50 protein-coding genes, 1 tRNA gene and 1 pseudogene (2 of these 52 running past the window's edge) are annotated in these 57,671 nt (G+C 42.7%); 31 read left to right on the forward strand and 21 right to left on the reverse strand.

Annotated features, from left to right (window positions below):
- On the forward strand, positions 1–78 hold the end of the coding sequence (locus tag E3D81_RS00770; RefSeq protein WP_099367045.1) for a methyltransferase RsmF C-terminal domain-like protein. It extends 1,290 nt beyond the left edge of the window; only the last 78 of its 1,368 coding nucleotides appear in the window; its start codon lies off the left edge, out of view; its stop codon occupies positions 76–78.
- Positions 79–94: 16 nt separating this feature from the next.
- Here the strand turns inward: E3D81_RS00770 and coaBC are convergent, their stop codons facing one another.
- The 4 genes from coaBC to E3D81_RS00790 form a co-directional block, all read right to left on the reverse strand.
- Complete coding sequence (coaBC, locus tag E3D81_RS00775) at positions 95–1,306, reverse strand: bifunctional phosphopantothenoylcysteine decarboxylase/phosphopantothenate--cysteine ligase CoaBC (protein WP_134776083.1); 1,212 nt, start codon at positions 1,304–1,306, stop codon at positions 95–97.
- 11 nt (positions 1,307–1,317) lie between these two features.
- On the reverse strand, positions 1,318–1,644 hold the full coding sequence (locus tag E3D81_RS00780; protein ID WP_099367047.1) for a DNA-directed RNA polymerase subunit omega: 327 nt from the start codon (positions 1,642–1,644) through the stop codon (positions 1,318–1,320).
- A 33-nt stretch (positions 1,645–1,677) separates the two neighbouring features.
- Complete coding sequence (locus tag E3D81_RS00785) at positions 1,678–2,589, reverse strand: outer membrane protein assembly factor BamD (protein ID WP_099367048.1); 912 nt, start codon at positions 2,587–2,589, stop codon at positions 1,678–1,680.
- A 130-nt stretch (positions 2,590–2,719) separates the two neighbouring features.
- Positions 2,720–3,664, reverse strand: coding sequence for an AraC family transcriptional regulator (locus E3D81_RS00790; RefSeq protein WP_099367049.1), 945 nt, complete (start codon positions 3,662–3,664; stop codon positions 2,720–2,722).
- Positions 3,665–3,754: 90 nt separating this feature from the next.
- Here E3D81_RS00790 and E3D81_RS00795 point away from each other — a divergent pair, with 90 nt between their 5' ends.
- From E3D81_RS00795 to E3D81_RS00805, 3 genes are all read left to right on the forward strand, one after another.
- On the forward strand, positions 3,755–6,178 hold the full coding sequence (locus tag E3D81_RS00795) for a TonB-dependent receptor (RefSeq protein ID WP_099367050.1): 2,424 nt from the start codon (positions 3,755–3,757) through the stop codon (positions 6,176–6,178).
- A gap of 22 nt (positions 6,179–6,200) precedes the next feature.
- The gene (locus E3D81_RS00800) at positions 6,201–7,553 is read left to right on the forward strand and encodes a hypothetical protein (protein ID WP_134776084.1); all 1,353 of its coding nucleotides are present in this window, start codon (positions 6,201–6,203) and stop codon (positions 7,551–7,553) included.
- Between the two features lie 91 nt (positions 7,554–7,644).
- Entirely contained in the window at positions 7,645–9,048 is a 1,404-nt protein-coding gene (locus E3D81_RS00805; RefSeq protein ID WP_134776085.1) for a PepSY domain-containing protein, read from the forward strand.
- Positions 9,049–9,164: 116 nt separating this feature from the next.
- Here the strand turns inward: E3D81_RS00805 and E3D81_RS00810 are convergent, their stop codons facing one another.
- Positions 9,165–9,512, reverse strand: coding sequence for a phage holin family protein (locus E3D81_RS00810; RefSeq protein WP_134776086.1), 348 nt, complete (start codon positions 9,510–9,512; stop codon positions 9,165–9,167).
- A 152-nt stretch (positions 9,513–9,664) separates the two neighbouring features.
- On the opposite strand from E3D81_RS00810, the gene E3D81_RS00815 reads away from it, so the two are divergent.
- The 4 genes from E3D81_RS00815 to E3D81_RS00830 all read left to right on the forward strand — a co-directional run bounded on the left by E3D81_RS00815 (position 9,665) and on the right by E3D81_RS00830 (position 14,076).
- On the forward strand, positions 9,665–10,078 hold the full coding sequence (locus E3D81_RS00815; protein WP_099367054.1) for a DUF2147 domain-containing protein: 414 nt from the start codon (positions 9,665–9,667) through the stop codon (positions 10,076–10,078).
- 149 nt (positions 10,079–10,227) lie between these two features.
- Complete coding sequence (gene kbl, locus E3D81_RS00820) at positions 10,228–11,418, forward strand: glycine C-acetyltransferase (protein ID WP_134776087.1); 1,191 nt, start codon at positions 10,228–10,230, stop codon at positions 11,416–11,418.
- Positions 11,419–11,588: 170 nt separating this feature from the next.
- Positions 11,589–13,394, forward strand: coding sequence for a translational GTPase TypA (gene typA, locus E3D81_RS00825; protein WP_099367056.1), 1,806 nt, complete (start codon positions 11,589–11,591; stop codon positions 13,392–13,394).
- Between the two features lie 337 nt (positions 13,395–13,731).
- Entirely contained in the window at positions 13,732–14,076 is a 345-nt protein-coding gene (locus tag E3D81_RS00830; protein WP_099367057.1) for a Rieske (2Fe-2S) protein, read from the forward strand.
- A 7-nt stretch (positions 14,077–14,083) separates the two neighbouring features.
- Here E3D81_RS00830 and E3D81_RS00835 read toward each other — a convergent pair whose 3' ends face one another.
- The 5 genes from E3D81_RS00835 to E3D81_RS00855 form a co-directional block, all read right to left on the reverse strand.
- Positions 14,084–15,496 (reverse strand): aldehyde dehydrogenase family protein, encoded by a 1,413-nt coding sequence (locus E3D81_RS00835; RefSeq protein ID WP_134776088.1) that lies wholly within the window; start codon positions 15,494–15,496, stop codon positions 14,084–14,086.
- A 95-nt stretch (positions 15,497–15,591) separates the two neighbouring features.
- Complete coding sequence (locus E3D81_RS00840) at positions 15,592–16,098, reverse strand: ecotin family protein (protein WP_099367059.1); 507 nt, start codon at positions 16,096–16,098, stop codon at positions 15,592–15,594.
- A gap of 90 nt (positions 16,099–16,188) precedes the next feature.
- Positions 16,189–16,941 (reverse strand): aspartate/glutamate racemase family protein, encoded by a 753-nt coding sequence (locus E3D81_RS00845; RefSeq protein ID WP_134776089.1) that lies wholly within the window; start codon positions 16,939–16,941, stop codon positions 16,189–16,191.
- Between the two features lie 47 nt (positions 16,942–16,988).
- Complete coding sequence (locus E3D81_RS00850; protein WP_099367061.1) at positions 16,989–18,164, reverse strand: P1 family peptidase; 1,176 nt, start codon at positions 18,162–18,164, stop codon at positions 16,989–16,991.
- 50 nt (positions 18,165–18,214) lie between these two features.
- The gene (locus tag E3D81_RS00855) at positions 18,215–19,303 is read right to left on the reverse strand and encodes a DUF4407 domain-containing protein (RefSeq protein WP_099367062.1); all 1,089 of its coding nucleotides are present in this window, start codon (positions 19,301–19,303) and stop codon (positions 18,215–18,217) included.
- Between the two features lie 159 nt (positions 19,304–19,462).
- On the opposite strand from E3D81_RS00855, the gene E3D81_RS00860 reads away from it, so the two are divergent.
- The gene (locus tag E3D81_RS00860; RefSeq protein ID WP_099367063.1) at positions 19,463–21,589 is read left to right on the forward strand and encodes a M3 family metallopeptidase; all 2,127 of its coding nucleotides are present in this window, start codon (positions 19,463–19,465) and stop codon (positions 21,587–21,589) included.
- A 187-nt stretch (positions 21,590–21,776) separates the two neighbouring features.
- Here the strand turns inward: E3D81_RS00860 and E3D81_RS00865 are convergent, their stop codons facing one another.
- Positions 21,777–23,540 carry an ABC transporter ATP-binding protein gene (locus E3D81_RS00865; protein ID WP_134776090.1) on the reverse strand — a complete coding sequence of 588 codons (1,764 nt, stop codon included), beginning with the start codon at positions 23,538–23,540 and terminating at the stop codon, positions 21,777–21,779.
- Between the two features lie 6 nt (positions 23,541–23,546).
- Positions 23,547–24,299, reverse strand: coding sequence for a tRNA pseudouridine(38-40) synthase TruA (gene truA / locus E3D81_RS00870; RefSeq protein ID WP_209023088.1), 753 nt, complete (start codon positions 24,297–24,299; stop codon positions 23,547–23,549).
- A 135-nt stretch (positions 24,300–24,434) separates the two neighbouring features.
- Here truA and E3D81_RS00875 point away from each other — a divergent pair, with 135 nt between their 5' ends.
- The 5 genes and pseudogenes from E3D81_RS00875 (at position 24,435) to E3D81_RS00895 (ending at position 29,673) form a co-directional block, all read left to right on the forward strand.
- Positions 24,435–24,878 (forward strand): hypothetical protein, encoded by a 444-nt coding sequence (locus tag E3D81_RS00875; protein ID WP_134776091.1) that lies wholly within the window; start codon positions 24,435–24,437, stop codon positions 24,876–24,878.
- Between the two features lie 141 nt (positions 24,879–25,019).
- A pseudogene (locus tag E3D81_RS00880) lies at positions 25,020–26,540 on the forward strand (IS1182 family transposase); the annotation flags it as partial.
- A gap of 193 nt (positions 26,541–26,733) precedes the next feature.
- Complete coding sequence (locus E3D81_RS00885; RefSeq protein WP_134776092.1) at positions 26,734–28,695, forward strand: sensor histidine kinase; 1,962 nt, start codon at positions 26,734–26,736, stop codon at positions 28,693–28,695.
- Positions 28,696–28,734: 39 nt separating this feature from the next.
- On the forward strand, positions 28,735–29,208 hold the full coding sequence (locus E3D81_RS00890) for a DUF4293 domain-containing protein (protein ID WP_099367411.1): 474 nt from the start codon (positions 28,735–28,737) through the stop codon (positions 29,206–29,208).
- 6 nt (positions 29,209–29,214) lie between these two features.
- Complete coding sequence (locus tag E3D81_RS00895) at positions 29,215–29,673, forward strand: hypothetical protein (protein WP_134776093.1); 459 nt, start codon at positions 29,215–29,217, stop codon at positions 29,671–29,673.
- Between the two features lie 95 nt (positions 29,674–29,768).
- Here E3D81_RS00895 and E3D81_RS00900 read toward each other — a convergent pair whose 3' ends face one another.
- On the reverse strand, positions 29,769–30,308 hold the full coding sequence (locus tag E3D81_RS00900; RefSeq protein WP_099367413.1) for a hypothetical protein: 540 nt from the start codon (positions 30,306–30,308) through the stop codon (positions 29,769–29,771).
- A 96-nt stretch (positions 30,309–30,404) separates the two neighbouring features.
- Between E3D81_RS00900 and ung the strand changes: the two genes are divergently transcribed.
- Entirely contained in the window at positions 30,405–31,076 is a 672-nt protein-coding gene (gene ung / locus E3D81_RS00905) for a uracil-DNA glycosylase (protein WP_134776094.1), read from the forward strand.
- Here ung and E3D81_RS00910 read toward each other — a convergent pair.
- Both E3D81_RS00910 and E3D81_RS00915 read right to left on the reverse strand, forming a co-directional pair.
- Entirely contained in the window at positions 31,073–32,137 is a 1,065-nt protein-coding gene (locus E3D81_RS00910) for a DUF6695 family protein (RefSeq protein WP_245153258.1), read from the reverse strand. The genes ung and E3D81_RS00910 overlap by 4 nt on opposite strands.
- 7 nt (positions 32,138–32,144) lie before the next feature.
- A complete protein-coding gene (locus E3D81_RS00915) occupies positions 32,145–32,615 on the reverse strand; it encodes an Lrp/AsnC family transcriptional regulator (RefSeq protein ID WP_099367415.1) in 471 nt (156 codons plus the stop codon).
- 326 nt (positions 32,616–32,941) lie between these two features.
- Here E3D81_RS00915 and sufB point away from each other — a divergent pair, with 326 nt between their 5' ends.
- The 4 genes from sufB to E3D81_RS00935 all read left to right on the forward strand — a co-directional run bounded on the left by sufB (position 32,942) and on the right by E3D81_RS00935 (position 37,811).
- Positions 32,942–34,393, forward strand: a complete 1,452-nt coding sequence (gene sufB / locus E3D81_RS00920; protein ID WP_099367416.1) for a Fe-S cluster assembly protein SufB — start codon at positions 32,942–32,944, stop codon at positions 34,391–34,393.
- Positions 34,394–34,408: 15 nt separating this feature from the next.
- Positions 34,409–35,167, forward strand: a complete 759-nt coding sequence (sufC, locus tag E3D81_RS00925) for a Fe-S cluster assembly ATPase SufC (protein ID WP_099367417.1) — start codon at positions 34,409–34,411, stop codon at positions 35,165–35,167.
- A gap of 42 nt (positions 35,168–35,209) precedes the next feature.
- Complete coding sequence (sufD, locus tag E3D81_RS00930; protein ID WP_134776095.1) at positions 35,210–36,517, forward strand: Fe-S cluster assembly protein SufD; 1,308 nt, start codon at positions 35,210–35,212, stop codon at positions 36,515–36,517.
- 67 nt (positions 36,518–36,584) lie between these two features.
- Positions 36,585–37,811, forward strand: a complete 1,227-nt coding sequence (locus E3D81_RS00935; RefSeq protein WP_099367418.1) for an MFS transporter — start codon at positions 36,585–36,587, stop codon at positions 37,809–37,811.
- 452 nt (positions 37,812–38,263) lie between these two features.
- On the opposite strand, the gene E3D81_RS00940 is transcribed toward E3D81_RS00935, so the two are convergent.
- Together E3D81_RS00940 and E3D81_RS00945 are read right to left on the reverse strand one after the other, a co-directional pair.
- Positions 38,264–38,336, reverse strand: a tRNA-Gly gene (locus E3D81_RS00940).
- Between the two features lie 125 nt (positions 38,337–38,461).
- Positions 38,462–40,003, reverse strand: coding sequence for an NAD(P)/FAD-dependent oxidoreductase (locus tag E3D81_RS00945; RefSeq protein WP_134776096.1), 1,542 nt, complete (start codon positions 40,001–40,003; stop codon positions 38,462–38,464).
- 150 nt (positions 40,004–40,153) lie between these two features.
- Between E3D81_RS00945 and E3D81_RS00950 the strand changes: the two genes are divergently transcribed.
- From E3D81_RS00950 to E3D81_RS00965, 4 genes are all read left to right on the forward strand, one after another.
- The gene (locus tag E3D81_RS00950) at positions 40,154–40,732 is read left to right on the forward strand and encodes a LemA family protein (RefSeq protein ID WP_099367421.1); all 579 of its coding nucleotides are present in this window, start codon (positions 40,154–40,156) and stop codon (positions 40,730–40,732) included.
- 78 nt (positions 40,733–40,810) lie between these two features.
- Entirely contained in the window at positions 40,811–41,239 is a 429-nt protein-coding gene (locus tag E3D81_RS00955) for a TPM domain-containing protein (RefSeq protein WP_134776097.1), read from the forward strand.
- Positions 41,240–41,249: 10 nt separating this feature from the next.
- Positions 41,250–42,077, forward strand: coding sequence for a TPM domain-containing protein (locus E3D81_RS00960; RefSeq protein WP_134776098.1), 828 nt, complete (start codon positions 41,250–41,252; stop codon positions 42,075–42,077).
- A 37-nt stretch (positions 42,078–42,114) separates the two neighbouring features.
- Positions 42,115–43,242 carry a TlpA disulfide reductase family protein gene (locus tag E3D81_RS00965; RefSeq protein WP_099367423.1) on the forward strand — a complete coding sequence of 376 codons (1,128 nt, stop codon included), beginning with the start codon at positions 42,115–42,117 and terminating at the stop codon, positions 43,240–43,242.
- Positions 43,243–43,412: 170 nt separating this feature from the next.
- Here the strand turns inward: E3D81_RS00965 and radA are convergent, their stop codons facing one another.
- The gene (gene radA, locus E3D81_RS00970) at positions 43,413–44,801 is read right to left on the reverse strand and encodes a DNA repair protein RadA (RefSeq protein WP_134776099.1); all 1,389 of its coding nucleotides are present in this window, start codon (positions 44,799–44,801) and stop codon (positions 43,413–43,415) included.
- A gap of 69 nt (positions 44,802–44,870) precedes the next feature.
- On the opposite strand from radA, the gene E3D81_RS00975 reads away from it, so the two are divergent.
- Together E3D81_RS00975 and E3D81_RS00980 are read left to right on the forward strand one after the other, a co-directional pair.
- Complete coding sequence (locus E3D81_RS00975; RefSeq protein ID WP_099367093.1) at positions 44,871–45,377, forward strand: RNA polymerase sigma factor; 507 nt, start codon at positions 44,871–44,873, stop codon at positions 45,375–45,377.
- Positions 45,377–46,006, forward strand: coding sequence for a hypothetical protein (locus tag E3D81_RS00980; protein WP_134776100.1), 630 nt, complete (start codon positions 45,377–45,379; stop codon positions 46,004–46,006). The genes E3D81_RS00975 and E3D81_RS00980 overlap by 1 nt, the downstream gene beginning before the upstream one ends.
- A 1-nt stretch (position 46,007) precedes the next feature.
- Here E3D81_RS00980 and E3D81_RS00985 read toward each other — a convergent pair whose 3' ends face one another.
- Positions 46,008–47,186: a dipeptidase gene (locus E3D81_RS00985; protein ID WP_134776101.1), complete on the reverse strand. Its 1,179-nt coding sequence runs from the start codon at positions 47,184–47,186 to the stop codon at positions 46,008–46,010.
- Entirely contained in the window at positions 47,183–48,916 is a 1,734-nt protein-coding gene (locus E3D81_RS00990; protein ID WP_134776102.1) for a serine hydrolase domain-containing protein, read from the reverse strand. The genes E3D81_RS00985 and E3D81_RS00990 overlap by 4 nt, the downstream gene beginning before the upstream one ends.
- Before the next feature lie 87 nt (positions 48,917–49,003).
- Between E3D81_RS00990 and xseA the strand changes: the two genes are divergently transcribed.
- Genes xseA through E3D81_RS01020 form a run of 6 tightly spaced genes read left to right on the forward strand, consistent with a single transcriptional unit; the run spans position 49,004 to position 56,640 of the window.
- Positions 49,004–50,275 carry an exodeoxyribonuclease VII large subunit gene (gene xseA / locus E3D81_RS00995; RefSeq protein ID WP_134776103.1) on the forward strand — a complete coding sequence of 424 codons (1,272 nt, stop codon included), beginning with the start codon at positions 49,004–49,006 and terminating at the stop codon, positions 50,273–50,275.
- Positions 50,265–50,471: an exodeoxyribonuclease VII small subunit gene (xseB, locus tag E3D81_RS01000; protein WP_099367098.1), complete on the forward strand. Its 207-nt coding sequence runs from the start codon at positions 50,265–50,267 to the stop codon at positions 50,469–50,471. Before xseA ends, xseB begins: the two co-directional genes overlap by 11 nt.
- Before the next feature lie 53 nt (positions 50,472–50,524).
- Positions 50,525–51,649 carry a cytochrome-c peroxidase gene (locus E3D81_RS01005; RefSeq protein ID WP_134776104.1) on the forward strand — a complete coding sequence of 375 codons (1,125 nt, stop codon included), beginning with the start codon at positions 50,525–50,527 and terminating at the stop codon, positions 51,647–51,649.
- 39 nt (positions 51,650–51,688) lie between these two features.
- Positions 51,689–54,493 (forward strand): excinuclease ABC subunit UvrA, encoded by a 2,805-nt coding sequence (gene uvrA, locus E3D81_RS01010; protein ID WP_134776105.1) that lies wholly within the window; start codon positions 51,689–51,691, stop codon positions 54,491–54,493.
- Positions 54,494–54,509: 16 nt separating this feature from the next.
- On the forward strand, positions 54,510–56,150 hold the full coding sequence (gene pafA / locus E3D81_RS01015; RefSeq protein ID WP_134778362.1) for an alkaline phosphatase PafA: 1,641 nt from the start codon (positions 54,510–54,512) through the stop codon (positions 56,148–56,150).
- A 46-nt stretch (positions 56,151–56,196) separates the two neighbouring features.
- A complete protein-coding gene (locus E3D81_RS01020) occupies positions 56,197–56,640 on the forward strand; it encodes an RrF2 family transcriptional regulator (RefSeq protein WP_134776106.1) in 444 nt (147 codons plus the stop codon).
- 303 nt (positions 56,641–56,943) lie between these two features.
- Here the strand turns inward: E3D81_RS01020 and E3D81_RS01025 are convergent, their stop codons facing one another.
- A protein-coding gene (locus E3D81_RS01025) for a UDP-N-acetylmuramoyl-tripeptide--D-alanyl-D-alanine ligase (protein WP_134776107.1) crosses the window boundary here: on the reverse strand, positions 56,944–57,671 show its 3' portion. It continues 628 nt past the right edge of the window; only the last 728 of its 1,356 coding nucleotides appear in the window; its start codon lies beyond the right edge, outside the window; the stop codon is at positions 56,944–56,946.

Genomic DNA, 57,671 nt, shown 5'->3' on the forward strand with positions numbered 1-57,671 from the left:
TCCTTAGGATGGGTAAAGGTATTAGGCAATCGGGTAAATAACTATTATCCCAAAGAAATCAGGATAGCTAATCTTTAAAAGAAAGGGGAAAGGCTTATTGATTGATCATAAGCTGATGCTCGATGATCAGCTTACAGATATCCACTGCAACCTCATCCTTTGATTTGAGCTCATAGTTGGATACATGTAGATCACGATCAATAACAGTGATCTTGTTGGTATTGTGGGCAAATCCTGCACCTTTATCCTGCATGGAATTCAACACGATGAAATCCAAGTTCTTTCTGCCTAATTTATCCTTTGCGTTTTCCAATTCATTATTGGTTTCTAAGGCAAAGCCGACCAATGTTTGAGAGCTGGTTTTCTTAGCGCCTAGGCTCGCCAGAATATCCGTAGTTTTCTTCAAGGAGATAGTAAAGTCTTCGGCTTTCTTCTTGATCTTCTGGTCTGCTACCTCAACTGGAGTATAATCAGCCACAGCCGCACTCATCACAATGATATCTGCTGTAGAAAAGTTGGAGTCCATTGCCTCCAGCATTTGTTGCGCGGAAACCACGTCAATACGGTTTACATCTGAAGGCGTCGGTAAAGCGGTTGGACCACTTACCAAAGTGACTTCTGCACCCAGCTGTTGCAATTGTTTGGCAATCGCATAGCCCATCTTTCCGGACGAATGATTTCCGATAAAACGTACAGGGTCTATAGCTTCATAAGTAGGACCAGCGGATACTAAAGCTGTCTTTCCTTGTAAAGGTTTGTCTGAAGCCAGGTAGTCTTCTATAAAGGAAAATATATCCTCCGGTTCAGCCAATCTTCCCTCACCAACCAAACCACTGGCTAATTCGCCGGTTCCAGGAGGTACAATAGCATGTCCGAAGCTCTTCAACAAGGAAATGTTATGTTGTACGGCAGGGTGTTTCCACATGTCCAAATCCATGGCAGGGGCAAAAGCAACAGGACCTTTAGCAGATAGATAAACCGCCAATAGCAGGTTGTCACATAATCCCTGTGCACATTTGGCAATGGTATTTGCCGATGCAGGTGCGATAAGGATCAGATCAGCTTGCTCTGCAAGATGCACATGGTTATTCCATTCCCCTGTTTCTTGCTGATAATAATCGACCAGAACAGGATTGTTGGATAGAGTGGATAAAGTAAGTGGGGTAATGAACTGCGTCGCTTCTTCGGTCATGATCACCTGAACGGACGCATCAGCCTTGCGAAGTAACCTGACCAAGGTTGCAATTTTATAAGCGGCAATGCTGCCGCTTATACCAATTACAATATTTTTGTCCTTTAGAGACATGCTTCTACAGCTTATTCTTGTTCTTTAGAAGGGTTTCTAAAGTAAACTTTATCATGTAAGAACTCATCGATCGCTACTAACGTAGGTTTTGGCATACGCTCATAGTGTTTAGAAATCTCGATCTGTTCACGGTTTTCGAATACTTCTTCCAAGTTGTCATTGCTGCTCGCAAATTCCGATAGCTTCTGATTTAACTCTTCTTTGATATCAACAGAAATCTGGTTTGCACGTTTGCTGATAATAACGATAGACTCGTAAAGGTTGTCCGTAGTGTTGTCTAATTCTCTTAAGTCACGAGTAACTGTAGAGTTAGGAACATTATTTTTATTTTGGCTCATATTAAAATGAATATATTGTACTAAATGATTTACTTAATTTGTTTCTACCGGAACAGTTCCTGGAGTAGAAACACCTAATTCTTCTTCGCGTTTCTTTCTTGCTTTTGCATCCGCTTCCATCAATTTGATGGCTGAAGCAATCTTACGTTCCGCAGAAGCGCGTAGACCTTTAACTTCATTGCTGTACTTGCTTTCTGGGAAGTTCTCAGAAAACGTTTCATAGTAATCCAACATCTGGTTGAAACGTTCTTCCTGACGGTGAGGATAGCTGTTGTCTGCAAATAAGTATTGGGATTTTACCAATAGGTATTCGATCTCTTCAGCATGTTTTGTGTCTGGATACTCCTTCAATACATTTTCCAGCGCAATCACTGCTGCTCTGTAATCATCAGGTAGGCCCATGTTGTAATACAGTTTAGCATTATCAAAGGCTTTTTTCTCCAATTTATCACGAAGGTTCTGGATAAGATCACCTGCTTCTTTCGCTTTTTCCGATTCCGGATAAAGGTTCACGAACAATTGTAACTGTTCGATAGCTTTGCGGGTATTGTCTTGATCGAGGTTAGAACGTGGAGATTCCAGGTAATAACAATATGCCGACATGAAACGAGCTTCTTCTGCTCTAGCACTGTGCGGGTAGTTGTCTGCAAATTGCTTGAAGTGGTATCTAGCCGAGATATAATCCTTCAACCGGTAACTCGCATAAGAAGTGTAGTAGTAAAGATCTTCAGCTTCTGCTGTACCGCGATAACGTGCAACCAACTCCTCAAATAACGTCAAAGCTTTGGAATACTTACCTTTTTCGTAGTATTTCACCGCTTCCTGATATTTCATTTGTATGTTGTTGCTGGCACGTATTTTCTCGAATTTACTTTTACAGCTGCTGAAACCAGTTAACAAAAATACGCCGATAATTAGGCTAAATACATGATTCTTCAAAAACATCCTACAAAGATACGTCAATTAATACTAATATTCAATTATATTTAACATGCGAAAATAGTTCATTTCCATTTAGCTAACCGCGTGAACCAGTGCATTTAACAATCTTTAACTATACATTTCGCCGACTGGATTACAGGATATGCAAAAAGCTTGCAATCTCAGGAAGGACATGAACGCCTTCATGGGCAACAAGGAAGGTGTATTTCAAGGAGTTAGGAATGATCCCAAAATACTTTTTAAAAGCAGTGGTAAAGTGGGTGGAATGCTTGTATCCGGTCATCCGAGCTACATCCGAAACCCGATATTTACCCATTAGGATAAGTTTTTTGGCATGTTCCATCTTCGCTTCCGTAATGTAGTTCATCACCGTTTTTCCATAATGCTGCTTAAAGTATTTTTTAAGATACTGTTCATTGGTGCCAACAGCTTTTGCCAATTCGGCAATACTATGGTTTTTGGAAAGGTCCTCATCGATCATCTTTTTGACCTGTTGGATCTTCTCAAAATGGCTTTTATTTACAATAAGTTCCTTGGATTCATTTTCTGCGTAAAGTCCTTCGACCTGATGGATGATGATCTCTAGCAATAGACTTTGGATCTTTAACTGATTGAGGTAGGAATCTTCCTGATAGAGTTCAAAAATCTGCTGCAGGGATAGTTCGATCCTGGAATCAGCTTTGGTCAATAACCCTTTTTCAAATCGATCTCTGTTCTCCAAGTATTTGGTATGGAAGGCCGGTAATTTGTCACAGGGCACCAACATCATCAGGACCATATTATCGGGGCTTAGGCTCTTGAATTCCAAATGATCGCCCTTGTTCACATGCTTTAGGATGTTCTCACCGGCTTGTAATAGGTAATTTTCAGCTTGAATGGAATACGTGCAATTGGCGGAATGGTCATGCACCAACAGGTTAAGATATCCTTCGATCGGAGAAATAAAAGCGAATCGTTGTCGCCCCTTCAGCACGGTAAAATACATGAAAGTCCCTAATTCAGACAAACTTTTGTCTGAAAATGGATTTCCCTGTGCGATAATTTCCGATTGTGAAGCTTTTTTTTCCGATTGCGTCATTTTGCTATTTAGAATAATTCTACATTTGCAGCGATATTTATTTAGACTTGTTCTAAAGAGTGTTCAAATCTAAGATATTAATCGGATATAATGAAACATTTTTACATCGCTGCTCTCTTTTTAATGATTACCGGTTCCTTGATGGGACAGACGTCCAACATTAAAGGTATTGTTCATCTGCTGGATGGAAAACCGGTAGCCAATGCGAGTGTAAAAGTGGATGGAACAACGATCGGAACCGTCTCTAATGAAAAAGGGGAATACCTTTTGGAACAGGTGCCTTATGGAAACCAAACTATTTTGGTGACCTCCATCGAAGTAAAAGACAAAAGAGTTAGCCTAAAGGTAGAGAAGCCAAAATACGATCTGCATATCCACATCGACCCAAAAGGGGAAATCAGTCTTGATGAAATCCGAGTGGTGAGAAACACTGTAAAAAGGGAGATTGAAACCAAAGGTTTCGCGGTGAATGTGATCGAGACGAAGGAAGCGGCTGTCCGTAACATACAGACCAATGAATTATTGGACAAAACAGTAGGGGTAAGGGTTCGTCAGAGTGGTGGCTTGGGATCGGAGGTACAATATAACCTGAATGGGATGACCGGCCGATCGGTGGGTATCTTTATCGATGGAATTGAGATCTCTACGTATGGATCTTCCTTCAATCTGAACAATATTCCGCCATCCATGATTGAGCGGATCGAAGTTTACAAAGGGGTTCTTCCGGCACACTTAACCGGAGATCTTTTGGGCGGAGCCATCAATATCGTGCTCAAAAAAGGTACTAACAGTAATAATTTATCGGCATCTGTTTCTTATGGTTCCTTCAATACGACCCAATCGGATATCAGTGCTTTATATAGACATGCCAAAACAGGTTTTACAACACGAGTTTCTGGAAGCTTCCTGAATTCGGATAACGATTATGAAATCTGGGGCAAGTTTTCCAAATATATTCAGCCAGACGGGGTAGTACAAAGGTATTACCGTACGAAAAGATTTTTTGACGGGTACAGATCCATTTCTGGAAGGTTCGAATTTGGATTTACCGATGTTAAATGGGCAGATACGTTCTTCTTGGGTTATAATGTGTCGGATTCCTACAAGGAGATCCAACATGGACAGACCATGGGAACACCTTATTATGGAAGGACTTCGAATGCGAACGCCAATGTGTTGAGCTTGAACTATGTTAAAAAAGATCTACTAACGCCTGGTCTTGGTCTTTCGGTAAATGCAGTATATAGCTTTAGAAATACTTCCATTCAAGATACCGTTCCTTATGAATTCAATTGGGATGGTCAGATTCGTTTAGATCTGAACGGCAATCCCATCAAGCATTCTTCGGGAGCACAACAGGGTAGTCCAACCTTGAACGACATCAAACGTCAAGTGGCAAACATCCGTTCAAATCTGAGTTATGATGTTGTTTCGGGCCATAGGCTTTCGGTGAACCACGTATTCTATACCGTAGATCGGAAAGATTCGGATCGTTTATATCCAGTTGCCAATGTGGGATTGAACCGCAAAAATGATCTGGCAAAAAATGTGGTATCCTTCAATTATGAAGCCCAAACGATCAACAATAAATTGATCACTAACCTTTTCTATAAGTTATACCAGCAATCTATTGGTAGCACTTCCTATACCGCTACGGTGAACAATGGCGAAACTACCTTTCAAGAAAATACGATGAAGGATAACCGGACCAACTCGGGTTATGGGCTGGCAGGTTCTTACCGCATAAAACCGAATATCATCCTATTGGCATCTGCAGAACGCGCTGTCCGTATGCCGGTCGATTCGGAGACCTTTGGAAGCCCAGAAGATAATGTATTGTCCAATCCTAATATCCGACCAGAAATCAGCGATAACTACAATGCAGGTTTCCGATTGGGAACATTCGATTTCGACGACCATAAAGTTTCCTTAGCGACCAATGTTTTCTGGAGAAATGTGAAGGATAGGATCATGCCGGAGGCCAATGAGTTGATGAACAACCAGGAGATCGAAGTGACCAAATTTGTGAATTTAGGAAAATCGCAATCCGTAGGTTTTGAGGGTGAGCTGTTCTATAACTACAAGAACAACCTGACCGTAGGTTTCAATTTCTCCAAATTCAATTCCTTATACAAAGTGCAGTTTGACCCGAATTCGGGTAAACAATTGCCTTATTACAATACACAGATTCCTAATGAGCCTTTCTTTACGATGAATGGGAATGTGCATTATCACCTGGATAACCTGATTCAAAAGAATTCCAAGTTGAACTTGTTCTATACAGTTGGTTATGTAGCACCATTCAGCACCGTTTGGTTTGATTCGGATTGGTTCGTGACACCGACACAGGTATCCCAGAATCTTGGGCTGAGCTATGTGTTCCCTTCCAAAAAGATCATTGCCAGTTTAGATGTGAAGAACATGTTCAATGCAGAGGTTTATGACAATTTTGGGGTGCAGAAACCAGGCAGGGGATTCTACCTAAAACTGAATTATTCCATTAATAAAATTTAAGTATTACCATATAATTATTACGATGAAAACTAATCTTATAAAATTTGCCCTATTGGGTATAGCCGCTACTTCCCTTACGTTCAGCAGTTGTCAGAAAGATAATGTTGTATTGGATCCGGATGAAAATGTTGATCGTTGGATCACCGTTTCAGGAGCTTTGATGAAGACTACAGCTGGAGATGGGGATGGAGGAACTAAGGTGTTTAGTATCAGCGAACCGGATGCCATCAATCCAAATTACAGTGTGAAGGTTTTTGATGAAGGAACAAGCGTTAAGTCATCTCGTACGGCTAGACTTCAGGCTTCTGCGGATGGAAAGTACCTTTATAACATTCAATATACAGGAGATGACGGTGGTGTTTTCAATAAATATATTGTTAAAGGAAGAAATAGGTTTCAAGCTGATGGTGCTGAGGTGCACACAAAAAATTATGTGAGTGATGCTCCAAGATGGTTAGTTGCAGCACCTGGTGTAGGGATTGCTGTTCGTGGAACCGCAAACCCAGTGGTTACTACAGGAACGTCTCCAAATTTTGTTTTTAAAGAAAGAACAACAAAAACGGATATCATTTCCTTAGACCTTAACAATCCAAGAATTACAAAGACAGCTACATTTGATTTGGCTTTATCGCCGGATGAAGTTGCAGCGGGATATTACATATCACGAATAGATGTACCTATCGTTAATAAAAGTGGGAACAAGGCATATATAGGTGCTGCCATTTCTAAACATAATGTCAATTCTTTCACTATTAATGATAAGGGACTTCCAGAATTTGCTTCAGATACAAAAAGTCCTAAGGCATTTGCAAAAACATTGGTGGTAGATTATCCATCATTCGATAACCCTAAATTGATTACTACCGATAAAACTAGGGCAAATACTAATGGCTATCGTTCTACGATGCAATATATTGGAACAGATGGACATGTATATCAAGCAACTTCTGGAGAAGCAAAAGGCACTGGTGGTTCAAAGATCTTGAGGATCAATTCTGCAACCAACGATTACGATAATTCTTTTGTATTTAGTTTAGACCAAGCTTTAGGTATAAATGATAGCTATATCGAAACTTGGAAATATGTTGGCGATGGTATAGGATTCGTAATTTACAACATTGCAGGTGAGGGTGGATATATTGCCCGCGTTGATTTGAACAACAAGACCGCAAAGAAATATAATATTCCAAACGAGGCAACCTTAAATTTCCGTCAGATGCAGAATATTGCGTTGGTAGGGGACAATGTATATATCGTTGTTACGCCGGTTAGTGAAGATGGAAACATCTATGTTTTTAATAGAAAATCTGGTGAAATGACTGTTGGAGCTAAATTGATCAATCAACCAGGAAACCGTTACATCGGTATCTATTAATCGTAAAGCAAAAGATAAATAATCCATATCAGGTGAGCTGTTGGCTCGCCTGATTTTTGGTTTTAATCACCTAGTGGTAGTAAAGAGAAAAATGAGTAAACCAAAACAAAAAACATCTACTTGGATTAAATTCAGAAAATTCCTGAACGATATCCATCTATGGGGAGGATTGATTTCCGGGATCATTGTCTTCATTGTTTGTCTTACAGGGACAATCTATGTGTATAATACAGAGATCCGGGCTTGGGCACAATCGAACTATCATCAGGTAGATCCTGCTGGGGAAAAATGGAATGCTGATGAGCTGATGGCCAAGGTTAAACCGGAAGTTAAAGGTAAAGTGGTAGGGATCAAGATCCCTTTTGCAGATGATGCAATCACCAGCATCCTTTATAGCAAAAAGGAAAAAGATGGCGAAGGAAAATCCGGCGAGGGAAAATCTGGCGAAGGAAAACCCGAACCAAGGACAGGCGAAGGAAAACCCGCCGAAGGCAAGGCTTCCGCGTCATTGCGAGGAACGAAGCAATCTTCCGAACCTGCTGAGACCACAAAACCTCAAGAAGGGGAGAAAAAACCTGCTGCACCAGCTGGCGGAGGTGGCGGTAGAGGACCACGTGCCAACCAACTTGCCGTTAACCCCTACTCAGGAGAAATAATCGGCGATCCTGCAGACGAAAAAACAAAAACAGCAGAGTTCATGCAGAAGATGTTCGGCTTACACCGTTGGCTCTTACTCAATGAAATCGAAGAACCTTTGATCGAAGGAGTCGAAAACCGGAAGCTAGGTTCTTGGATCACAGGAACGGCAACCCTATTATTCCTGTTGGGAGTAATTACCGGTATGGTGATCTGGTTCCCGAACAAAATACGCTCTTGGAGAAATGGTTTGAAGATCCGTTGGACAGCCAATTGGAAGCGAGTAAACCATGACCTCCATAATACCCTGGGCTTTTATAGTTGCATCATTCTGTTTTTAATGGCTGTAACCGGGCCTTTCTGGTCTTTTGACTGGTACCGTTCGGGATGGCAGAAAACATGGGGGACTTATAAATCCCCAGATGCGCCTAAAGAAGAGAAAAAACCGTTATTATCTATTATTCCAGCTGATGGAAAAGCTCCGATGACCATCGAGGAAACGATTTTGGCAGCCAATAAGGTATTGACCTATGATGGCGACCTTACGATCAATTTTGCCAAGGATAGTACCGGAACGGTTTCCATCAGTAAAAATAGGGTAGGATTTTTTGCACCATCTGCAGGTGATAAACTAACCTTGAATCAATATACTGGTGAGGTTCTGGAAAAGGATATCTTCAGGGAAAAGCCCTTTAACGAAAGAGCTTCTGCGTCTATTAAAGCCTTACATATTGGGGATATCTATGGACCATTTACCAAGCTCCTCTATTTTATCTCGTGTTTGATCGCTACTTCACTACCGGTCACTGGCGTAATGATCTGGTTGAACAAAATGAAGAAAAAACCAAAAAGGAAATAATCAAAAAGGGAAATAATCAAAAAAGACTTGTAGGCAAACCTACAAGTCTTTTTTACATGGTTTAATAACCTGCTGTGTTTAACAGCAATTTCTTTTTAATTGTTCTTTACTGAATATTAGTTCTTATCATTGGTCAATTTCCCAATGATCATCTCAATTACTGCCACTGCAATCGCAAAGAATAAGGCAGGCATAAAGCCATCTACCTCAAATTTTGTTCCCATGATCTTATCCGATAACATGATCATCAATACTGTAATGATAAATGAAACCAAACCGAACGTCAACCAATTTAATGGAAACGTGAATAATCGTAATATACCACCCACGATGGCATTTACGAAACCGATTACTAAGCCCGTCAAAATCGCCCAACCAAACCCTGCAACCTGTACACCTGGGATAATCCAAGACGCTATAGCAACGACTAAACCTGTAACTAAAAGACTAATAATGAACCTCATAACTTAATTGTTGTGTCTGACTGCACAAAATGTTCAAAATTGATGCCAATAAAGGGTTTAACAAGAAGGGAAAATTTTTGGTAACAAAAATAATATTATGCTAACATATAAAATTATTGTATATTCACTTTACAATTTTAAACAAAAAGGTTATGAAACAGGTATTGATGACACTTTGTGCGTTATTTATAACAGTTGCATTATATGCACAGAGCGATCCAATTTTGGGGAAATGGCAAAACCCAAGTGGAGAAGGAAGGATAGAAATCTATAAAAAAAATGGCGAGAAATTTTATGGTAAGTTGTACTGGATAAAAGACTCGGCAAAGAAAGACGCCAAAAACCCTGATCCGAAGTTGAGATCCAGGAACATCCAGGGCTTGGAAATCCTGAGTGGTTTTGTAAAAGAAAGCAAAACCTATGTGGATGGTACCATTTATGATCCAAAATCTGGAAAGACGTACAGTTGTAAGATGACCCTTAAGGGAGACGACAAATTGGACATCCGAGGTTATATCGGGATCAGTATGCTAGGTCGCTCAGAGACTTGGACAAGGATAAAGTAAAATAAGTAAACAACAGACAATAGGGGGTGGAGATTTATCTTCACCCTTTTTTATTGGTAATAAAGGCGTTGTTTTTGAAATTGAAGCAATCGTTTTCGTTCTTGCTACTGATAAAAAAGACTTATCTTAGCCTAACAAATTGAAATAATATGTATAAAACCTTAAAGCCCGCTTTAGAAAAAGAACTGGCAGCAATTAAAGAAGCTGGTTTATATAAAGAGGAACGCATTATTGTTACTCCTCAAGGTGCCGATATCAAAGTGAGTACAGGACAGGAAGTGATCAACTTCTGCGCAAACAACTACCTAGGACTATCCTCCCATCCCAAAGTGATCGAAGCTGCAAAGGCAAGTATCGATACGCATGGATATGGCATGTCTTCTGTAAGATTTATCTGTGGTACTCAAGATGTTCATAAAGAACTGGAAGCGAAGTTATCCAAGTTTTTAGGAACCGAAGACACCATTTTGTATGCAGCGGCATTTGATGCCAATGGTGGTGTTTTTGAGCCTTTGCTTTCTGCAGAGGATGCTATTATTTCTGATGAATTGAACCATGCCTCCATTATTGATGGGGTTCGTTTGTGTAAAGCTCAGCGATTCCGTTACAAAAACTGTGATCTGGCTGATTTAGAAGCACAATTGCAAGCTGCTTCTGGCGCTAGGCACAAAATCATTGTTACAGATGGTGCTTTCTCCATGGATGGATCGGTTGCTCCTCTAGATAAGATCTGTGACCTTGCGGATAAATACGAAGCATTGGTGATGATCGACGAATCGCACTGTTCTGGATTTATCGGAAAAACAGGTCGCGGTACCCATGAATTGTTCAATGTAATTGATCGTGTAGATATCATTACTGGAACATTAGGCAAGGCATTAGGTGGGGCTTCTGGTGGTTTTACTTCCGGTAAAAAAGAGATCATTGATATGCTTCGCCAGCGCTCTCGTCCATATCTATTCTCGAATACTTTAGCTCCGGCGATTGCAGGTGCTTCCGTGGCGGTGTTGGATATGTTGAGCGAAACGACAGAACTGCGCGATAAATTAGAAAGCAACACTACTTATTTCCGCGAAAAGATGACCGAAGCTGGTTTTGATATCAAACCAGGTTTCCACCCGATCGTTCCTGTGATGATGTATGATGCCAAGCTAGCGCAAGAATTTGCTTCGAAGATGTTGGATGAAGGTATTTATGTGATCGGATTCTATTATCCAGTGGTTCCACAGGGTAAAGCCCGTATCCGAGTACAGATTTCAGCAGGCCATGAAAAAGCACATTTGGATAAGGCAATCGCAGCATTTACCAAAGTTGGTAAGGAGCTCGGGGTTATCAAATAGTTTTTGATTTGCTCCTGACAGAATGATTTACGTTTCGAAAATACGCAAGTAATTGAAAATTAATTAAGAATAAATACTGTCCTAATAAAATATTAACAAAAATTTCTGAAAATTGAGGTGCAAAATATATATCTTTGCACCTCTTATTTTTTATAACACATTATTGCTCAATGCAGAATATTAGAAACATTGCGATTATCGCGCACGTTGACCACGGTAAAACGACCTTGGTTGATAAGATTTTACACTATACTAACCAATTCAGAGACAACGAAGAGTCGGGTGAGTTAATCCTTGACAATAATGATTTGGAGCGTGAGCGTGGTATTACGATTGTATCCAAAAACGTATCTGTAAAATATAAAGACACTAAGATCAACATTATTGATACGCCAGGTCACGCCGATTTCGGTGGTGAGGTTGAGCGTGTATTGAAAATGGCTGATGGTGTCGTGTTATTGGTAGATGCCTTTGAAGGTCCAATGCCTCAAACCCGTTTCGTGACTGGTAAAGCATTAGGATTGGGTATCAAACCTATCGTCGTAGTAAATAAAGTAGACAAAGAAAACTGTCGTCCTGAAGAAGTATACGAAAATGTATTCGATCTATTCTTCAGCTTAGGTGCTACCGAAGATCAATTAGACTTCCCAGTATTATATGGTTCTTCTAAACAAGGATGGATGTCGACCGATTGGACTAAACCAACAACCGACTTCACTTCCCTATTAGACGCGATCATTGAACATATCCCTGCTCCTAAAGTATCAGAAGGTACTTTACAGATGCAAGTAACTTCTTTAGATTATTCCACTTTCGTAGGACGTATCGCTATTGGTCGTGTTGTTCGTGGTTCCATCAAAGAAAACCAACCGGTATCTTTGGTTAAACGCGATGGCAAGATCGTAAAGTCACGTGTTAAAGAGCTTCAATTATTTGAAGGATTGGGCCGTGTGAAAGTTTCTGAAGTTCATGCAGGGGATATCGTTGCGGTAGTAGGTATCGAAGGTTTTGAGATTGGTGATACCATCGCTGATTTCGAAAATCCAGAACAATTAGAAGTAATGCACATTGATGAGCCAACCATGAACATGTTGTTTACCATCAATAACTCTCCTTTCTTCGGTAAAGAGGGTAAATTCGTTACTTCTCGTCACATCTACGATCGTTTACAAAAAGAATTAGAGAAAAATTTAGCATTGCGTGTAGTTCCTACAGAATCACCTGATGCTTGGTTGGTATATGGCCGTGGTATTCTTCACTTATCGGTTTTGATCGAGACGATGCGTCGTGAAGGTTATGAGTTACAGGTTGGGCAGCCTCAGGTAATCGTTAAAGAGGTTAATGGTGCTAAGCATGAGCCTATTGAAGAGCTTGTAGTTGATGTTCCTGCGGATGTATCCGGAAAGGTTATCGAATTGGTAACTCAACGTAAAGGGGAGTTATTGGTGATGGAAACCAAAGGAGATATGCAGCACTTGGAATTCTCTATCCCTTCTCGTGGTATCATCGGATTACGTAACAACGTATTAACGGCTACTGCTGGTGAGGCTGTAATGGCACACCGTCTAAAAGGATATGAGCCTTGGAAAGGTACTATCCCTGGACGTTTGGCAGGTGTATTGATCTCTTTGGATACAGGTTCTACAACTGCTTATTCCATCGATAAATTACAAGACCGTGGTCGTTTCTTCGTAGATCCAGGAGTGGATATCTATGAAGGTCAGATCTTAGGTGAGCATATCCGTGACAACGATTTAACGATCAATGTTACAAAAGGTAAGCAATTGACCAATATGCGTGCTTCAGGTTCTGATGATAATACACGTATCGCACCAGCTATTAAGTTCTCTTTGGAGGAATGTATGGAATATATCCAAGCTGATGAATACATTGAGGTAACTCCTCAAAGCATGCGTCTACGTAAGATCTACTTGACAGAAAACGAACGTAAAATCAATGCAAAGAAATTTGTATAAGGATTTACGGTAGTACAGTATAAAAAATAAGGGGTTGAAATTTCAACCCCTTATTTTTTATACTAATCTTTGTAAGAGATCGGCAATGATTTCCTGTAGAAAGGTAATTTTCTAATAGCTTTGTCATGCAGAGCGCAGTCGAAGCATCAGTAAGCTTACACAATCGTACAGATGCTTCGACTACGCTCTGCATGACATAAAGAGTTTCAGCGTGACATAAAGAGTTTCAGTGTGACATAAAAAGTTTCAGAATAAAATAGGGAACAGCCACAATTTCAATATCAAACTATATAAAAAATCTAACTACTAAATACTCACTACTAAATCCTCAAATAAAATGGAAGACGAAATAACCTGGCATAAAGTACCTGTAAAAATAGATGATACAAGAAACTATGTAAAAGCATTACATGTTGCTGGAAAGAAACTGTGTTTGATTCGTCAAGACGGTGTATTATCGGTTACTTCAAGTAGATGCCCGCATGCGGGTGCAGATCTTACCAAAGGCTGGTGTGAGGGTGAAAAGTTGATATGTCCCTTCCATAGGCATCGGTTTGATATCCGAACGGGTAAGGGCAATGAGAACCAAGGAAACTACATCCGCATGTATCCGCTTAAAAAGGAAGATGGTGAATATTATGTAGGCATCAAGAAAAGCCTTTGGGATAAGATTTTTGGATAGTTAGCATTTATCCAAAAATCTTTCGGATCCACTGAACGAATTTATGCGTTCTTTCCGAATATGGAAACCAGAACATTTTCGATAATGGGAATCCTTTTGCATCAGCCACTGCTCTTTCGTGCGAAAAAGCCCTAAATCCATACCAACCAGTAGATTGTCCAATACCAGAGTTATTAACCCCTCCAAATGGAAGCTTTGGGTGCATGATCTGAATCAGCGCATCATTGATGCAAGTAGAACCTGCACTAGTATATCGAATCACATGCTTATTAAAAATACCATCATTCGAAAAAACATAAAGTGCCAATGGTTTTTCTCTATCATTGATGAATTTTATGGCTTCATCGATTTGGCTATAATACACGATGGGAAATATCGGGCCGAAGATCTCTTCCGTCATCAAGGAGTTGGTCATGGCCACCTGTCCAATCACCGTCGGTTCGATATAAAGCTCCTTTTCATCTGTAGCTCCTCCAGAAATAACCTGCGCGCCTAAATGCTTCGCATCCGTTAATGCTTCGACCAAGCGATCAAATTGTTTTTTATTGATGATTCGTGCATAATCGGGAGAGTTTATGGCATCTCTTCCAAAAGCTTCCCGCAGCTCCTCTCGGAACACCTGTTCGATTTCACTTTTCAATTGCCGTGGTACCAGCACATAATCCGGTGCAATACAGGTTTGACCTGCATTTACAAACTTTGCCCAGATCAGGTTTTGAACCACCCTGCGGACATTGATGTTCCTATCCAAAACAGCAGGCGATTTTCCGCCAAGTTCCAACGTAATATCCGTCAGGTTCTTGCTTGCTGCTTCCATGATGATCTTGCCCACCGCAGGGGAGCCCGTAAAATGGATATGATCAAAACGAAGACTTAATAAATGGGTGGTTTCTTTCACTTCTCCCTCCAGCACAGCAACATGGTCCTCCGGAAATACTTCTTGCAGAATTTTCTTCACGATGCGGTTAGTATGCGGGGAAAATTCGGATAATTTAAGGATGGCGGTATTCCCAGCGGCGATACAAGCCGCCAGATGAACCAAGGGTAGCTGAAAGGGATAATTCCAAGGGGTGATAATCAATACATGCCCTTTGGGTTCATAATGAAGGTAAGCCTTTACATTGGTAAACATGGCCGACCAGCCCACCGATTTATCCTTTGTCCATTTTCCGATGTTCTTGATGATATGTTTAAGTTCCATTTCCACCGCCAGGATTTCGGTGATCGTAGATTCCAGGGCAGACTTATGGAAATCCTGATACAAGGCTGCTTGGATCTCATTTTCCGCTTCCTTTATTTTGGTCAATAGCTTACGCAGAAGCTGCTCCCTTTTGGAGGCGGGCAATTGCTTTATCTCTGCAGTGTTTTTCTGCTGAAGGGCATAAATCTTATCAATTTCGGAAAGGCTAGGATACTCCATGTGTGCTTAAATTTAATAGGAAAGAAAATATAGACAAAAAAACCCGAACAAATAGACTGTCCGGGTTTGGGATTTTTCATAGGTATGTAAAATCTTTATTTTTTATCCATGACTTCCGCTGCACGATATACCTCATCATCAGCTGTGAAAATCTTGAACTGTACATCATATTCTTCCGGAACATAGATGACAATGGGCATTTTTCCATTATAGTTTACCAAAGTTGGCTGGTTGGATACAAAAAGATTTCTTTTTGGTAATCCAGGACAAGCCATCTGTGTACTGATGATCTCTCCCTTCGTTTGGAATACATAATAGTTATATCCCCAACCTTGAAGATCTTTGGTCTCTAAAGTCCCTTGCAGACCAAAAGAATTACATCCATCCACTTCCATCATCTTACCAATGCTGAACTCGATTTTCTTCTTCTTATCATTCGCTGAATGCGGAACTTCGATGACCATTTTCTTATAGCCTTTTTCTGCTGCAGGAAAGATGTCTGTATTTACTTTTACGATTGTTTCTTGTGCCATTGCGCTATTACTGCTCAAACCTAGTCCGATAAAAAGGACTGCAACCAATTGAAGGAACTTAATTTTCATGTTATTTAATTTTAAATGTCGATGTGTTTTTGTTTTTTGCTGCTTTACAACGCATCAACTATAGCTAAGAGCCTTCTTGAACCAAAAGGTTTAATCGCTGTATGGAATTAATTTACTTTCATCTAATTCTTTTATCAGTGTTCTCGCCAAAATTCTATTTGGGTCAATCACGGGTAATCCAGAATATGATTTTTCTCTAAGCGCTAATGGAAGTTCTGTACAACCCAGGATGATTACTTGGGCTCCCTGTGCTTTAAGTTCCTTGATGGCGGCTACCAGCACATCATGTGCTCGGTTGGTCACCGGTGAGGAATAAGCTTTGATCCCATAGGTTTGATCGTAGATCGCTTGATGCACCTTTTGTTGGAGTTCATCATTGGGCTCCACACAGGTCAGTCCAAAGTTTTCCAGGACATTTTTGTATAGGCCGGTGTTTCTTGTTCCAATCGTAGAAAGTACTCCGACTTGAATATCACTATGATGTTCTTTGATGAATTTCGCCGTTTCCTCCACCATATGAAGGACTTTGATGTTTGACCCTTTACTGTGCAGTTCCTCTTGGATCACTTCAAATATCCTCGGCGAATGCGCGGTGTTACAAGGAATGGCCACCACTGTTGCGCCAGCCTTCTCCAATTCAAAAGCAATTTCAGCAATCGCATGGGCAGGATTTGTAATCTCTTCGCCTACCAGATAGGCCGTACGATCAGGAATCCTGTTCGACTGTGAGGATAATAACACCGGAAGATGATCTTGATCCCTTCTCGCGTCTGTTTCCTCTATTATTTTTTTAACGATATCGACACCTGCTAAGGGGCCGACACCTCCTACAATTCCAATCATAATAGCATCTTTTCAAAAATAACGCCAATATTTCTTTTTTATGAAGCTTATTGCTTTACCGCCCTTGGAAGTTTATCCTGATGAAGGCTGTTGTATTTTTTTAGGATCTTAACTGTTTCCTGGATAGGGATGGCCTTTACTGTCCTACCATTGATACCTTTCATGTCCTCTGCCATAAACATGGAGTTCAAAATCGCTTCTTCCGTAGCCTCCCATACCGCCATGAAAAGGGGCGACATGTAATCATTTCCCACTTCGGGGGCATTTCTTTCTATTTGTTCGGATGAATGAGGTATCCGAACAGATTGATGGGTACTGAAGGCGATGGAATAATCCCCCGATCCATTGGAAGAGAAAGACCCAACATTTCCAAAAGCTATATAGGATCGTTTGGCCAATCGTTCTAGGTTTCGTGCCGATAAGGGTGCATCCGTAGCAATAACAATCATACAGGATCCGTCTACCTTATGGGCTTCTTTGGGTTCCTGCATGTAAAAATTGTGCAATTCGCGACCAACTGGGGCTCCGTTGATTTCCAAGACCCCACCAAAATTGGTCTGTACCAATACACCGACCGTATATCCACCTCTTGATTCCGGGAGTTTTCTACTCGCAGTTCCAATTCCTCCTTTATAGCCTAGACACTCCGTTCCGGTTCCAGCTCCGATATTTCCTTCTTGTACTGGGCCAGACTGTGCAGAAGCCAAGGCTTCCTGTACATCCTTTGCTTGCACATGCCGACCTCGGATGTCGTTCAATCCGCCATCGTTGGTCTCGCCGACCACCGAATTCACGGATCTTACCTTTTCATTTCCCCGCAGATTCAACATATAATCGATAAGCCCATCGGCTATCTTGGGCGCATTTAGGGTGCTTGTCAAAAGGATAGGCGTTTCAATATTCCCCAGTTCTTCGATCTGGGAGATGCCCATCATTTTTCCAAAACCGTTGCCTACAAAAACGGCTGCCGGAACCTTTTCCTGAAATATGTTTCCTTGATGGGGGATAATGGCTGTTACGCCGGTTCGGATATCACTGCCTTGGATCAAGGTTTTATGGCCAACCGAAACACCAGCAACATCTGTTATGGCATTGTGCTGTCCGGTAGGTAAAATACCTATCTGAATACCGAAATCTCGTATCCGGCCTCTTTTTTCCTGTGCTTGGCTGGAGGTTAGGATGGTTATTATTGCCAGCGCTAATAAAGAAAATCGCTTGCTCATCGTGCTTAAGTTTAGTAGATGAGCAAGTATAAGAAAAATTTTAAGATTTGTTATTCTTCGGCAAATTCTCGTTGAAGTTTATCCATCCTTCGTTTGATGGAAGCATCCACCCGATAATCATCGATCTTGTCGATGGCAGTTTTCTCTACCCTAACTTCGGTGTCCGATTCATAATAATCGATCTCCTTCTGGTTTTTTAAGGCATTATCGTAGGCATCCCTACCACTCATCAACTTCACGAATACCGGTAAACACTCGAAGAAAATGAACAATAGCGCAATAAAAATAACCGCATATTCGGTAGAGGTATTCACTGTTCCATCCGGTTTTTTATGCAGGTTGCTCAGAGCGGCGTTACGGTCAGCAAAACCAGCTACATTGACCGCGCTATCCAAGGATTTCGCAGAAAGAATTTTTTGGTCCATGATTCCCTCGGCAGATTTGCGTTGCAATAACATGGTTTCTTTTTGCTGTATCCTTGCACGAAGGCTATCCAGGTAAGTCTGTTGTTTATTAAGCTCCGCTTCCTTCATTTTAGCATAAGGTCCAAATCCCAACACGCCTGAAGTCTCATCGGTCTTGGTGCCGAAGATCTCATGGTTCAATTGTTGTCTAGCGGCCTTGATATTGGATTCCATGGAATCCGCTTGGCTTTTTATGGCAGACAGCTGACCATATTCTACCTGATATTTATTTTCGAAGGTTTTGTTCAGGGTATCAATCTTAGCATTTTGTTGTACCAGGTATTCCGCCCTAAGGTATTCCTTGATCTCTTTGTCAAAGATCTTCAGCTCTAAGGGTCTTGAAATGACCATACCGATCAGAATGGCCAATAGGATACGTGGAAGCGCTTGAAGAAACTGCATCCCCCCGGATCTGCTTTTGTCGATACTAAGAACGATGTATCGGTCTAGGTTGAAAATCGCCAATCCCCAGATAATACCAAATAGCATCGCATAAAATAACGCAAATGAACTACCACTGAATACGAAATAAAGCGCATAACCGCCCGCCAAGGCAGCGAATAATCCGGTGAAGAAAATGGTCGCACCGATACTGATATATTTGTTCAGCTCCTGTGGATATTTGTCCAGCGTCTCTCCGTGAACTCCTGCACACCAACAAAAGAATTCTTTCATGTTTTAAAACTTTGTAAGTTAGACGCCTATACGTCAACTTTGTTACAGCAAAGTTGAGAAAAAATAATAAAAAACTACTTTGTTTGTAAAAATGGTTGAATTGGTATCTTTTTAAAATATCTTTACCTTTGCACAAAAATTGAAACAAACTGGAAAGTAATGAATAAAAAAAGTTTTTTACCTTTCTGCGCCATCATAGCAAGTATGATCGTAGGATGTAACAACGAGACAAAAACAACAACAACAGTAGATTTGAACAATCCATTATTAGCGAAATACGATACGAACTTTGAGGTTCCTCCTTTCGATTTAATCAAAGACGAACATTTCAGACCTGCATTCGAACAAGCTTTAGCAGCCCATAATGCAGAGATCGATTCTATCCTGGAAATTTCTGATGAACCTACTTTTGCCAATACCGTGGTGGCATTGGAGAACTCCGGTCAATTATTGAACCGCGTATCTACGGTTTTCTTTAATTTGAATTCGGCCAACACGAACGATACCATTCAGGCGATTGCAAAAGATCTGGCACCGGTTTTATCAGCACATGGTGATGAGATCAGCTTAAATCCAACTCTTTTCAAACGTGTGAAAGCGGTTTATGATAAAAAAGAGTCCTTAGGATTGGATGCTGAGGATCAGAAATTATTGGAAGAAACCTATAAAGGTTTCATTCGTTCGGGAGCTAATCTTTCAGATGGCGATAAAGAGAAACTGAAAAAAATCAATGCGGAGCTTTCTGTGTTGACTACCCAATTCGGTCAGAATTTATTGGCAGAGACCAATGCTTTCCAAATGGTGGTTGACAAGGAAGAAGATTTAGCCGGATTGCCGCAGGCATTGAAAGATGCTGCAGCAGCTGAGGCAAAAGCTAAAAATCAAGAAGGTAAATGGTTGTTTACCCTGCATAATCCTTCTGTAATGCCTTTCCTTCAGTATGCGGATAACCGCGAATTGCGCAAGAAGATTTGGGATGCGATGCAGAACCGTGGAAACAACGGCAATGAAACAGACAATAATGACATCTTGATCAAGATTGCGAACTACCGTTTGGAAAAAGCAAAATTATTGGGATATAGTTCACATGCGGCTTATGTATTGGAAGAGTCCATGGCAGAAAACCCTGGAAATGTGAACAGCTTATTGAATAAATTATGGACACCAGCTATTGCGAAGGCAAAATTAGAGGCAGCAGATATCCAAAAAGAAATTGCAGCGGCTAAAGATACCTTTAATGTAGCGCCATACGATTGGAGATATTACCAAGAAAAGATCCGTCAAAAACGTTTTGCATTGAACGAAGAAGAGATCAAACCTTATTTCAGTTTAGCAGATGTGCGTGAAGGCGCTTTCTCTACGGCAAATAAACTATGGGGTATTTCTTTCGTAGCATTGAACAATGTTCCTGTATACCACCCAGAGGTGGAAGTGTATGAGGTTCGTGATAAAGATGGTTCTCACCTAGGATTGTTATACGCCGATTTCTTCCCACGCGAATCAAAGCGTTCAGGAGCTTGGATGACTTCTTACAGAAGCCAAAGCCGTAAGGATGGCAAGCGTGTGGCTCCAGTGATCTCTATCGTTTGTAACTTTACAAAACCAGTGGGTGATCAACCTGCATTGTTGACCTTCGACGAGGCTTCTACATTGTTCCACGAATTCGGACATGCCTTGCATGGCTTGTTCTCCAATGTTAAATACCAAAGCTTAGCAGGTACTTCTGTGCCTCGTGATTTCGTGGAATTACCTTCACAGATCATGGAAAACTGGGCAGGAGATCCAGAAGTGTTGAAAACATATGCAAAACACTACCAGACTAAAGAAGCTATCCCTGATGCATTGATCGAGAAAATGGATAAAGCAGGTACATTCGACCAAGGTTTTGCTACGGTGGAGTATTTAGCAGCTTCTATCTTGGATATGAACTACCACAGCGCAACTTCAGCAATTACTGGAAAAGCAAATGATTTTGAGAAATCGGCGATGGCGAAGATCGGGTTGATCGATGCGATTATCCCTCGTTATAAGAGTAATTATTTCCAACATATCTTCTCAGGAGGTTATTCTGCAGGGTATTATAGCTATATCTGGTCGGAAGTGTTGGATTCGGATGCTTTTGCAGCGTTCAAGGAAAAAGGGTTGTATGACCAGGCAACAGCAGCTTCGTTCAGAAGTAATATCTTGGAGCGCGGTGGAACTGGAAATCCTGCGGAGATGTATAGGAAGTTCCGCGGAGCGGATCCTGACCCAGTGCATTTAATGAAAAAAAGAGGGTTGAATTAATCCTCTGTAATATTTTTATCCTCTTGACGAGGGGGCCTGCGTCATTGCGAGAAACCATACCGTCATTGCGAGGAGGCACGACGAAGCAATCTTTGGACTAATCGAAAGATTGCTTCGATCCTCGCAATGACGTTTTTTATGCCTTTCACTTTCCTTCAACACCTTTCCCCCTACACCTTTCCCCAGCCTAAATCCCAGCCGAGTTAAACTGAAGCTCATAAAGCTTCCTATAATGCCCATCCATCTCCAACAGTTCATGATGAGATCCCATCTCCATAATCTCCCCTTTATCCAGCACAATAATCTTATCCGCTTTCTGTATAGTCGATAACCTATGCGCAATCACAATGGAAGTCCTTCCTTCCATCAGGTTCTCTATCGCCTGCTGAATCAACAATTCCGTTTCCGTATCAATAGAAGAAGTCGCTTCATCCAAGATCAAAATCTTCGGATCATGCACCAAAGCCCTAATAAAAGAGATCAATTGGGCCTGACCTGCTGATAACGTAGATCCCCTTTCCTGCACATGATAATCAAAATTCCCGGGCAAACGCATAATAAAATCATAAGCCCCTACTTTTTTTGCCGCATCCACAATAGATTCATAACTGATCTTCGGATTGTGCAGGCTGATATTATTCAATACCGTATCCGAAAAAAGAAAAACATCCTGCAACACTGTAGAAATGGTCTGTCGCAAGTAATGCAATTCATATTCCCGAATATCAACCCCATCCAACAGGATCTCCCCCTTCTGGATCTCATAGAATCTGCTCAGGATGTTGATTACAGACGATTTGCCGGCACCAGTCGCTCCAACCAATGCCAAGGTCTCCCCAGCATGTACATGGAAGCTTAGGTCCTTTAAGACCCATTTCTCTTCATTATAAGCAAACCAAACATTCTTAAAAGTGATTTCTCCCTTAACATGGGCTGGCTTATACGTTCCTTTATTCGGCGTAAATTCATCCGTATCCAACACATCAAAAATTCGTTCTGCCGATACCATACCCATCTGAAGCGTATTGAACTTATCGATCAACTCTCGGATTGGCCTGAAGATCATGTTGATGTACATGATAAAAGCGACTACCACCCCAGGCGAAATCACATCCGCGAGGATCTGTTTAGAGCCATACCAAACCAATAAACCGGTAGCAATGGCCACAATAATCTCCAACACCGGGAAAAAGATGGAGAAGTACCAGTTGGCACGGATATGCGCATTCCGGTGTTCCGCATTGATTTCCTTGAATTTCCGCATTTCCTGATCCTCACGCGCAAAATATTGAATCACACTCATCCCGGAGATATGCTCTTGCAAGAAAGTGTTGAGGTTGGAGACCCATAGACGCACACTTTGAAAAGCCGATTTCATGGCCTCTTTGAAAATGTAGGTCGCCGCGATCATCAATGGCATAGGAACCAGCACGACCAAGGTAAGCCTCCAATCCGTGTAGAACATCACCCCCAAGATCACCACGAGTTGTAACAGGTCGCCAATGATCTGTATCAAGCCTTCCGAGAAGATATTCGCAATGGTCTCCAAATCAGAAATGGTCCTCGTGATCAAACGACCAATGGGTGTATTATCAAAATATTTTAAACGAAGGTTCGTGATATGGTTGAAGACCTGTATCCGGATGTCCCGGATCACCGATTGTCCAAGTGTATTGGTCATTAGGGTATGGAAATACCGGATAATGGTCTGTGCCAAAAGTAAGGCAAACATCACCATCAACATCCAGGTCAAGCCTTCGGATTTCCCAGAAAGGATATATTGATCCAGGGTGTATTCCACCAATAGGGGTAATGCGGGAGCTACCGCTGCCAAGAGGATGGTCAATACCACCGAAACCCAAAATATCCCCTTATAAGGTCGGATATATTTGGCCAGTCGTCCTAAAAGCTTACTATCGTATGCGTTGCCCGCTATTTTTTCCTTTTCCAAGCTAAACTAATTTCCAATGTAAGGATACAAAACTTTTGTTAAATATAAACCACATGCCGGCACAGAAGTTCCCGCTTTTGAACGGTCTTTACTGGCTATAACTTCTTTTACATAAGATACCGGTTTTTTCCCCAGCCCAATTTCCATCAAGGTGCCCACGATGGCCCGCACCATATTCCGTAGAAACCGATCGGCGGTGATATGGAATACCAAGTGATCGCCTTCCCATACCCAGACCGCTTCTTTGATGTCGCAGTTGTTCGTGAATACCTGGGTATTCGACTTGCTGAAACAGGAAAAATCCTGTTTCCCGAGGAGATCTTTTGCGGCCAGATTCATCTTTTCCACATCCGGTTGATCCCTTAATGCCCAGGAAAACTGATGTCGAAAAGGATCCTTAGAAAAATGGATATGATATTCATAGCTTCTTTCCGTAGCATCAAAACGTGCATGTGCATCCGAATTTACGGCTATCAACCGTTTTACGGCAATATCAAAAGGGAGCAGTGCATTCAGGGAATGAACAAAGCGTTCTGGTTTTTGGAGGGTTTCCGCATCGCTGTCAAAGTGGACGAACAATTGTTTGGCATGTACGCCAGTGTCTGTCCTGCCGGCACCTATCGTTTCAATAGGCTGACGAAGAAGGATCGCCAATGCTTCATTGAGCTTCTCCTGAACAGAAACGGCATTTTCTTGGATCTGCCAACCATGATAGGCCGTTCCATTGTATGAAATCTCGATGAAATATCTCTGCTGCATGTTTTCCACCTGGCAAAGGTACGGAAATTCGGTTTTGTAACTGAAAACCATTACATTTTTTGACTGAAATCCGGGTATTTCGCCTGCGAATCTTTACCCTTAATTTTATCCTATCACAATTCACACTAATTAAAAATGAAAAAAATTATTTTAATGTTATCCTTGATGATGGGATTGTCGGGGATGGTAAAAGCACAAGGGTTATTGGACAAGATTGATCGTGCCTTGAACAAAGCGGAAAATACAGCCAACAAAGTAGGGAGCTCTTCGGAAAAAGCAGGTCGTATTGGTGGGAAAATCAATAACCTGATTGGTAAGAAGGAAGCTAAAGGAAGTAATTTTGAAATCCAGATCCAAGGAATCAAATTGGCGGATCTGAAAAGCCTGTCGACAGGATTGGAGACCGACAAAAAAGTGGGCGAAGTGAAGATGAAGTTCAATTCATCTGTTTCAACCCTACAGGTGATCTACAATGGGGAAAGCGATGAGCTTTTTGAATTGCTCAAGAAGAAATCGCCAAAGATCACCGATGAATCCGTGCAGGCTATGGAAGACAATAGTATTTCAATTAAGTTGTAAATAGTTTATCTTTATAACAAATCATGCGAGAGGCTGTCTAAAAAGGTCTCTTAAAAGAGAACCCCGTCATTAAAAAATGGCGGGGTTTTTCTGTTTTTTGTCCTCAAGATTTTGTATCTTAAGGTGCAACCAAAAAACAATATGGCAAACATACAATTCAAAGCGCTTCCATCCAATAGTCCTAGTCTTTTTCCTGAGAATATTTTAGACCGTATCCCCTTGCACCATCCTGTTCGGTTGGTGAGCCAGGTTGTTGACCAGTTGGATCTGGAACATATCATCCGTCAGTATAAAGGAGGGGGAACGACCAGTTTCCATCCCAGGATGCTCATCAAGGTACTGTTCTACGCGTATCTGAGCAATATCTATTCTTGCCGCAAGATCGAGCGCGCCCTGCACGAGAACATCCATTTCATGTGGCTTTCGGGCAACAGTACACCGGATTACCGTACGATCAATTATTTCAGGGGAAAGCGTCTTAAGGAACAGATACAGGAGCTGTTTGCCAGTATCGTTCGGATGCTGCATGATATGGAGTATGTCAGCCTGAAAGTCCAGTATGTAGATGGTACCAAGATCGAATCGGCCGCCGGTCGTTATACCTTCGTTTGGAAGAAATCGATCGAGAAGAACAAGATAAAGCTGGAGGCGAACATCGCTTCGGTCCTTTCGGATATCGATGCACAGATCAGCCGGGACCAATCTTCATTAGGGGATCAGCAGGTCGGCAGGGCCATCGATAGTGCCCAGCTGAGGGAAAAGATCAAATCGATCAATGCCAAGCTCAAAGGAGTGGATAGATCTACCGATAGGCAGCTGAGGAAGCTTGAAGACGACTATCTGCCCCGACTGGAGAAATATGAGGAGCAACTGGAAGTACTGGGAGATCGCAATAGTTATAGCAAGACCGATACCGATGCCGTGTTTATGCGGATGAAAGAGGACCACATGAAAAATGGCCAGCTTAAACCGGCCTACAATACCCAGATCAGCACCGAAGAGCAGTTCATCACCCATTATAGCATCCATCAAACGGCCGCAGATACCACAACCCTGCCCGAACACCTGGAAGGCTTTGAGTCCCATTACGGAAAACAGAGTGAATCCATCGTCGCAGATGCCGGATATGGTAGCGAGCAGAACTACGAGCTGATGGAAGGACAGGGTATAACCGCTTTTGTGAAGTACAATTACTTCCATATGGAACAAAAGCGCAAGGATAAACAGGATCCTTTTTCGGTACAGAACCTATATTACAACCAGCAGGAGGACTTTTATGTGTGTCCGGCAGGACAGAAGCTCAGCTTTATCGGTCATGCAACCAGAGTCAGTGCCAACGGATACACTGCCCAGGTCAGCTGTTACCAGGCTCGGCGATGTGAGGGCTGCCCGATGCGCAGTGGGTGCCATAAAGCTAAAGGCGATCGGCTCATTGAAGTGAACCACAGGCTCAATAAGCTCAAGGATAAAGCCCGGGAAAGACTGCTGTCGGAAGAGGGAATGTACCATCGGAGCAAGCGACCCATAGAAGTGGAAGCTGTATTTGGTCAGATGAAAAGCAACAACAGGTTTACCCGGTTCACAATGAAAGGACTGGATAAAGTCGCTGTGGAGTTCGGATTGATGGCCATTGCCCATAACCTCAGAAAATGGGCAAAAAAGTGGAAAGACAAAGCTTTTATCGGTAAACCAGGTGGCAAAAACTCCCTATTTGCGATAAATCAAGCCATCAACATGCTGAAAAGTACAAAACATCGACTTGCAGCCTAATATTGCTCATGAAATTATAATGGAGCTCCAGAAAGCTATAAAACAGAAGAAGGTGCCTTTTTAGACACCTTCATTTTTTTATACGATGCCTTTGAAAAAAATCGGTCTTTTTCTAATCATGTGCCTATTAATGGGTTTGGATGTGCTCGCCATCCAGGGAGATCTGATTCCATACCAAAAGGAAATTGACAGTCTAAAAAAGGATTATAGCCTACAAAAGGATCCCCTGAAGAAGGCCAAGACAGTTTATGAACTTTCTTTCTTTTACTCCTATTCAGATTCCAGCCAATCAAAGGCCTATCTAGAACAAGGGCTGCAACTCAGTAAAAATTCGGATCTGTGGTTGGCGATCGGTAAAGTCTACGAAGGCGCTTTCTATATGGATTATGACCTTGAAAAAGGTATTCGAATATTTCGGGAGGCAGAAAAGGCCCTTCAACAATTTCAAGATCCCTTGGCGTATTATTACCGGGCAAAAAGCTTGAGCAATATGGCCACGATTTATCAATGGCAGGATAAACAACTTGAAATGATGGACGTGCTGATGAAAGAAGCACTTCCCGCTAGTCTGAAGGCCAAAGATGATGTCCTTATCGGAAATGTCCATTACAAGATCGGTTTAAATTTTTGGAACAATATCCAATACAGCAATGCCAACAAATACCTCTTGTTGGCCATTCAGCATATGGAGAAGGGCAATTATGATGTTTGGATTTTGGAAGAGTCCTATAAAATGCTGATTCTTTCCCAATGTTCATTGGGACTGTTAAAAGAAGCGAAAAGTACGCTCGCGAAGTATGAAAAGTTTGTTAAAGCAAATGCTGGAGAAATCCCCATCAGCAATTATTACTATAACCAAGCTGTATATTATAGGTTTTCCAAACAATATGATTCGGCCGTAGCGGCTATGAACAACGCCATTTCGGCCTTTAAATCGGAGAAATTGACTGATATCAGGGAGATTTCTTCTCTATATTTTCAATTGAGTCTGATCCAATATGACCAAGGCGACTATAAAGCCGCCTTAAATTCCCTGCAGTTAAGTGAAAAGGCCTATAACGGCAGAGACTTTCAGTTTTTTCAGGACAGTGTGAATATGGCTGTCCGATATTACATGATTTATGAAAAGCTGGGCGAACATAAAAATGCTTTTGAATGGTCCAAAAAATACATTGAACTGCGGGATACCTTGTTCGAACGTAGAATCCGAGAGTCCATCCTGGATTATGAAGTAAAATACAAAACACTGGAAAAAGAAAAGGAAATCAATGGGCTGAAAGCGGATAAGGAAAAGTCGGATCTGATTATACGCAACACCTGGATCATTGCCGCCCTCATCCTGATGATCATATTGATCATTCTGTATTTCCTTTCCAAGAGCCAACAGAAGAACAGGCGTTTATTGGCTTTGGATGCGATGTTGCAGGGGGAAGAAAAGGAACGAAATCGCTTGTCCCGGGATCTCCACGACGGTTTGGGTTCGGTTTTAGCCTCCATAAAATATAAAATGCTGGATGTGGACAAATCCAAGCAGGAAGAAAAGGTGGATGAGATGTTGAACGAGATGGATTTTGCCATTACTGAGATGCGTAGGATATCTTTGAACCTCATGCCGGAAGCCCTACGGCGTTTTGGATTGCAGGTTTCATTAGAAGACCTCTGCAAAAGCCTGCAGAACAGCAATACCCAGATAGAACTGCAGCTTTACGGCGAATTGAACAGCCTCTCTCACGACAAACAGACCCATATCTATCGGATAGTCCAAGAATTACTGAACAATTCGTTGAAGCATGGCCATCCTCAACACATCCTTGTGCAATGCAGTTTGGAAGAACATGCTATCCTGATCACAGTAGAAGATGATGGTGCCGGATTTGATGTGGATCTGATGGAAAAAGAGGAAAATGAAGGTTCCGGCTTGAAGAATGTAAAAACTCGGATCAATTACCTACATGGCACCATGGATGTTCAATCCCAACCGGGAAAAGGAACAACCATTAACATTGAACTGCCGTTTAAACATTCTGGGAAACCAAAGACAAATTAAGTTGTTTGTATTATATTTGTGGATAAACAATAAAATACTATGATACAGCGCATACAATCGATCTGGTTGTTACTATCAGGGATCAGTCTTTTCGGATTATTCTTATTTCCTTATTTAATGTACAGTAACCCTGTTGGGCTTGGAAAAAGCATCTATGTTACAGGAGTTTTCTCTTCCTTGAACAATGTGGAGACCAAGGAGTCCAGTTTTCTTTTATTAACGATTGCTACAGTGGTACTTGCCTTGATTCCCATCCTTATTATCTTCTTTTTCAAAGACAGAAAGCTTCAGTTGAAGCTGATCCTTTTGCAGGTTATCTTAGTCTGTTTATTGGCGGTTGGAATGTGGTTTTCTGCAAGTTCGATCTGGGATATGAACAATGAAGATATTAAGGTAAGCAATATTGGGGTGGGTTATTTTATTTTACCGATCTCGATCCTGTTTTTGAGTTTTGCGATCCGTGGGATCAGGAATGATGAGAAACTCATCAAATCAGCTGACCGATTACGTTAAGATTTCATGATGAAAAAATTAATGGTACTTGCCCTGTTGGGTTTTCTGTTTTTTGTTCCTAGGTTGGTTTTTGGGCAAGAGGATACGACGGTGAATATCGTGGATGATATACAGTTTGATCTGAAGTCTAAAGTGGTTAATGGGGATACCTTGCAGGTAGATCTATTTGTGATTTCCTATGAAAAGGATCCGAGGGATTTTAGGTTGAATGTGTTTGCAAGTACGTTGGTTGATGGGGAAGGAAAGTCGCATATGTTGCATAGTGTGAAGATGGGTAGGGTATTGGTGCTGCTTTCCCAAAGACAGAATTATTTGAATTATTTATTGAAGCAGGATGTTCCTGTGGGTATAACGGTTAAGTTCTCTCCATTGAGTGCAGCGATGAAAAAAGCAAAGGAAATGAAATTGGTTTTTGAGTCTTTGGAGGAAGAAGGAAAGTTTATCGAAGCGAGAATTCGGTTTTGATCCCCGTCATTACGAGGGCTCTACGTCATTGCGAGGAACGAAGCAATCTTTCGATTAGTCCAAAGATTGCTTCGTTCCTCGCAATGACGAAGTACCTACCTCGAATACCTAAACTGCTGTTTATCCATCATCCCCATCTGCGACTTCATCAACTTAATCTGCTCTTCCAACAACTTATTCTTATCCGCTTTTTTGGCTTCAGCCAAAAGCTTCTCTGCTTCGCGTTTATTTCTTTTCGCCATCGCAATCCCCGCCAAACTTAATTTGGTCAAGGCAACACTATGATCCATATGCAATCCCAAAGCCAATGCCTTCTTAAAAAACTTTTCCGACTGTAACGGCGCACGTTGCGATTCGATCAATCCCAATAGCATATGATAATAACCATGTTGAGCCGAAATCAATTCCGTTTCATAGTTGTTGATCTTCTTTAACCAAACCTCTGCTTTATCCATACGTTCCTTACGAAGAAACCACTGCGCAAGCAACATTTTCTCATTGAAAAACACCGTTACCCATGCTAAAATTGTAATCAGGATTGCCAATATACCCCATCCCCAGTGTCCAAACCAGAACAAGGCTACCGTCCCAACAATCAACAAACTACATATTATAATTCGAACTAAATTTGACATAATTATTCTTAATGCTGTAAGTTTGCAAATATCCGTTTAATTACCGTGTTATACAACTTGTTTGCGGTAAAATAATGTAAAATTATATCCATATTTATGTCAGATCGATTTGATCCCAGCTGGGACAGCATTATCAAGCCCTTATTTCAATCCGAAAAAATGCAGGCACTTTCCGCCTTTGTACAGGCAGAAAGAGGGACATTCCAGGTATTTCCACCGACCGATCTGGTGTTCCACGCGTTTCAATTGACTCCTCTGGACAAACTAAAGGTGGTTATCCTCGGTCAGGACCCTTACCATAACCATGGGCAAGCACATGGACTTTCTTTCTCCGTTCCGGAAGGCATGGCGATTCCTCCTTCCCTAAGAAATATCTACAGCGAACTGAGCACGGATATTCAGGGTTTCCAGATTCCAAACCATGGAAATCTAACGAAATGGGCGGAGCAAGGAGTCTTGTTGTTGAATGCCACCTTGACCGTAAGGGCACATGAGGCTGGTTCGCATCAGAAAAAAGGTTGGGAGATGTTCACCGATGAAATCATTAAAGCGATTTCCTACAACTGTGAACACGTGGTCTTTCTCTTATGGGGGAGTTATGCCATCAAAAAATCCAGTCTGATCGATAGCAGCAAACATTTGATCCTCACATCTGTACATCCATCACCACTCTCGGTCTATCGCGGGTTTTATGGCTGCAGACACTTTTCCAAGGCCAATGATTTTCTGATAAGTAAGGGGGAGCAGCCAATTGATTGGCAGGTTTAGGCGTATTTTTCCTGTAGGTTCTTAAATTTATAAGAGTCTACTGGAAGCACTTCAATATGCTCGATTCTGATCTTTTTACCCTGTTGAACCACATGGGTGAATAGGAGGTGGCTATCATAGGCAATATCCCATTCCTCGCTGAAATCAATGATTTCCGGGGTTTCTCCCAAAACAACATATTCCAGCATGCCCTGACTGTTGTACCGGCTGATTTCGATATGGTTATCGTGGCGTTCATTCAGGAAATACCAAGCGCCATCGCCTACACCACCGAGATATTTCGCAGATTTTGGAACCGATATGGGTTTCGACCCGAATTTAACCGCCCCGATGATCCGATCATTCGGCAATAGAGAGGCTTTCTTTTGGAAGACATTATCCCCCAATTGTTTTACCAAAAAGAAGAAAGATTGCCAACGGTTCATCCGGAAGTGCTTCAAACCATCTTCTGGCGAATAGCTATAGACCATTCGATCCTTGTTTACATTAACAACATTGCTTATAGGGCTTGCTTTGATGGTTTCCGGAAGATTGATCCCGTGCCAGTAATGGTACTTAGGATTGGATTTCATCAGCATGCGGGTGATGAAACGTGAGCAGTTATTATTGTTTTTCGCTACAGCACCATAAGGATAGGTTCCTTGCCGTACACATTCATCCCCATAAGCCTTGGCGATATCGAAATCAATATCTTCCGCAATGCTGAAGAAGAGCCGGCCTTCGCCATACATCGCATGTTTTATGGTTTCAAAATGCGCGACTATCTCTTCCAGGTTGTTGATCTTTCCATCCTTAAAGGTTGCTCGAACAGCAATCTTCAGTAAGGGATCGGAATCTTTGGATCTGGCACGACCATAACCGCGAGGGGCGATGTATCGGCCGAAATCATAGAAGAAAAGTTCACCGGTCTCATGCTTAACCAATACCACTCCCGTGTGACCAACCTTAAAGTTCAGGTTTTTCACAATACCGATCTTCTTGAAAAACATCATCCATTTTTCATCTCCACGGATCGTAGCATCGGGCCAAGTTAATATGATCGCTGAATCTTTCTGAGACATAGATAAATTAATACTCCAAAGGAACAATTGGTTCTTTTTTACTTGTCGACATGATCATCATGGTCTGGAAAGTCTTCACAAATGGTATTTTGGAAATCTTCTCCATGATAACCCCTTCGTAAGCCTTGATGTCCTTTACATAGACTTTCAGCATGAAATCGCAGTTTCCGGTCACGTGATGACATTCGGTCACTTCCGGAATCGCGCGAACAGCCTCCACAAATTCAGGGATGGCATTGTGCGTATGGAAATCCAAAGAAACCTGGATGAAGGATTTGATGCCTAATCCTAATTTCTCCTCATCTACAAAAGCATGGTAACTCTTGATGAATCCTGAATTTTCCAATTTTCTAACCCGCTCCAAGGTGGGGGCAGGAGAGAGGCCAATATTCGTGGCCAACTGCAAATTGGTTATCCTTCCGTTTTCCTGAAGCAGTTTAAGAATCTTTAAGTCCGTTTTATCTGGCTGAAATGACATAGGGTTACAAATAAAATAAAGAACCATAAATGTACAAAATTTTATTTGGTTTTTCTCAAATTCATGAACAGGTTAATTTGCAGCCGTGTAAAATAACCTGGGGTTATAGATAATATCTATTATTATAGGAAATATCTATGCTAATCAGTTTATTGTCATAATATAATCATTCTAAATAGCTTAAAACAGCGGAGAAATGATATTTGTCATTTTTTTTGTGGAAAACTGTGTAGCGGGAACACAATCATGCCCTTTTTATGCATTTTATGTCGTAACTTTGCAAATCAAAAGCATTAGGCATCTGCCTGTATTAAAGTGAAAGCGAAATGAGCAGCAAAGACGACGATTTATTAAAAGAGTTAGAGCTCGAAGAATATAAATACGGTTTTACAACGGATATCGAGATGGATATTGCGCCAAAAGGGCTCAATGAAGATACGGTCCGTTTGATTTCCAGTAAGAAGAATGAACCGGAGTGGTTATTGGAATGGCGTTTAAAAGCCTTCCGCCATTTTCAGAACATGAGCCTGCCTACTTGGCAGAACTTCGAGAACCCCGATGTAGATTTCCAAGACATTTCTTACTATGCAGCACCAAAGGCAAAAAAGCAATTGGAAAGCATGGATGAGGTTGATCCGGAGTTATTGGCAACTTTCGAGAAGCTTGGTATCCCATTGGATGAACAAAAGATATTGGCCGGAGTGGTTGCGGTGGATGCCGTATTCGACTCGGTGTCGGTAAAAACGACCTTCCGTGAAAAACTGAAAGAAAAAGGGGTTATTTTCTGTTCTTTTGGTGAGGCGGTTCAGGAACATCCAGAATTAGTAAAAGAATATTTAGGAACAGTAGTTCCCCAAACGGATAATATTTATGCGGCATTGAACTCAGCGGTATTTTCCGATGGTTCCTTTGTGTATATTCCAAAAGGCGTTCACTGTCCGATGGAATTGTCTACCTATTTCCGTATCAACGCACAGAATACCGGTCAATTTGAGCGTACATTGATCATTGCGGATGAGGATTCGTATGTTTCCTATTTAGAGGGATGTACCGCACCGATGCGTGACGAAAATCAATTGCATGCTGCGGTGGTCGAATTGGTGGCTCAAAAGAATGCTGAGATCAAATACTCTACGGTTCAGAACTGGTATCCAGGCGATAAGGACGGTAAAGGTGGTATCTTCAACTTCGTGACCAAACGCGGTATCTGTAAAGGCGACCATTCCAAGATTTCATGGACGCAGGTGGAAACCGGATCAGCGATTACCTGGAAATACCCAGGAGTTATCCTGAAAGGTGACCATTCAGTGGGCGAATTTTATTCGGTTGCCATGACCCGCAATAAGCAGGTAGCTGATACAGGAACCAAGATGGTACATTTGGGCAAGAATACCCGATCAAAGATCATTTCTAAAGGTATCTCTGCCGGAACCAGCCATAACAGCTACAGAGGTTTGGTAAAAATTGGTCCTAACGCAGATAATTCAAGGAACTTCACCCAATGTGATAGTTTATTGATCGGTGATCGTTGTGGTGCACATACCTTCCCCTACATAGAAAGTAAAAACAAAACGGCGAAATTGGAACATGAGGCTACCACCTCAAAAATTGGTGAAGACCAGGTGTTCTACTTGAACCAACGTGGAATCGATTCGGAGAAAGCCGTAGGCTTGATCGTGAATGGATATGCAAAAGAAGTATTAAATCAATTGCCTATGGAATTCGCAGTGGAAGCACAGAAGCTTCTTGCCATTTCATTAGAAGGATCAGTTGGATAGATTTTAAAAGAGATTATGTTAAGCATTAAGAATTTGCATGCGTCTATTGAAGACAAACAAATTTTAAAAGGATTAAATTTAGAAGTTAAGGCAGGAGAAGTTCATGCGATCATGGGCCCTAACGGCGCCGGAAAAAGTACATTGGGAAATGTATTGGCAGGACGTGATGCCTATGAAGTAACCGAAGGTGAAGCAACCTTGGATGGTAAGGATCTATTGGATCTGGCTCCGGAAGATCGCGCTCGCGAAGGTCTTTTCTTAGCTTTCCAATATCCGGTTGAAATCCCTGGAGTATCAAACATCAACTTCCTAAGAACAGCTGTTAATGATATTCGTGAATATAAAGGCCTTCCTCCAGTGGAAGCCAAAGAGTTCTTGCAAACGGTAAAAGAGAAGCAGAAGTTGGTGGAATTTTCCGCAAACTTGGCAAACCGTTCGTTGAACGAAGGGTTCTCAGGTGGTGAAAAGAAACGTAACGAGATCTTCCAATTGGCGATGTTGAACCCTAAATTATCCATTTTGGATGAAACGGATTCCGGATTGGATATCGATGCATTACGTATTGTTGCAAATGGTGTAAACCAATTGCGTTCCAAAGACAATGCATTTATCGTGATCACCCACTACCAACGCTTGTTGGATTATATCGTTCCTGATTTTGTCCATGTACTGCACAATGGTAGAATCGTAAAGACAGGAACCAAAGAATTGGCTTTAGAGCTAGAAGAAAAAGGATACGATTGGTTAAAAGAATTAGATGCGCAGGATGCCTAATTTATAATTAGAAAGGTAATGAGCGGATTGACAACAAATAACATGAGTACATTAGTAGCAAACTCTTTATTCCAACAGTTGACAGCAACATTCCAAGAGTTGGAAACGAGTAATGATACTGCCGAGGTAAAATCCTTGAGGCAGGAGGCATTCGCACGTTTCAAGGAATTGGGCTTCCCAACCGTGAAGAATGAAGATTGGAAATATACCAACATCCAACCCTTGGTCAATAAGACTTACTTATTGAACGAAGATGTGGATGTGGCAGATATCGACTTGAGCAAAGCCGATATCCCGAATTTGGATGCCCATCAGATCGTATTGATCAATGGACAATATGTGTTGGCATTCTCCTCCTTGGAAGATGAGATCGGATTGACTGTAAAATCGATCGAAGACGCCCAGGATGAAGAAAACTTCCAAAAGCACTTTGCCAAGCATGCCGATAAGACCGGCTCGGCGATGGTGGCTTTGAACACGGCCTTACATACTTCCGGGGTTTACCTTTCGGTAGCAAAAAACAAGGTTGTTTCCAAACCTATCCATATTGTTCATGTAGCTACTGGTGCGCAGGATTTCTTTGCGCAGACCAGAAACCTTTATGTTGTTGAACCGAATGCAGAGGTGGAGATCATCGAAAGCTTTATTGCCTTGGATGATGCAGCCAAAAACCTGAACAATAAAGTAACAGAGATCGTTGTGGAAGAGAATGCTAAACTACAGCATTATTACCTGCAGTTATCATCCGATACCAGCAGCTACATCAACCACGTAGAGATCTACCAGACAAAACATAGTCTATACAATAACTACAACTGTAATTTCCCAGGTGTTGCCTTCGTACGTAACGATCTGAATGTTCGTATGGATGCGCAGGAGGTAGAATCCCATTTATACGGGATCAACCTGTTGGCGGATAAACAGTTTGTAGACAACCATACCATCGTGGATCACATGAAACCTCATGGTGAATCTTATGAATGGTATAAGAATATTCCACAGGACGAGTCGACAGCGGTTTTCAATGGAAAGATCTTTGTGCGCGAAGATGCACAGAAGACGAATGCTTTCCAACAGAACAACAATATGTTGATCGGGGATAAATCGACTGTTTTCACCAAACCTCAATTGGAGATTTTTGCAGATGATGTAAAATGTTCACATGGATGTACCATGGGGCAGTTTGATGATGAAGCATTGTTCTACCTGCGTGCAAGAGGTATCGGTGAAGAGAACGCTCGTATCCTATTGGTACACGCCTTTGCATTTGATGTGACATCCAGGTTCTCTAACGAAGTGGTTAGGGCATTTGTTGAAGATCGCGTAGCAAAGGGTTTAGAGAGAAATTAGTAGTGTAGTTTTAGTAATAAAGCGTCTAGGTCTTTGGCTTAGACGCTTTTTTTTTGATATTTACCTTATGCAAAAGGAAAAATGGTTTAAGACCTATCTATTTATCTGGTTCGGGCAATTCGTCTCTTTACTGAGCAGTTCGGCGGTGAATTTTGCGATCATTATCTGGTTGAGCCTGGAATACAAATCGGCCGAGATATTAGGCTATTCTGCGATCGCGGCCCTGCTTCCGCAGGCCTTGATCGGACCTTTTGCAGGTGTATATATCGATCGTTGGGACCGGAAGAAGATCATGATCTTTGCGGATGCCTTTATTGCCATATGTACCATCATGATGACCCTCGTTATTAAGGATGGACATGTGCAACTGAACCTGTTGTACCTGTTGATGGTCTGCCGGTCTATTGGATCAGCTTTCCACTCTCCAGCCATGCAGGCCATTGCCCCCTTGATTGTTCCGGAAAACCAATTGCTGCGGGTTTCTGGTATCAACCAGATGTTGCAATCGGTGAGTTCCATCGCTGGTCCGGCATTGGGAACCCTGGCGATCGCCAATTTTCCGATCAATAGGGTATTGTACCTGGATGTGATCGGTGCCGTGTTTGCCATTTGCAGCTTGTTGTTCATCAGTATCCCGCATTTGAAGGTAGAGGTTTCGGGCTCTATTGGGCAGGTATGGAAGGATCTCAAGATGGGCATGGCAGCGATTTATCGGAATAAGGGTTTGGCTTGGATGTTTCTGTATTCGGTAATGGCGACCGTAGGGATTATGCCGGTGGCTATTATGTTTCCTTTGTTGACCATCGATCACTTTGGAGGGAAGGAATTTGAGATGAGCGTGATCGAGGTGATCTGGGGAGTAGGGATGCTGATCGGGGGATCTATTTTGAGTATTTTCAAGATTAATTTGAGGAAAGTGCTGCTGATCAATTGTATGCATATTTTGTTGGGATTGACTTTTGTGTTTTCAGGGATTTTAAATCCGAATCTTTTTATTGTTTTCGTGGTACTAACAGGGATCGGGGGGATGGCGATGTCTATTTTTTCGGCGGCTTTTATGACGACGATACAGGAGGAAGTAGCGCCGGAGATGTTGGGCCGGGTGTTTTCCTTGTATTTTAGCTTTGCGATTATTCCGAGCTTGATCGGGTTGATTTTTGCGGGTAATATTGCGGATTATATTGGCGTAGCCAATGCTTTTGTGATTGCTGGTTTGCTGGTGATCGGTTTGGGGATTTGTTCCTTTTTTACTCCTTCCTTGATGTCCTTGGGTTTGAAAAAACCTGAGGAGTAATTTATTAGCTTTTAGGTTTTAGCTGTATGTTTTTCTATGTAAATGGGTTGAAAATGGTATTAAAATAGGGTTTAAGTAGGGTTAAAGTAGGTTTTTAGTATGGTTGGTATAGGAAAAGCATACTTTCACATTACTTTCAGTATGGTTTCAGGTCGGAGCAGAGGGGGGAGCAAGGTTGGAGCAAAGGGGGGTGCGTCATTGCGAGGAACGAAGCAATCTTTCCTCATGTCATGCTGAGCGAAGTCGAAGCATCTACATCTGGTACCCGTAAAGATCCTTCGACTACGCTCAGGATGACAAAAACTACGCTCAGGATGACAAAGAACTACGCTCAGGATGACAAAAGGGAGACGTATATCGAAAGATTGCTTCGTCGTGCCTTCTCGCAATGACGGAGGAAGCACAAAAAAAAGCTTTCTGAAAAATCAGAAAGCTTCAAGTTTTAAACTCTGAGCGAAAGACGAGATTCGAACTCGCGACCCCAACCTTGGCAAGGTTGTGCTCTACCAACTGAGCTACTTTCGCATTAAACGTTAAACATTTCGCGTTTGGTGACACAAAAGTACAATAAAACCTTATTCTTGTCAACCCCCAACCACATATTATTTCAAAACTTCTCCGTTTTATTCCAAAATCTACCCAAATTCTCCTTAATCCTGAATCGCATCAATACAATTCATCCCATCAATTGCTGCCGATACAATCCCACCCGCATACCCCGCACCTTCTGCACATGGATATAAACCAGCGACTTGCGGATGTTGGAAACTATCCTTATCCCTCGGGATTCTCACCGGTGATGATGTCCTGGACTCCACACCCACCAAAATAGCCTCATTCGTATAATATCCCTTCATTTTCTTTCCGAAAATGGGCAAGGCCCCACGTAATGCCTGATGCACAAATCCGGGCAGTACCTCCCGCAGATCCACAGACCGCGTTCCAGGCTTATAAGAATTTATAGGAAGATCCAATGAAACCTTCTGCTGTACAAAATCCACCATGCGCTGTGCCGGAGCGACCAGATTCCCACCACCCAGCTGAAACGCCCTCTGCTCGATTTCCCGCTGAAAATCCAACAAGGCAAAAGGATCAGCATCTGCATTTTTCACATCCTCCAGATTGATCTGGATCACGGTTCCGGAATTGGCATGTGGGTTATTCCGTTTGGAAGGAGACCAGCCATTGACCACAATCTCTTCATGATCCGTTGCACAGGGAGCAATAATCCCTCCCGGACACATGCAGAAGGAAAATACCCCGCGGCCGTCTACCTGTTCCACCAAGCTGTAATAGGCAGGCGGTAGGTTTTCCGGTCTGATGGAACAATGGTATTGCGCCTGATCGATGATTTCCTGCGGATGCTCGATCCGAACCCCTAAAGCAAAAGGTTTGGCTTCCAATAACCAGCCTTTTTTCCGAAAGAGTTCGTAGATATCCCGAGCCGAATGTCCCGTAGCGACGACCACATGTTTGGCCAGGATACGCTCGCCTGCATCCGTCAAAACGCCTTCCACCTGTCCGAATTGTTCCAGGATATCGACCACCTTGCAGTCGAACAGCACCTCGCCGCCAAATTCGATGATCCGTTCGCGGATGCTTTCAATGATATGCGGTAATTTATTGGTTCCGATATGCGGACGGGCATCCACCATGATATCTGGGGTGGCGCCATGCTCCACAAAAATACCCAGTACCTGTTGCACATCGCCGCGTTTGTTCGATCGAGTGTATAGTTTTCCATCCGAATAGGTTCCGGCACCACCTTCTCCATAACAATAATTGGATTCCGGATTGACAATCCCTTCGCGGTTGATCTTCGCCAGATCCCGACGGCGGTCCTGTACCTTTTTCCCTCTTTCGATCACGATGGGTTTTAATCCCCTTTCCAAGCAGCGGTAGGCCGCAAAAAGTCCGGCCGGTCCAGCCCCAATGATGATCACGGGTTTAGCTTGGCTGACGTCCTTTAATTTACTGTGGAAATCCGGTAGGGAAACAGGTTCATCAATGAAATAAACGATCCTCAAGCGGAAAAGCACTTGTTTGCCTCGGGCATCAATAGAGCGTTTCCGGATATGGAATCCTTGGATACGTTGTACAGGGATACGAAGTTTTTTGGATCCTTCGTTTAAAATACGTTTTTCATCGTCTATGGCCTCAGGAACTAAGGCAATTTCAATTTTTTTCTGCATAATTCTGTTGGGGTTTTATCCCAAAAACGCTACAAAGTTACCATTTCCTGCCATAATTTCACGTTTTACAAGGATTGGTATATCGTTTGATATGTTATTTTTATAAAAACAATTTCTTAATTTTAAAGAATACAAGTTAAAACATTACACATGAAAAGATTATTAATCGCCTTAGTAGGTTTATTCACAGCACTTTCTTTCAGTTCTTGTGGTTACAACACCATGGTTTCCCAGGATGAGAATGTTAAAGGAAAATGGGCACAGGTTGAAAATGCTTACCAACGTAGAGCAGACCTTATCCCGAATTTGGTTAATACCGTAAAAGGAGCTGCCAACCACGAAGAGAGCACTTTGACAGCTGTTACAGAAGCTCGCGCAAAAGCAACTTCAGTAACTGTTGACCCATCCAACTTGTCAGAAGAAGCCATCGCAAATTACCAACAATCCCAGGATGCATTATCGCAGTCTTTGGGTCGTTTATTGGTTAGTGTGGAAGCTTACCCAGACTTGAAGGCGAATGCGAACTTCCAAGAATTGCAAGCGCAGTTGGAAGGAACAGAGAATCGTATTTCCGTAGAACGCAGAGCGTACAACGAAGCTGTTCAGGAGTACAATACTACGGTTCGTTCATTTCCTAACAATTTGATGGCTGGTATTTTTGGATTCAAAGCTAAAGGTACGTTTAAAGCAACTGAAGGATCAGATAAAGCTCCAACAGTTCAATTTTAATGAATTTTATTGTTGTTAATATAGAAAGATGAATGCGTGGAGCAATCCATCCGCATTCATCTTTCCTTTTTTTAGCTCATGGAAATATTTAATCAAGAGGAACAGGAAAAAGTAGTTCAGGCCATTAGTTTGGCCGAGAACCGTACATCAGGAGAGATCCGTTTGGTGGTGGAAAGAAAGCTACATGGCATAGAGGCATATGAGCAGGCAACAGCGTATTTCGAGAAGCTGAAGATGCACCAGACCTTATTGCGTAATGGGGTATTGATCTATTTGGCGACCGATGACCATCAGTTTGCGATCATCGGCGACTCGGGGATCAATGATAAAGTTCCTGCGGATTTTTGGGAATCCACAAAAGAATCCATGTTGGCATATTTTAGGCAATCGGATTATGTGCATGGACTGATTGCGGGCATTGAACAGGCAGGGGAGCAGCTGGCACATTATTTCCCAAGAAGGGATGATGATGTCAATGAACTTCCAAATGATATTTATTTTGGATAAACAACAATTTATGGACAAGAGAACTCGTTTATTGAGTACGTCTATCAAGATATTCCTTGGATTATTTGTAGGGTTAATCATTCACTTTACGGCGTTGGCGCAGGATTTTCCTGCTGTTCCGAACCGATTGGTTAGTGATTATACCAATACGTTGAGTGCCAGTGAACAACAGGCGCTCGAGCAGAAGTTATTGGCTTTTGAAGATAGTACAACCACCCAGTTAGCGGTGGTGGTGATGAATTCGACCGGGGATTATGATATCGCTGATTATGGCGATCGCTTGGCAAAAAAATGGGGCGTAGGTAATAAGAAATACGATAATGGTATTCTATTACTGGTAGCCTTGGGCGATCGTGCCGTAACGATCCGTACGGGTTATGGTATTGAGGGTGCAGTGCCCGATGTGATTGCCTACCGGATTATTGAAAATGAAATAAAACCAGCCTTCAGACAGGGCGATTATTATACAGGTATTAATAATGGGGTGGATGCGTTAATTTCCCATGCAAAAGGGGAGTATAAAGCAGAGCCTAAGGAGACCTATTCTACAGAAGGTGGAGGTGGTATTCCCATTATTTTCATCATTATCGTCGTATTTGTCATCATATCCATTATTTCCAAACGCGGAGGTGGAGGGAACAATGGTGGCGGACGTGTGATGGGCGGTCGTGGTTCTTCAGACCTGTTCTGGTGGACCTTGTTGAATTCCTTAGGCCGTGGTGGTGATAATGACGGAGGTGGATTTGGTGGCGGCGGCTTTGGAGGCGGCGGAGGCGGTGGCTTCGGCGGTTTCGGAGGAGGCGGCTTCGGTGGCGGTGGTGCCAGCGGAAGATGGTAATAGAACATTTAATCGGATATAAATTAAATACTTGAAAATGAAAAAATTAATTCTAAGTGCACTAGTTGCAGTTCCTTCCTTGCTCTTTGCACAGGAAGATTACTCCATAAAAGGTAACATCGGTACCCACGATGCGCCGGCAAAAGTTTTCTTATCGTATTCGGATGGTGGTCAGAATCATTTGGATTCTGCCAATGTGGTAAAGGGCGCATTTACCTTCAATGGAGTTGTATCGCAGCCTACACAGGCGCAGTTGATACTTTCGCCAGAAGGTAAGGGCATTCGTCAATTGAGTAATCCTGATGTGGGTGGTTTGTATTTGGCAAAAGGCGTGATCAATGTAAAAGGTGATAAACTGAGCACAGCGACGGTATCAGGAAATGATATCAACAAGGATTTCACGGATTACAAGAATGCGATGAAACCAGTGACGGATCAGTTTGCACAATTGAACAAGACGTATGCGGATGCACCTAAAGAACAGCAAGAAAATGAGGAATTTGTGGGCGGGTTGCAGAACCAAGCTATGGCTTTGTTTGAAAAACAGAAAGAATTGAGCCAGCAGTTTGTTTTGAGCAAACCGAATAGCTATGTAAGTTTGAATATTCTTGGGGATTTGATCTCTGCAGAGAATGTGAATGACCTAGGTATTCCAGCTTATGAGAAATTGTCGCCTGCATTGAAGAATACCGAAAAGGGAAAAGCCATTGCTGCGAAGATTGAGAAATTGAAAGGTGTAGCGATCGGTGCTGTGGCTCCGGAAATTGCATTGCCGGATACAGCTGGAAATGTGATCAAATTGTCTTCGTTGAGAGGAAAATATGTATTGATCGATTTCTGGGCGAGCTGGTGTGGACCATGCCGTCATGAAAACCCAAATGTTGTAGCAGCGTTCAATAAGTTTAAGGATAAGAATTTTACGGTATTTGGCGTTTCCTTGGATCGTCCGGGTAAGAAGGATGATTGGGTAAAAGCTATTCATGAGGATAAATTGGAGCAATGGCCGCATGTGTCGGATTTGAAATTCTGGCAATCGGAGGTCGTTCCTTTGTATGCTATTGAGGGGATACCTGCTAATTTTTTGGTTGATCCTAGTGGAAAGATCATTGCTTCGAATTTGAGAGGCAAGGCCTTGGAAGAAAAATTGGCTGAGGTTATTAAGTAGGCTTTCTCGTCATTGCGGAGCTCTTTACCCGTCATTGCGAGACACTTTACCCGTCATTGCGAGGGACGAAGCAATCTTTCGAATAGTTTAAAGATTGCTTCGTCGTACCTCCTCGCAATGACGTAGAGCGCCTCGCAATGACGTAGAGTGCCTCGCAATGACGGATAAAACTACCCAAACAATATCCTGAAAATATCTTCCAATTGCGCTACGGGCCGCACCAATATCCCATACTTCTTCACATCCAAGCCCTTACTATTATACTTCGAAATAAAAATCTGCTCAAAGCCCAATTTCTCAGCTTCCTGAATCCTTTGCTCAATCCTATTCACCGCTCTTATTTCCCCCGATAATCCCACCTCACCCGCAAAAGTAATATTCGCTGGCAAGGCGATATCCTGCTGGGAGGAAATAATTGCCGCAATCACCGCCAGATCAATAGCCGGATCTTCCACCCTTAACCCTCCTGCAATATTTAAAAATACATCCTGCGCACTCAGCCTAAGGCCAAACCTTTTCTCCAATACCGCCAACAACATATTCAACCGTTTTGTATCAAAACCCGTAGAGCTTCGTTGTGGGGTACCAAAAGCTGAATTTGACACCAATGCCTGTACCTCGATCATCAAAGGCCGAATACCCTCCAGCATGGCCGCTACAGCGATCCCACTGACAGGTTCCTCCCGCTGGGACAGCATGATCTCTGAAGGATTGGAAACCTCCCTCAGCCCCGATCCCTGCATCTCATAGATCCCTAATTCCGAGGAAGAACCAAAACGATTCTTCACCGCTCGCAGAATGCGGTACACATGATGCCGGTCGCCTTCAAACTGAAGCACCGTATCCACCATATGTTCCAGCACTTTAGGCCCGGCAATACTGCCATCTTTCGTGATATGCCCTACAATAAAAACCGGGGTATTGGTTTCCTTGGCAAAACGCAATAACTCCGCCGTACATTCCCTTACCTGCGATACAGAACCCGGAGCAGATTCAATCTGCGCGGTATGTAAAGTCTGTATGGAATCTATCACCACCACATTCGGCTCTACCTGATCGATCTGTTTAAAGATGTTCTGCATGGAGGTTTCCGTCAGGATATAACAGTTGGCGTTGGAACTCTGGGAGAGACGTTCCGCCCGCATCTTGATCTGCTGTTCACTTTCCTCCCCGGAGATATATAATGTTTTCACCTGCGGAATGGAAAGGGCAAGTTGCAACATCAGGGTTGATTTACCGATGCCCGGTTCCCCGCCGATCAGGACCAAGGATCCCGGAACGATCCCACCCCCCAAGACGCGGTTGAACTCCTTGTCCGGACTTAAGATCCGTTGCTCTTCCGAATAAACGATTTCATGGATGATTGCCGCTTTGTTGCTGCGTTTATTGGTTCCGGGTACCGTACTGGTACTTCGCCATTCAGGAACCCGAGAGGAACTTTTTTCCACCACTTCTTCCACAAAGCTGTTCCATTGTTTACAGGATGGACATTGTCCTAGCCATTTCGGTGATTCATAACCACAGGATTGACAGAAATATGCTGATTTCGTTTTAGCCATTAAGCGAATTTAAAAAAATGTACCTACAAGTTGTAACATAAGGACTATATTGTCGACAAATAGCCTAAAATGAATACTAACCTGGAGCAAGAATTTGTGGCGCTGCTGGAGGATAACCAAAATATTCTCCACAAGATCTGTAGGCTATATGCCTCAGATGTGGCTTCGCACCAAGATCTTTTCCAAGAGATGGTCATTCAGTTATGGCGGTCATATCCGAAGTTCAAGGGGGATTCCAAGTTTTCGACTTGGGCTTACCGGGTTTCCCTGAACACGGCGATTTCCCTCTACCGATCCAAACGCAATAAGATCAGCACGGTGGATTGGGATCAATCATTTGCCAATATCAAATATGAAGAATATAATTCGGAAGAGGAAGAGCAACTGAAGTTCCTTTACGATGCTGTCCGACAATTAAACGATATCGACAAGGCCTTGGTCTATATGTACCTGGAAGATAAGGATTATGCAGAGATCTCCGAAACATTGGGTATCTCCGAGGTAAATGCCCGGGTGAAGATGAACCGCATCAAAGGAAAAATAAAAGAAATATTGGCTAAAAAAGGAATCGTATAATGGATGGCTTAGATTTACTGAAACAGCATTGGAATAAGGATGGGGATTTTCCGAAAGTAAATAAGGAGGAGATCCGTCGTATGCTCTATAAAAGCTCCTCATCCCTAGCGAAATGGATTTTCTTCGTTTCCGTGATCGAGCTATTTTTAGGACTCGCTTTTAATGCGTGGTTCTTTTTCTTTTCAGATGTGGAAATGGGACGTGATACGGATCCCCTTTGGTTGAAGATCATCGATCAATCGATCAATGTTATTTCCTATGTGATCACGTTTTATTTTATCTATACTTTCTTTCAGGCCTATTATAAGATCAAGAACACCAATAATACCAAGGATTTATTGAACGATATATTAGCTTCACGCAAAACCGTAAACCAGTATATTTCCTTCAATATCTATTTGATTATTATTTCCTTGACTATTGGGTCGATTTCCTTCATTATCGAAAAGCATATTTTTGATAAAAGTACGGGAGAAATGATGCTTTATGCCATATTTACAATCATTGCCGTAAGTATTATGGGGTTTTTTATCATCAAATTGATGAAATTCTATTTCCGATTGATCTATATCCGACTGGTCAATAAGTTGGATAAAAACTACGATGAATTGGTGCAATTGGAAGATTAACCTATTTCCTTTCGTTTTCTTTAAGGACCCTTAGGAAGTTCAACCCCATAATCTTCGCGATATCAGCCTTTTTATAACCTCTTTCCAATAATGCTTTGGTCAGGTTGGGAAATTTGGAAACATCTTCCAAGCCGATGGGTGCCGAATTGATGCCATCGAAATCAGAACCGATCGCTACATGATCTATGCCTACCTTGGATACCAAATAATCGATATGTTTGAGCACCATTTCCATAGGTGCATCCACCTGCTGCCTCTGTTTCTTGGTTAACTGGGCATACATCTTATCTAGGGATAATTTCTTAGCTGGATCTACTTGATGGTTTTTTGTAAATACTTTTTCCACACGGCTTTTATAGCCGGAATCCAAGAATTCCGAATAAAAATTAACACCAATGACGCCGCCATTCTTCTGGAGGGCTGTCAATTGTTGATCATCCAGATTGCGGTAATGCGGCGTTAGGGCAGCAGCATTGCTATGGGATACCAATACGGGTTTGCTACTGATTTCCATCACATCATAGAATGTTTTCTTGCCCGCATGGGAAAGATCAACCATCATCCCCAGTTCGTTCATTCTTTTAATGATGGCCCTTCCATTTTCGTTCAACCCTTTCCCTTTATCCCCTTTGGTCTTTACCTCTTCGGCAGCGGCAGTTGCCCAAGGGAGATTGTAGTTCCAGGTCAGGGTGAGGTATCGGGCGCCACGATCATATAATTTATCGAGGTTTTCGATGTTCTCTTCGATCATGTTTCCCCCTTCGATACCGATCAAGGCGACGATCTTGCCAGCCTGATGTATGCGTTCGATATCAGCGGCACTCTTCGCCAATTCGATTTTATCGGGATTGTTCTGCAGTAATTTTTCTAAGGCATCCAGTTGATCATTGGCATGCTTAAAGGCATTTTTCTTCCATTTCTTATCATCAGACCAAACCGCGAATACCTGCACATCAACGCCCCCTTCCTTTAGCCGTGGAAGGTCGGTATGCCCTGATTTGATGCGTTTGCCAATATCTAACCCCGGAAGGATACTTTCAATGATGACATCGTTATGGCCATCGATCAACAGAAGCTCTTCATGGATTTTTTTATAATCCTTGGACAGGTTACGGTCTTGTGCCTTGGCTGTAAGCAGGGATAGGCAACAGGCGATTAGGCTGAATGATAGGGTTTTCATTTCTTGGCTTTATTGATGGTTTCATAGATCACATCCTGGATCCTAGAGCGGATATTGAGATCCAATAATTTCGTGGAGACTTGTGGATGCACGCGGTTGGACAGGAAAATATAGACCAATTGATTCTTCGGATCGATCCAGATACAGGTTCCGGTATAGCCGGTATGGCCATAGACAGAACTATTGGCCAATTTAGAAGGATAACCAGATTTGGAGTTCGGGTCAAAGCGGTCGAAGCCCAATCCTCGGCGGCTTGTGGCCGATTGCTTGGAGGTGAAAAGATCTACGGTTTCTGGCTTGAAATAGGTTGCACCACCGTATTTTCCTCTGTTCAATAATAATTGTCCATAAATGGCGAGGTCATTCGCGGAGGCAAATAGCCCCGCATGTCCGGCAACTCCACCGGCCATGGCAGCCCCCTCATCATGTACAAAACCTTCCAAAAGGGTTTTACGGAATAAGGTGTCATTTTGGGTTGGAACGATACGGTTCTTCGCGAACCGTGTCCTTGGGTTATAGCCCGCTGTTTTCATACCGATCGGGCGGTACAGGATCTGTTGTACATATTCCTGCATGGGAACGGATGTTTCATGCTCCGAAACCTCTTTCATGACATACATGCTGATATCCGAATAGACATAGTTGCCGATCGGTTTTACGGATGATGCTAGCATTTCTGGCCACATGACATCCCGGTAATAATTATTCTTTAAATAGGCATTATCGGCCACTTGTACCTGATGGTTCTCATCGGGGCTATGGACAAGATCGCCCGGTTTCAGGCTCCTGTAGAAAGGGATGAAAGGGGTGAATCCGGCTTCATGGAGCAGGACTGTCCGAAGGGTGATATTGGCTTTATTGCTTTTCTTGGCCTGCCAAAGGTAATGGCCCATGGTGCTGTCCAGGTTAATGATCTTCTTTTCCTGCAGGTGCATTACCACAGGGGTGGTGCCGGCTATTTTACTTACCGAAGCCAAGTCGTAGATATCATGAATGGAATTGGCCCGTTGATTTTCATAGGTATGGTAGCCATAGGCTTTTTCAAAGATAACCTGTCCGTCTTTTACGGCCATCACGGTCATTCCTGGAGCTCCTTTTTGCTCGATGGCTTCTTTGGCAATGGCATCGATCTTTTGGGTCATTTCCGCAATGTTCAATCCCGATTGTTTACCCTGGGTATATTGTAATCGGGTCTGTGTGGTTTTGATTTTGCCCTCGGTTACACCTAAGCCGCCAAAAATAGACATAGCGGCATTAACTTGGCCTTCAGCATCCGTTTCGGGGCTATAGACCAAACTGGCAAAACGACTTAGATTCTGGCTATTGAGACCGATGTTGGTATAATTCTGGTCGGTTCCAAATCGGCAGAGGATCACATTTTTGTTGTTTACTGCGGATTGTAAGACCATAGCAGCATAATCTGACCTGAAATCACTGGCAGATCCGGCAACGATGATGCTGTTGTAATATTTTGTATTCTCGTCGAAATGCTGAAAATCGCTTACCGTTACATCCGCATAGCGCTGAAGCTGTTGGATAAATGGCGCATATTTTTGATTATCCGTGGTTACCACGGCAATGCGATATTGATCTAACTTCTTGAAGGGTAGGATAGATTGTTTGTTATGGATAATCTGTGTTTTATTGACCAATACCTGTTTGTATTGTGCATTGGCGGCTTGGAATAGACATAAAAGCCCTAGGACAGCAAGGTTTATCTTTCGGATCATGTTTGTTTTAGGATTTATACTGTAAATGTACTAATAAAACGCACAAACATGCATCAAGAGCATAGAATAATTGATTATCTTTGAGATATGCCCGAAATCTTAGCTGATAAAACCGTTTTTACCCTATTGGAAGTATCGCGCAGCATCCAGAAAACGATTGCTGAACGGTATAAAAGCCTCTATTGGATAAAGGCGGAGATGAACAAGCTGAACCATTATACCCATTCGGGCCATTGCTATCCCGAACTATTGGAAAAAACCGATGGCAAGGTGGTTGCTGAAATGCGGTCCATCCTTTGGAAAATGGATTATCAACGCATCAATAGGCAATTTATGGAGGTTTTGGGCGAACCCCTTCGCGAAGGGATCACCATGCTTTTTCAAGCGGGCATATCCTATGATCCTTTATATGGATTTTCTTTAAAGATTGTGGACATCGACCCCACCTTTGTCTTAGGGGAACTGGAGAAAGAGAAAAGGGAGAGTATCCGAAAGTTAAAGGCTGAAGGGCTTTACGATGCCAATCGGTCCTTGCCCTTTCCCATGGTGCCCAAACGATTGGCGATCATATCGGTAGAAACCAGTAAAGGGCTATCCGATTTTTTTAAGATCATCCATGGCAATCCTTGGGGCTATACCTTTAGCACGACCTTGTTCCCTGCGCTATTGCAGGGGGATAAATCCATCCCGAGTATCATCAAACAATTGGAGGTGATCGCGGAACGCATGGAACATTTCGATGCGGTGGCCATTATCCGTGGTGGCGGTGGAGATGTCGGGTTGACTTCCTATAACAATTACCTCTTGGCGAAAGCCATTGCAATATTCCCGATACCGGTACTGACAGGGATTGGGCATTCCACCAATGAAACCGTGAGCGAAATGGTGGCCTATAAGAATGCCATCACCCCCAGCGAACTAGCGGATTTCCTGCTACAAAAGTTTCACAACTTTGCTATTCCCGTCGATCAGGCAACCGAAAAGATTATCCGGGCAGCCCGAAAGACCTTTGCGGATGAACACATCAAGTTGGCGAACCTGATCAGTTCGATAACCTGGAATTCGAAGACCGTTCTGCTGCAGGAGAAGACCAAGATGGAACAGGCCAGAAATCAGTTGGCGCAATTGAGCAGAAGAACCATCAAGGACGAACAGTCGGCCTTATTGCAGATAGAACGAATGTTGGCTTTGTTGAACCCTATCCATGTGTTGAAAAGAGGGTTCAGCATCGTGCGATCGAATGGAAAAGCGGTGCATAAATTGGATCAGGCGCAGGTTGGGGATCGATTGGATATTCAGTTGGAGGATGGGAAATTGATAACGGAGGTACTTTCAAAACAAGAACAAGATGGAAAATAAATACACTTACCAAGAGGCTTATGAAGAGCTTCAACAGATCGTGTCGGAGATTGAGTCGGGCGATGTTGCCGTCGATGAATTGACGGTAAAGATTAACCGTGCAACAGCCTTGTTGACCATCTGTAAAGCCAAATTGACAGCCTCGGAAGAAGAGGTCGAGAAACTCCTCAAAAAATTAGAAGAAGAGAAAAATTAGTCTATTATTTAGAATTAGTTTAAATTTGCGGAGGTTTTTCAGAAAAGAACAGCATGAAGAGGATAATGTTCATTGCTTTGGCAATAGGATTGACAGTTTTAAGTACCGCGTTTTTATCAGATAAAGGATTGTCTGATCTGCGTGCGTTATATAGCAAACCTATATCGGAATGGCCAAAACCAACGATCGACTCTGGAGCAAATTGGTCGGAATTTAAATCCCTGCCTAAGCTTGATAGCAGTTATTTCTCATTGATGGAAAAACCGGATGTGAAATTAGGCAAGTTCCTCTTTTTCGATCCGATCCTTTCAGGTTCCAATCAGATTTCCTGTAGCTCCTGCCATAATCCACAGACTTCCTGGGCAGACCATTCTACCGTTCCGGTAGGTCATGACCATTTGGTCGGTACCCGAAATACTCCTTCTTTATTAAATGTATATGCGCGTAAGACCATGTTCTGGGATGGAAGAGCCCATTCCCTGGAAGAACAGGCGTTAAGCCCGATCGAAGCCCATAATGAGATGGCGATGGACCTGACGAAACTGGTGCCTAAATTAAAGGCTATTCCAGCTTATAAACAATTGTTCATGGAGGCTTTTGGAGAGGAAGATTTCTCCATGCCAGAGATCATGAAAGCTTTGGCCTCTTTTCAGCGTACCTTGACCAGCAGAAGGAGCCGTTTTGATGAGTTCTTGGATGGTAAGCATAATGCCTTGACCGATGATGAGATCGCAGGATTGCACCTCTTCCGGACAAAAGCACGTTGTATGAACTGCCACAATGGACAGTTTATGACCGATGAGGATTTTCATAATATCGGATTGACCTACTACAAACGGAAATATGAGGACCTGGGGCGCTATATCGTGACCAAAGATCCGAAAGACGTAGGCAAATTCCGTACACCTTCTTTGCGTGATGTGATGAATACCGACCCTTGGATGCACAATGGCCTGTTCGACAATATGATCGGTTTGCTGAATATGTACAATAGCGGCATGCAGATGAACAACCCGAAAACGGAAGCCCAATTGGCCGATCCCATGCATCCACGAGTAGATCCATTGATGAAGAAACTTGACCTCACAAAAGGGGAAATCCAACAATTGGCCGCCTTCCTACAATCGGTGACCGCCACGAAATACCGCATGAACCGGCCGGAGAAATTACCTCGATAAGGGTAGGAAATTCACGACTTTTGCCTACCTTTGATGGTTATGCAAAAAACTGCAAATCATAGTCCTAGGACACATATTCAGATAAAAGGAGCGCGGGTTAATAATCTTAAAAATATTGATGTTGATATCCCTAAAAACCAGTTGGTGGTGATAACAGGGATGTCCGGTTCCGGGAAATCCTCATTAGCATTTGATACCTTATATGCCGAAGGGCAACGGAGATACGTAGAAAGTCTTTCTTCCTACGCCCGTCAGTTCATGGGCAGAATGAATAAACCGGATGTGGATTACATCAAAGGGATTGCTCCGGCAATTGCCATTGAACAAAAAGTGATCTCCTCCAATCCCCGATCGACGGTAGGTACATCCACCGAGATCTATGATTACCTCAAATTATTGTTTGCCCGTATCGGTAAGACCTACTCGCCCATTTCGGGCAAAGAGGTGAAGAAGGATACGGTGACCCATATTGTGGATCGTCTACTAGCCTATGAGGACGATTCGACCATCACGATTTATAGCCCTTTAATACCAACCAATAAACGGAAGTTAAAGGAAGAATTGTCGCTGCTTTTGCAGAAGGGTTTTGTGCGGATCAAACATCAGGATAGCATACAGAAGATCGAATCGGTACTGGAGAATAAAGAGGTCGCGAATTCAACTTTTAAAGAGGGTGATATCTATATCGTGATCGATCGGATTATGTTGGATCATAGCGATGACACCATCAACCGTTTGGCGGATTCTATCCAAACAGCCTATTTTGAAGGAAAGGGTGAATGTTTGGTGGAAGTGAACTCGGAGAGTTTCTCCTTTTCGGATAAGTTTGAACTGGATGGGATGACATTCGAAGAGCCGACCCCTAATTTCTTCAGTTTCAATAATCCTTACGGAGCCTGTAAACGATGTGAAGGTTATGGAAAGATCATTGGAATCGATCCTGATTTGGTTATTCCGGATAAAAGTCGCTCCGTATATGATGGTGCGATTGCGCCTTGGCGTGGGGAGAAGATGGGGCTGTGGTTGGAGAAACTGGTTCGAAATGCACTGAAATTTGATTTTCCGATTCATCGTTCCTATAGCGACCTGACCAAAGCACAGCAAGAGGTATTATGGACGGGGAACAAATATTTCCGCGGCTTGAATGATTTCTTTGCCGAGCTGGAAGAACAGACCTATAAAATCCAATACCGTGTAATGCTTTCCCGCTATCGTGGAAAAACGGATTGTCCGGAATGTAAGGGCACGCGCTTGCGTAAGGATGCGAGTTTCGTAAAGATAAACGATCATTCGATCACCGATATCGTATTGATGCCTTTGGATGAGACTTTGGCCTTGTTCCAGTCCCTGAAGCTTTCAGACCATGATGCCATCATTGCCAAAAGGTTATTGGCAGAGATCAACAACAGGCTGCAGTTCTTGAGTGATGTGGGCTTAAGTTACCTGACCTTGAACCGCCTGAGCAATAGTCTTTCAGGAGGGGAATCCCAACGGATCAACCTGGCGACTTCTTTGGGAAGTTCCCTTGTAGGTTCCATTTATGTGCTGGATGAACCGAGTATTGGATTGCATCCGCGGGATACCCAACGATTGATCGGGGTATTGAAATCCCTTCGCGATGCGGGCAATACCGTGATCGTGGTGGAGCATGAGCAGGAGATGATGGAAGCTGCGGATTACCTGATCGATATTGGCCCTGAAGCGGGGATCAACGGGGGTGAATTGGTATTTGCAGGGACCTATAAAGAAATATTAACGGATAAGAAGAGTTTGACAGGGGAGTATTTAAGCGAGCAGCTTCAAATCCCTGTTCCTGATAAGAGAAGAAAATGGAACGAATCCATCCGGGTACTGGGTGCACGGGAAAATAACCTGAAAGGAATCACGGTAGATTTCCCCTTGAATGTCTTTACGGTCGTTTCGGGGGTATCCGGTTCGGGTAAGACCTCTTTGGTGAAACGGATCTTATACCCTGCGCTGCAAAAGGCTGTGGGTAGTTATTCCGGCGATCAGACGGGTTTGTTTGATGGTCTGGAAGGGGCTATCGATCAGGTAGAACAGGTCGAAATGGTGGATCAGAACCCTATCGGTCGTTCGACACGTTCTAATCCGGTTACCTATGTAAAGGCTTGGGATGAAATCAGGGCCTTGTTTTCGAGTCTTCCGGCGGCTAAGGCCAACGGGCTAAAACCATCAGCATTCTCCTTCAACGTAGAAGGAGGGAGATGTGAGATCTGTCAAGGTGAAGGGGTTGTGAAGATCGAGATGCAGTTTATGGCGGATATTGTGCTTCCTTGTGAGGCCTGCGAAGGAAAGCGCTTTAAACAATACGTGTTGGATGTGCAGTACCAAGGGAAATCGGTGTCTGATATCCTAGACCTGAGTGTGGATGAAGCGATCGAATTCTTCGCTGATCAGCCTAAGATCTTGAACAAGCTGAAACCTTTGCAGGAGGTAGGTTTAGGCTACGTGAAGTTGGGTCAATCTTCCAGCACCCTGTCTGGTGGTGAGGCGCAAAGGATTAAATTGGCCTCTTTTTTAATAAAAGGGAACAATCAGAAAAAAACTTTGTTTATTTTTGATGAACCTACAACCGGCCTACATTTCCATGATATCAGCAAATTGCTTAAGGCATTTTCAGCATTGATCGAACTGGGCAACTCCGTGCTGGTGATCGAGCACAACCTGGATATGATCAAATCAGCAGATTGGGTTATTGATATTGGTCCTGAAGGAGGTGAGAAGGGGGGTAATCTGGTATTTGCAGGAACACCGGAAGACCTGATAACATGTAATCAATCCTATACGGGTGACTACCTTAAACGTCACCTCATTTCTAAATAAATTAAATACACACATGATGCGTAAAAAATTTAGTTTTCTTTTGTTGCTGGCCTTGTTCAGCAATGTCGTTTCAGCACAAGTAGAAAGGCCTAAATTGGTTGTTGGCTTAATGGTAGACCAAATGCGATGGGACTACCTTTACCGTTTCGCGGATCGTTATGGTAATGATGGTTTTAAAAGATTGCTTCGTGATGGTTTTTCCTGCGAGAACACCCTGATCGATTATGTGCCTACTTTTACGGCTATCGGACATAGTTCCGTTTACACAGGAAGTGTTCCTGCAATCCACGGAATTGCGGGTAATGACTGGATCGAGCAACAGACCGGCACGTCGATGTATTGTACACAAGATGATGCGGTAGAGGGTGTTGGGACAAAGGAGAAGGAAGGGAAACAATCCCCAAGAAACCTCTTGGCTTCAACGGTTACCGATCAGTTGAAATTGGCCACCAATTTTCAATCCAAGGTGATCGGTATTGCGATCAAGGATAGGGGAGGAATTTTACCTGCAGGTCACTTTGCTGATGCGGCATATTGGTTTGAAGCAAATTCGGGCGATTGGATCAGTAGTACTTATTATATGGAAAACCTGCCGAATTGGGTGCAGAATTTCAATAAGCAGAAATTGGCGGAGAAGTTGTTGAAGCAGGATTGGAATACTTTATATCCTATCGAAACCTATAAGAACAACAGTGTGGATGATGATAATGTGTATGAAGGCAAATGGGCAGGGGAGGAAACTCCGACATTTCCGCGCAAAACTTCGTTGTTGATGAAGGATGCGGGTTATGAACTGATCAAAACCACGCCTTTCGGAAATACATTTACCTTAGATTTTGCCAAAGAAGCGATCAAGCAGGAGAATCTAGGCAAGAATCCGACAAAGGCTACAGATTTTCTAGCGGTGAGTCTTTCGGCTACGGATTACGTGGGACACCGCTATTCGCTTTCTTCGGTGGAGATTGAGGATATCTACCTTCGTTTGGACCAAGAATTGGCTGAATTCTTCAATTACTTGGATAAAACTGTTGGTAAGGGAAATTATACATTCTTCCTTACAGCGGACCATGCGGCTTCCTATAACTCCCGTTATTTTATGGATATGCGTGGTAATGGGGGCTATTTCTTTTCCCGCCAGATCATGCGTAATCTGAACGAACAGTTGCAGGCTGAATTTGGAGTGGATAAGATCGTTTCCAGTTTGATGAACTATCAGGTTCATTTGAATTATGGCTTGATTGAAAAACAGAAATTGGATGAGGAGAAGATCAAGAAGTCGATCATCAAGATGCTGCGTCATGAGGATGGGGTAGCTTTTGTGGTGGATATGGAAGGTGGTGAGAATATGATGATTCCGGCTCAGCTGCGTGAGAAGATCGTGAATGGCTATAACAGGAAACGTAGTGGAGCGATTCAGATCATTACGGAACCGCAATGGTATGACGGAACGCCAAGATCTACCGGAACGACCCATGGTACCTGGACGCCTTATGATTCGCATATTCCATTGGTTTTTATGGGATGGGGTGTGAATAAGGGCAAGACGAATAAAATGGTGCACATTACGGATATTGCGCCTACGATCAGTGCGCTATTGCACGTGATGGAACCTAATGGTTCTATAGGGCAGCCTATTGTGGAGGTCTTACAGAAATAGTCCTTAAATTTTCATATTTTTGAGGATAAGCTAGTAGAGGAAAAATATGCTATCGAAGAAAACAAAATACGCTATCAAAGCCCTAATGGTATTGGGAAGGAATTATGGAAAGGAGCCTATGCAGATCGGAAAGATTGCGGAGGAGGAACGTATTCCGAAGAAATTCTTGGAACAGATACTATTGGAGATGCGTAATGCGGGGATTTTGTATTCCAAGAAAGGCGCTGGAGGTGGTTATAGCTTGAACAAGGCGCCGGAGGATATTTATCTCTCGCAGGTGATGCGTTTGGTGGATGGTCCGATTGCGTTGTTGCCTTGTGTGAGTTTGAATTTTTACCGCTCTTGTGAGGAATGTGTGGAAGAGCATGCTTGTGGGATTCGGGATACGTTTATTGAGGTGAGGAATGCGATGCTGCAGATTTTGAATGATACTAGTATTTTGAATTTGATTAATAAGGAGAAGGAATTGAACCTGGAGACGGGGAGGTAGGTTTCTTTGTCATTGCGACATATATGTACATTACGTTATACTCATTGCGAGGAATTATCATCATTGCGATATATATGTCATTACGTTATACTCGTCATTGCGATATATTCGTCATTGCGAGGAGGTACGACGAAGCAATCTTCCCGCATGTCATGCTGAGCGTAGTCGAAGCATCTGTTCGTAAGTAACCGTACAGATCCTTCGACTACGCTCAGCATGACAAAGACTACATTCAGGATGACAAAGTCCAAAGATTGCTTCGTTCCTCGCAATGACGCTTTAAAGCCTCGCAAAGCCGTATTTCTACAAAACTTCCATTAACCTTTCAAAAGCCATCCCACGAGAGGCTTTCAACAAAATCATAAAATCCTTTATCGGATCCTTAACCAAAGCCGCTTTTGCTTCTTCCGTTGTTTCATAAAATTCAACCGCTTTTGTTTCATCAACCATCAGGTTCTCTACATCCTTATCGCCCTCAACAACTTCATCCCTCAATCCAAAAAAAGCCTTTCCAACAAAAATCAATCTATCCAGTTCAACAGCTTTAGCTGCTGCAATAACCTTTCTATGCTCCTCCACACTCTGATCCCCCATTTCGAACATATCGCCCAATATCGCTGCTTTCCTCTCCGCCTTGATCACCTTAATATTTTCAATTGCCGCCGCCATACTACTCGCATTCGCATTATAATAATCTGCAATAATAGTATTACCGTCAGTCTTTGTAATCTGTGAACGATTGTTCTGAGGCACATATCCCTCCAGCCCTGCATTAATCTCCTCCGCACTTAATCCAAAATGCAATCCCACCGCAACAGCAGCCAGCATGTTCTCCGTATTATAAGCCCCCGTTAAATGCGTATTCACCTCATGCGTTCCATTTTCCCCCCGCTCTTTCCAAAAAATAGTCAATAAAGGATCAGCAACCACCAATCCTCCCTGAACATCATTCTTATCCGAAAAACCGTAATAAAAAATATCTTTCAACTTCCTATCCTCCGCCATCTTCATCAGAAATTCATTATCCCCTT

Origin of the sequence: Sphingobacterium sp. CZ-2 (assembly GCF_004526235.1) — a bacterium.
GTDB lineage: Bacteria > Bacteroidota > Bacteroidia > Sphingobacteriales > Sphingobacteriaceae > Sphingobacterium > Sphingobacterium tenebrionis.

Coding starts and splice junctions, on each gene's coding strand:
- coaBC (WP_134776083.1), bottom strand. CDS start 1,306: ATGTCTCTAAAGGACAAAAATATTGTAATTGGTATAAGCGGCAGCATT.
- E3D81_RS00780 (WP_099367047.1), bottom strand. CDS start 1,644: ATGAGCCAAAATAAAAATAATGTTCCTAACTCTACAGTTACTCGTGAC.
- E3D81_RS00785 (WP_099367048.1), bottom strand. CDS start 2,589: ATGTTTTTGAAGAATCATGTATTTAGCCTAATTATCGGCGTATTTTTG.
- E3D81_RS00790 (WP_099367049.1), bottom strand. CDS start 3,664: ATGACGCAATCGGAAAAAAAAGCTTCACAATCGGAAATTATCGCACAG.
- E3D81_RS00795 (WP_099367050.1), top strand. CDS start 3,755: ATGAAACATTTTTACATCGCTGCTCTCTTTTTAATGATTACCGGTTCC.
- E3D81_RS00800 (WP_134776084.1), top strand. CDS start 6,201: ATGAAAACTAATCTTATAAAATTTGCCCTATTGGGTATAGCCGCTACT.
- E3D81_RS00805 (WP_134776085.1), top strand. CDS start 7,645: ATGAGTAAACCAAAACAAAAAACATCTACTTGGATTAAATTCAGAAAA.
- E3D81_RS00810 (WP_134776086.1), bottom strand. CDS start 9,512: ATGAGGTTCATTATTAGTCTTTTAGTTACAGGTTTAGTCGTTGCTATA.
- E3D81_RS00815 (WP_099367054.1), top strand. CDS start 9,665: ATGAAACAGGTATTGATGACACTTTGTGCGTTATTTATAACAGTTGCA.
- kbl (WP_134776087.1), top strand. CDS start 10,228: ATGTATAAAACCTTAAAGCCCGCTTTAGAAAAAGAACTGGCAGCAATT.
- typA (WP_099367056.1), top strand. CDS start 11,589: ATGCAGAATATTAGAAACATTGCGATTATCGCGCACGTTGACCACGGT.
- E3D81_RS00830 (WP_099367057.1), top strand. CDS start 13,732: ATGGAAGACGAAATAACCTGGCATAAAGTACCTGTAAAAATAGATGAT.
- E3D81_RS00835 (WP_134776088.1), bottom strand. CDS start 15,496: ATGGAGTATCCTAGCCTTTCCGAAATTGATAAGATTTATGCCCTTCAG.
- E3D81_RS00840 (WP_099367059.1), bottom strand. CDS start 16,098: ATGAAAATTAAGTTCCTTCAATTGGTTGCAGTCCTTTTTATCGGACTA.
- E3D81_RS00845 (WP_134776089.1), bottom strand. CDS start 16,941: ATGATTGGAATTGTAGGAGGTGTCGGCCCCTTAGCAGGTGTCGATATC.
- E3D81_RS00850 (WP_099367061.1), bottom strand. CDS start 18,164: ATGAGCAAGCGATTTTCTTTATTAGCGCTGGCAATAATAACCATCCTA.
- E3D81_RS00855 (WP_099367062.1), bottom strand. CDS start 19,303: ATGAAAGAATTCTTTTGTTGGTGTGCAGGAGTTCACGGAGAGACGCTG.
- E3D81_RS00860 (WP_099367063.1), top strand. CDS start 19,463: ATGAATAAAAAAAGTTTTTTACCTTTCTGCGCCATCATAGCAAGTATG.
- truA (WP_209023088.1), bottom strand. CDS start 24,299: ATGCAGCAGAGATATTTCATCGAGATTTCATACAATGGAACGGCCTAT.
- E3D81_RS00875 (WP_134776091.1), top strand. CDS start 24,435: ATGAAAAAAATTATTTTAATGTTATCCTTGATGATGGGATTGTCGGGG.
- E3D81_RS00885 (WP_134776092.1), top strand. CDS start 26,734: ATGCCTTTGAAAAAAATCGGTCTTTTTCTAATCATGTGCCTATTAATG.
- E3D81_RS00890 (WP_099367411.1), top strand. CDS start 28,735: ATGATACAGCGCATACAATCGATCTGGTTGTTACTATCAGGGATCAGT.
- E3D81_RS00895 (WP_134776093.1), top strand. CDS start 29,215: ATGATGAAAAAATTAATGGTACTTGCCCTGTTGGGTTTTCTGTTTTTT.
- E3D81_RS00900 (WP_099367413.1), bottom strand. CDS start 30,308: ATGTCAAATTTAGTTCGAATTATAATATGTAGTTTGTTGATTGTTGGG.
- ung (WP_134776094.1), top strand. CDS start 30,405: ATGTCAGATCGATTTGATCCCAGCTGGGACAGCATTATCAAGCCCTTA.
- E3D81_RS00910 (WP_245153258.1), bottom strand. CDS start 32,137: ATGTCTCAGAAAGATTCAGCGATCATATTAACTTGGCCCGATGCTACG.
- E3D81_RS00915 (WP_099367415.1), bottom strand. CDS start 32,615: ATGTCATTTCAGCCAGATAAAACGGACTTAAAGATTCTTAAACTGCTT.
- sufB (WP_099367416.1), top strand. CDS start 32,942: ATGAGCAGCAAAGACGACGATTTATTAAAAGAGTTAGAGCTCGAAGAA.
- sufC (WP_099367417.1), top strand. CDS start 34,409: ATGTTAAGCATTAAGAATTTGCATGCGTCTATTGAAGACAAACAAATT.
- sufD (WP_134776095.1), top strand. CDS start 35,210: ATGAGTACATTAGTAGCAAACTCTTTATTCCAACAGTTGACAGCAACA.
- E3D81_RS00935 (WP_099367418.1), top strand. CDS start 36,585: ATGCAAAAGGAAAAATGGTTTAAGACCTATCTATTTATCTGGTTCGGG.
- E3D81_RS00945 (WP_134776096.1), bottom strand. CDS start 40,003: ATGCAGAAAAAAATTGAAATTGCCTTAGTTCCTGAGGCCATAGACGAT.
- E3D81_RS00950 (WP_099367421.1), top strand. CDS start 40,154: ATGAAAAGATTATTAATCGCCTTAGTAGGTTTATTCACAGCACTTTCT.
- E3D81_RS00955 (WP_134776097.1), top strand. CDS start 40,811: ATGGAAATATTTAATCAAGAGGAACAGGAAAAAGTAGTTCAGGCCATT.
- E3D81_RS00960 (WP_134776098.1), top strand. CDS start 41,250: ATGGACAAGAGAACTCGTTTATTGAGTACGTCTATCAAGATATTCCTT.
- E3D81_RS00965 (WP_099367423.1), top strand. CDS start 42,115: ATGAAAAAATTAATTCTAAGTGCACTAGTTGCAGTTCCTTCCTTGCTC.
- radA (WP_134776099.1), bottom strand. CDS start 44,801: ATGGCTAAAACGAAATCAGCATATTTCTGTCAATCCTGTGGTTATGAA.
- E3D81_RS00975 (WP_099367093.1), top strand. CDS start 44,871: ATGAATACTAACCTGGAGCAAGAATTTGTGGCGCTGCTGGAGGATAAC.
- E3D81_RS00980 (WP_134776100.1), top strand. CDS start 45,377: ATGGATGGCTTAGATTTACTGAAACAGCATTGGAATAAGGATGGGGAT.
- E3D81_RS00985 (WP_134776101.1), bottom strand. CDS start 47,186: ATGAAAACCCTATCATTCAGCCTAATCGCCTGTTGCCTATCCCTGCTT.
- E3D81_RS00990 (WP_134776102.1), bottom strand. CDS start 48,916: ATGATCCGAAAGATAAACCTTGCTGTCCTAGGGCTTTTATGTCTATTC.
- xseA (WP_134776103.1), top strand. CDS start 49,004: ATGCCCGAAATCTTAGCTGATAAAACCGTTTTTACCCTATTGGAAGTA.
- xseB (WP_099367098.1), top strand. CDS start 50,265: ATGGAAAATAAATACACTTACCAAGAGGCTTATGAAGAGCTTCAACAG.
- E3D81_RS01005 (WP_134776104.1), top strand. CDS start 50,525: ATGAAGAGGATAATGTTCATTGCTTTGGCAATAGGATTGACAGTTTTA.
- uvrA (WP_134776105.1), top strand. CDS start 51,689: ATGCAAAAAACTGCAAATCATAGTCCTAGGACACATATTCAGATAAAA.
- pafA (WP_134778362.1), top strand. CDS start 54,510: ATGCGTAAAAAATTTAGTTTTCTTTTGTTGCTGGCCTTGTTCAGCAAT.
- E3D81_RS01020 (WP_134776106.1), top strand. CDS start 56,197: ATGCTATCGAAGAAAACAAAATACGCTATCAAAGCCCTAATGGTATTG.